Source organism: Xenorhabdus sp. PR6a (assembly GCF_028599065.1).
GTDB classification, from domain to species: Bacteria; Pseudomonadota; Gammaproteobacteria; order Enterobacterales; family Enterobacteriaceae; genus Xenorhabdus; species Xenorhabdus doucetiae.
The window spans coordinates 1-45,154 of the sequence record NZ_JAQRFJ010000028.1; the positions used below are offsets into that span (position 1 = coordinate 1).

Genomic DNA, 45,154 nt, shown 5'->3' on the forward strand with positions numbered 1-45,154 from the left:
TAGATGTTCTCAATTAATAAACTAAAGGTAAAGATACAGTTTTATTGTCTCTGGCAGCAAGATAAGCTGCGATTAGCAATTCGAGAGACTTTAAACCTTCTCTCCCATCGGTCATTGGCTCCGCTTCTCCTCTCATTACATCAATAACATTTTTATAATATAATGGATGTCCAAAACCGTATACTGAAGTTGTTTCGTAATTGGCGTCTTTTACTTGCTGGTCATAATCTTTTTCGTCAGCAAAATTCCACTCTTGAATCTCATTAACCGCTAAACCACCAACTTTAACACTTCCTTTTTCACCTAATATGGTGATAGAACCTTCTAGGTTTCTAGGATAAGTACACATAGTCACAGCCATTGAGCCTAGTGCACCGTTTCGCCATCTAATATTTAGTACACCTGTATCTTCAGCTTCAATGTCTAAATGTGTAGACATCATTGCTTGAATATCTTTGACTGGGCCAATAAGCCATTCTAATAAATCAACATAATGGCTTGCCTGATTCATAAATGCACCACCATCAAATTCCCATGTACCACGCCATGCAGCTTGATCGTAATAATCTTGAGGACGCGTCCAAAATACGTTTAGATGGACCATATTGATTTGACCAAAACGTTTTTCTTCTACTGCGCGTTTCAGTAATTGGAGAGTTGCATTTAAACGATTTTGTTTGACCACGAATAAGCGTTTGCCAGCTTTATCGGCAGCTTTAACCATTCTCTCTCCGTCAGAAAAACGAGTCGCCATGGGTTTTTCAGTAACCACATGGAAACCTTTTTCTAGGCAAGTAATAGCTTGCTCAGGATGGAGTCCTGAAGGTGTTGTTAGAATAATAATATCAGCTGAAATACTATTCAGCATATTATGTAGATCGTCAAATCCCTTAGCACCCGTTTTTTCTATAGCGTCATTAAGAGCTACAGGATCTGTGTCACAAACAGCAACTAACTCAGCATTGTTTTTGTGGGCATCTAAAGAATTAAAATGGTTTTTAGAAATTCTTCCACATCCAACTAACGCAAATTTTATTTTCCTATCTGTAATTGAATCAAACATATTTAATCCCAAATTAAGCTTTTATTACATTATTATGATTAGGAGAGTATTTTCCACGAGTATCAACAACTAATGCTGCATTGTTAATTATTAAGTCATAGTCAAATTTATCGTGGTCTGTTGCTAGAATAATACAGTCGAACTCTTTTAAATTACTTGCCGTTATAGATTGACTTGTTAAGTCGAAGTGATGCTCACGCATTATAGGGAAGACAGGAACATGTGGGTCTGAATATTCTACTAATGCCCCTAGGTCTCTTAATTTTTCCATTACATGGACTGATGGGCTTTCCCTCATGTCATCAACATTTTTCTTATATGCAATCCCTAATACAAGTACGCGACTTCCGTTAATGGATTTATTGGTTTTATTCAATGCTAAGACTGTCTTAGTAACAACATAATCTGGCATTGATGAATTAACTTCACCAGAAAGTTCAATAAAACGAGTATTGATACCATATTCTCTGGCTTTCCATGTTAAATAGAAAGGATCGATAGGTATACAATGGCCACCTAATCCTGGCCCTGGATAGTAAGGGACAAAGCCAAATGGTTTTGTTGCGGCAGCCCTGATGACTTCATGTATATCAATACCCATTTTGTCTGCAACGAGCTTCATTTCATTGACTAGACCTATGTTAACGGCCCTATGTATATTCTCAAGCAGCTTAGTCATTTCTGCTGCTTTTGTAGAGCTAACGGGAACAACTTGGTCAATAGCAGGTTGATAAACAGCAATACCCGCTTTTAGGCAGTTTTCTGTATGTCCACCAATGACTTTTGGGATTGTTCTAGTTTCGAAATCTGGATTGCCCGGATCTTCACGCTCCGGTGAATATACGAGGAATACATCTTCACCGACTTTTAAACCATTTTCTTCTACTCTTGGTAAGAGTTCTTCTTCAGTTGTACCCGGATAAGTTGTGCTTTCTAGAGAAAGTACCTGACCTTGTCTTAAGAATGGTTTCACCATATCAGTCGTATTGATGACGAAACTCATATCAGGTTCTCTGTATTTATTTAATGGAGTTGGAACACAGAGAATAATTGCATCGCATTCGGAAATTCTTGAAAAGTCTGTTGTTGCTTCGAAACCTGTTTCAATGGCCTTTTTAATTTTAGAGGAAGAAATATGTTCAATATAGCTTATCCCCTGATTTAATTTATCGGTTTTGCTTTCATCTATATCAAAACCGATAACTTTAAAACCAATATCGTTGTATCGTAGCATTAAAGGTAATCCGACATACCCTAACCCAACGATAGCTATATTTGCATTTTTATTATTAAACTTATTAATTAATTGATTCAGAAATGACATGTTATAGGCCTTTGATATACCATATAAAATTAAGCTAAAAAAATGTTCTTGGATTAAGAGCATTTTTTTAGTTCATATCAGTATGAATTGAGAAAGGTAACGAAGAAGGTGCAGTAAGATTATTTTCTTGGTTAATGTTAAAAAGGTATCAAAGCTACCGCACTAGGTTACGGCTCCCAGAGTGCCTGTTGTGTGTAACAATTTGACTTATCTGATTAATATCATTGGATTTTTCTGCTTAACAAAAATTATCATATCAATGAGTTATGTTAAGCAGCGACGAGATTAGTCCCTCGACGCCATGAGGTCAAGTATAATAGCTTTTTTTCTTTAATTGTTACGTTATGTAACTAGCTAAATACCCAAGCGAAAGCCATCTATCTTCCATGCAGCGGCAGCCAAATCACCAGCCTTAACCCGCCTAAAGGGCTATCTTCTGCTTTGACCCAGCCTCGGTGCTGACTCACGGCCGTTTCAACAATCGCCAGTCCCAGGCCGGTTCCGCCAGATTCTCTATCCCGTGCTTCGTCCGTGCGATAAAAAGGTCGGAAGATATGTTCACGGTCTTCGGGGTTGACTCCGGGGCCATCATCATCAACCGTGATCGTGACACCGTGATTGTCTGACTTAAATGCAACGGCGATATGGTTGCTGGAGTAGCGTAGTGCATTGCGGACAATGTTTTCCAGTGCGCTGCCGAGCGTTGCCGGATTGCAGTAAATTACCCAATTTCCGGGAGGTGAGACGATATCCAGCGTTTTGCTCATCTGCTCAGCTTCGAATTTTGCATTCTCCAGGATGTCATGCCAGATATCGTGGGCTTTGATATTTTCGCGGAGTAGCTCGTTTTTATGCTGATTGCGGGAAAGCACCAGCAGGTCGTTAATCATGCCATCTAAACGTTGAGTCTCTGTTTCGATACGTGCCAGTTCTTTGCTTTCACCGTGACGGCGGCGCAGCAAGGCAGTCGCTAATTGCAATCGGGTTAGTGGCGTGCGCAGTTCATGAGAGATATCGGAAATCAGCCGCTGCTGGGCGGTCACCATCCTTTCCAGCGCACTGATCATCTGGTTGAAACTACTGCCGGTCGCCAAAAACTCTTGCGGGCCAGATTCCAGTTCAGGATGTTGCCGTAAGTTGCCTCTTGCGACGTCATCGGCGGCATTTTTGAGTTTCCGCGCGGGCTTTGCCAGGCTCCATGCTAACCACAATAACAGTGGGGCACTGATTAACATGGTGGCAGCGGGCAGTAAAAAAGGTCGGTCAAACATCAAATTAATAAAATCGGACTGTGGACTACCCGCTGGCCTAATGATGTAGAGGTGATAATGATCCTCTCCATCGCGGACAGAAAAGGGGCCGAGTATTTCTGAACGGCCATATTTTTTCTTTTTAGGGTGATCGGAGTTATCGGATTGGCCGATAAAGTTGCGGATAACTTGTTGTTGATGGGGCGGGGTATTAATGTCACTGATCAGCCCTTCACTGGAGACGAGTATCAGACGTTGCCCCGATGGCGTCCACCGGGCAACAGCGCGATCCAGACGTAGCCACCAGAATAAGTCATTCCCAGAGTCGTTGATGAGTTCTTCTTCTATGAGTTTTGCCAGCTTTTCTCCCAACTGGTATTCACTGTCCAAAAGCGGCGTTAACTGCCGTGAGTCCAGTTTGGGCGCCATTAAGGCTATCATCAGGACAAGCGCAAGCGTGAACCAAAAGATGGCGAATATACGGGCTGTCAAGCTATTGATCATTTTGCGGAAACCATTAAGTACCCACGGCCGCGTAATGTCTTAAACCATGGAAGTTCATCAGTTCTGTTGGGTAATTTACGGCGTAGATTCGAAATATGCATATCAATAGCCCGATCAAAAGGCGTTAAGCGTTTTCCCAATACTTCTTGGCTTAAATGTTCACGGGAAACGACTTGCCCCAAATGTTGCGCCAATAAATACAGCAGGGTGAATTCTGTGCCGGTGAGATCCAAGATCATTCCATCAAAACTGGCTTCCTGACGCCCAGGGTTGAGTTGAAGTTTATCGATCTCCAGTATCGGTGTGCCAATATCGGCTTGTTGTTCACTCCAGTTGGAACGGCGCAAAATGGCCCGTATGCGGGCGACCAGTTCACGATCGTTAAACGGTTTGGGGAGGTAGTCATCCGCTCCCAGTTCCAACCCCAGAACACGGTCTAAATCGCTGCCACGCGCCGTTAACATGATAACCGGGGTCTGATGGTATTGCCGTAGCTCTTTCAGTGTCTCAATGCCATTTTTGCGCGGCATCATGATGTCCAGCAATAATAGGTCAATTGAAGAATCGATATATTGTAAAGCCTGTTCGCCATCGTGGGCGATGATCACATTGAATCCTTCCATCTCGAGCAGTTCTTTTAATAGCGATGTCAGTTCGCGGTCATCATCAACTAATAAGATTTTATGCATTAATTCTTCCTCCAAGAGCAAAATACGATAACAAACTTTTCTATTCCATGACTTTACGTTCTTTTACATGCTCTGACGCTAGTTTGCAGCCGTAAGGTTATAGTTATCCGCACTGAATCGAATGCTGCTGTTCGAGAAAGCGAGGAAATTTAATGCGTAACATAGCAATATTGGCTTTAGCGTCAATGGTTGTTCTGGGAACAACAGAAGCTTTAGCTAAAACTGCTGATACGGATCATATTCCTGAGGTGAGCGCCTCCTCCCCATATCCATATTGTATGCCATATGGCTCTAAGAGGAATGTTAATCATCACCGAAACAGTCAATATAACTATAGTTATCTCTTCGGTGGGATAGCGTTAACTGAACAGCAACGTGAGCAGATGTGGAAATTAGTCAAAGAGCAGCATCAATATCAGCAGCCGCTGATGGATATGCGAATTGAGCATCAAAAATTGAATGCCCTTTTAACTAATGAGGATTTTGATGAAGCTGAGATTCGTTCTCAGCTTGAAAAAATAGCCGAAAAGAATGTTGCTCTGGGTGTCGAAATTGCGCGCATTAATAATCAGATTTATCAGCTATTAACACCGGAACAGAAAGCGCTGTTAAAAAAATCGGTTGAAGTAAATGAATATGAAGCTCGAAAAGCGAACTGATTTTTTTGTTACCACTTTTGATGTTTAGTACTTTTGTTACACAGTAGCATCACCAACGATTTTCCTTGCCATAGACACCATCCCTGTCTTTCAGCCCCCTTGTGGGGCTTTTTTTTCAATAGCTTATAGCTGATATCCCTGAAAAAACAGCAACATAAAAAATACGAAAGAGTTAGGAAGTGTGTGAAAGTATGCGAACCGCCAGACCGAGCCAGCACTAAATAAAGCCGCGCTAACTTATGAAGTTGAGTCAGAGCGCGGCTTTGCAGGATATGCAGAACTGAAATTATTTTCTCTTTTGAATGATGATAAAAAAGAAAGAGAAAATGTTAAAGTGCGCTTAATTCATTAATTAGCGCAGGATTACGTTCAAGCATTTGAAGTAATTTAAGTGATGAGCCAGAAGGAATACGGCGGTGTTGCTCCCAGCTTTGAATGAGGGATGCAGAAACGCCAACAGCGTCGGCAAATTCACTTTGCTTTAACCCAAAGGTTTCGCGCAGGTTTTTTACATCAGGCAGACGATGGCGATGAATATTTTCAGCAGGAACAGAAAGTTCCCCTTTTTCAATCGCTACCATCTGATTCATGCTTTCAACAAGATCGTCAAAAAGTTTTTTGTCCATAATGTCTCCGTTGTATGAACAAGCCGCGTATCTACGCGGCGGTTGATTATTGCAATTTGTTACTGATGGCTTTAAGTACTTCTTTTTCTTTTGGGGTTAAGTCATCTTTTTTACTTTTAGGATAAATCAAAAGAAGATAGAGCCTCCCAGTTTTAGTGATGGTGTAGTAGATGATTCTGACACCGCCACGTTTCCCCATTCCTTCCCGCTGCCAGCGCATCTTTTTACATCCTCCGGTGGCGCTGATGGTACTGCCTTGTTCATGATTCTTTAGTAAGTGTTCCTGTAGTTGTCTAAATTCATCATCGGTTAACAGTTCTGCCCGTTCTCTACTTAATACGGGAGTTTCGATAAAAAGTAGGTATTCCATAAAACACATCCTTGCCCGTCTATGGAAAATATTATATTCGTACTATGTACGAGTGTCAAAGTGGGTTAGTACATGGTACGAAAGTTTAATGTGCAAAGAAAAAGTGACCCCAAAAATTTATAGATAATTTTTGTTTATGATTTTCTATTTCTTGGGTGATAGTATAAAGTTCCCGGTAAGGAGCTTTTATGTCAATGTGGACGGTGTTTAATGCAAAGCTTTTAATTTCAATTTATTACATGTTACGTTTCGACACCATTCCTGTCTTTCAGCCCCTCCATTGGAGCTTTTTTTTCGAGTTAATTTTTCTAATGTTCAAAGGCTATTTATTAATTAACACTCATATTTGCTAATCCATATTCCCAACCTGTTGTTATCTTAACCAATCTTGATTATCTTACCTCCCATTACTCCGTTATTAAAAAAATCTTATCATTGTCACCTCACATAAAAGGGATAGGAATACCCAACATGGTTCATTCTCATATCGATCATGATCTGATGCTGTTGCTGGGCGGGATATTTGGCATATTGGTGATTGCCAGTGTGATTGGCGGCATTTTGGCCTTGCGCTATTCAGGGGAAAGGCGCAAGGCCACTATCGATAACCTCAATGCCCGCATCCGTAGTTGGTGGATGATATGCATTATCTGTGTCTTGGCTATTGTGGTTGGGCCAGTGGGATCGGTGATTTTATTTGCGGTGATGTCATTTTTTGCCCTGCGTGAATTTATTACGCTAACCCCGATTCGGTGCAGTGATCATAAGGCACTGTTCTGGTGTTTTTTTGTTTTTATCCCTGCGCAGTATGTGTTGGTGGGAATGCAGTGGTATGAGCTATTCTCGGTTTTTATTCCCGTCTATGTCTTGCTATTTTTACCTGTCCGTACAGCCTTGCTTGGGGACACCATCCATTTTTTGGAACGCACCGCCAAAATCCAGTGGGGGATGTTAATCACAGTGTTTGCCATCAGCCATGCGCCCGCGTTGTTGATATTGGATATCCCAGAGTACAAAAACCAAAATATCAAGTTATTGCTGTTTCTGATGATTGTGGTGCAACTGTCTGATGTTTTGCAGTACGTATTTGGGAAGTTGTTTGGCAACCGCCCGATTGTGCCGAAACTGAGCCCCAATAAAACGGTTGAAGGATTTGTTGGCGGAATTTTCGTGTCTGCACTGTTGAGAATGTCGTTGTTCTGGGTCACACCTTTCTCTCCGTGGGAGGCGGGATTGATGTCGTTGGCAATTACCCTGATGGGGTTTATGGGCGGGTTATGTATGTCAGCGATTAAACGGGATAGCGGCGTGAAAGATTTTGGCGGGATTATTGCAGGTCACGGCGGAATGTTGGATAGAATTGACTCGCTTTGCTTCGCTGCCCCTATATTTTTTCATCTAACGCGCTATTTTTATCCCTGAGACGGAGTAACCAAAAGGCGGTAGTCAATGAATATCAATTATGGGCGATGGGTCAGTTCCGCTGCGTTGGCGGCAACGGTACTCGCCAGTGTGCTGTTGATAGTGAAAATTTTTGCTTGGTGGTTGACCGGTTCGGTGAGTTTATTGGCGGCGCTGGTGGATTCATTGGTCGATTTGGCCGCTTCCCTGACGAATTTTTTTATTGTGCGCTATTCACTCCAACCGGCGGATAAAGAGCACACTTTCGGGCATGGTAAGGCTGAATCACTGGCGGCGTTGGCGCAAAGTATGTTTATTTCCGGTTCGGCGATTTTCCTGTTTTTGACGGGCTTTCAGCACCTGTATTCCCCCAAGCCGCTGGAACATGCGGCAATAGGGATTGGGGTGATTGTTATTGCCCTGATTTCCACGATCTGTTTGGTGACCTTCCAAAAATGGGTGATCAGTAAAACGCAAAGTCAGGCGATCCGGGCGGATATGCTGCATTATAAGTCCGACCTCCTGATGAATGGGGCGATTTTGCTGGCGTTGCTGTTGAGTTGGTATGGCTTTAAACGTGCGGATGCACTCTTTGCCTTGGGAATTGGGGTTTATATCCTCTATAGTGCATTACGGATGGGTTATGATGCCGTACAATCTTTGCTTGATCGTGCCTTGCCGGATGAAGAGCGGCAGGAGATTATTGAGATGATCCGGAATTATCCCGGTGTGGCAGGTGGGCATGATTTGCGCACCCGTCAATCAGGCCCGATTCGTTTTATTCAGTTCCATCTGGAGATGGATGACAATTTGCCCTTGGTGCAGGCACATGCGTTGGCCGAAGAGATTGAAAATAAATTGCGCAATAGATTTCCAGATGCCGATATTATTATTCATCAAGATCCATGCTCCTCTGTCGCCGATGAGTATAAAAACCGTTGGGATTGACGGAGAATTTATTCATAATCAAAACAGCATCAAAAAATAGACATAATCTTAATGCAGAATAGCTGTTTTTCCGTATCATAGGCGGAGTTGAATCAATTCAGCTATGCAGTAACAATCAGGTTTCGCCAATATTATATCGACAAGTCAGAGGTCATCATGATCAACAAGATTAAAAGAATCGGAGTCTTAACGAGTGGCGGTGATGCGCCTGGCATGAACGCCGCTATTCGTGGTGTTGTTCGTGCCGCTTTAACCGAAGGGTTGGAAGTTTACGGCATTTATGATGGCTATCTGGGGTTGTATGAAAACCGCATGAAAAAGCTGGATCGCTTTAGTGTTTCCGACATGATTAACCGTGGTGGGACGTTTTTGGGATCAGCCCGCTTCCCGGAGTTCAGGGATGATAAGGTGCGGGAAATTGCCATTGAAAACATGCGCAAAAATGGGATCGATGCGTTAGTCGTGATTGGCGGTGACGGCTCTTATTTGGGCGCGAAAAAGCTGACTGAGGCGGGTTTCCCTTGTATTGGCTTGCCGGGAACGATTGACAACGACGTGGCGGGCACCGATTACACCATTGGTTATTTCACGGCGCTGGAAACGGTGGTTGAAGCGATTGACCGTTTGCGTGATACCTCAACGTCCCACAAACGCATTTCGATTGTTGAAGTGATGGGGCGTTATTGCGGTGATTTGACTTTATCCGCAGCCATCGCGGGGGGCTGTGAATTTATTGTCCTGCCTGAAAATGAAGATCCCTTCGATCGTGAAGAATTGCTGGCTGAGATTAAAGCCGGGATTGAAAAAGGTAAGCGTCACGCGATAGTTGCCATCACTGAACATGTCTGCGATGTGGCTGAACTGGCGAAATATATTGAAGCGGAAACCCGCCACGAAACCCGTGCAACGGTATTGGGGCATATCCAGCGTGGTGGTGCACCGGTCGCTTATGACCGCATCCTTGCTTCCCGCATGGGGGCATATTCGGTTCAACTCCTGCTGGAAGGGCATGGCGGTCGCTGTGTGGGTATCCAGAACGAGAAACTTGTTCATCACGATATTATTGATGCCGTGCAGAATATGCAGCGTGTCTTTAAGAAAGAGTGGCTGGAAACGGCGAAAAAACTCTACTAATCTGCTGTTACCTGCAAAATCCTATTTTGGAGACAGCCCGATCCTGTGGCTGTCTCATTCCTCATATTCTTCTTGTGCATAAGCAGAAAGTTAAAATTATTTCTGCGTCATCGCGCTTTCTGTCAGTTTTTATGGCGAAATCATAATAACTGAGGGGAAGGTGTGGCCGTGGCGATAATAAATGCAAGGGGTATAAATACGGGCTCAATATGGGCAATGACAAAAAAATATATTGTTTCAACGTTATCTTTGATGGTCTTGGCGATAACACCGCTGGCTAATCAGGTATGGGCAAAAGATCTGCAATTATTGAATGTCTCCTATGATCCGACCCGTGAACTGTACCAGCAATATGATAAGGCATTTAGCGAATACTGGCATAACAAAACAGGGGACAATGTGAAGATCCGCCAGTCACATGGTGGTTCAGGTAAGCAGGCTACTTCCGTTATCAATGGTCTTCAGGCAGATGTCGTTACGTTGGCACTGGCTTATGATGTGAATGCCATTGCTGAACGGGGAAGCATTGATAAGCATTGGATCCAGCGTCTGCCGGATAATTCAGCACCTTATACCTCCACCATTGTTTTTTTGGTGCGAAAAGGAAATCCTAAACAGATAAAAGATTGGCCGGATTTGATCCGTCCAGATGTTGCCGTAGTGACCCCGAACCCGAAAACTTCCGGCGGCGCACGGTGGAATTATCTGGCGGCCTGGGGATATGGATTAGCGCATAATAATCAGGATCAGGCCAAAGCCAAAGCGTTCGTGACGGCGCTCTATAAAAATGTGGAAGTGCTGGACTCCGGTGCACGCGGTGCAACGAATACCTTTGTGGAGCGCGGAATTGGCGATGTATTGATTGCCTGGGAAAACGAAGCATTATTGGCGATTAATGCGCTGGGTAAGGGGAAGTTTGACATTGTGACGCCGGGCATGTCTATTCTGGCGGAGCCGACAGTTTCTGTTGTCGATAAGGTGGTGGATAAACGAGGAACGCGGGAGCTGGCGACAGAATATCTGAAATACCTTTATTCTCCGGTTGGGCAGGAAATCGCTGCTAAAAATTATTATCGTCCGCGCGATAAAGCCATCGCAGAAAAATATCGCGCGGTTTTTCCTGATTTGAAGCTCTTTACGATTGATGAAGTCTTTGGCGGTTGGAATAAGGCGCAGAAAGAACATTTTGCCACAGGCGGAACGTTTGACGAGATTATCCGGCGTTAGCCATGAAGCTGATGACTGGGCAGATTGGCGCGTTTAGATTAAACAAAAAAACCGCCATGAATCAGGCTTCGTGGCGGTTGCGTCATTTTTCTGTTCTGTTAAAAAATTACGCTTTTTTGGCTTCTGCTGCGGCTTTGACGATAACAGCAAAAGCATCCGCTTTCAGTGATGCGCCACCAACCAGTGCACCGTCGATATCGGGTTGGGTGAACAGTTCGGCTGCATTGCCGGCGTTCACTGAACCGCCATATTGAATAATGACTTGTTCAGCAATCGCGGCATCTTGTTTTGCGATATGGTCACGGATAAATTTATGCACGGCTTGCGCTTGGGCTGGCGTTGCAGATTTGCCTGTACCAATGGCCCAAACAGGTTCATAGGCAATGACGGTATCTTTGAATGCTGCTACGCCCAGTGTGTTCAGGATCGCATCGATTTGGCGTGCACAGACGGCTTCAGTCTGGCCTGCTTCATTTTCTTGCTCGGTTTCACCAATGCACAGCACAGGGATCAGGCCTTGTTCTTTCAGGATAGCGAATTTCTTCGCGATGAATTCATCGCTCTCTTTGTGGTAAGTACGGCGTTCAGAGTGACCGATAATGATATATTTTGCCCCGACGTCTTTTAGCATTTCTGCGGACGTTTCGCCCGTGAAGGCACCAGAAAGATTGACGCCAATATCTTGTGCGCCCAAAGCAATACGGCTACCCGCCAGGGCATCTTTTGCCAGAGAAACATAAACTGTTGGTGGTGCGATAGCGACGCCACAGCCGTCAACATTGCTCAGTTCTTTACGCAGGCCTGCAATCAGGTCGTTAACCATATGGGTACGGCCATTTAATTTCCAGTTACCCATTACTAATGGATGTCGCATCTTTTTCCCTCCAACCCTAAAATAATCAAATTGCGAAATGAATGCACAGTATAAAGATCATCAACGCGAATAGCTCTGCGCTGCGTCACTAATTTTCATTTGCTGATGTGTCAGATAGCGATAGCTTAATCGGTTCAATTGCGAAGGTCATTATATTTTCGCTGCTGTTGACGATGATATAGCGTATTGCGCCCATTTTTTGACTGAAAGCGGGGCGGTTTTCTGCTGCCCGCAAGAGCCTTTCCCATTGAATTTCCGCTTGTCCAGGAGAAAGCGTGGGTTCAAATTGGTTGATCAGAGCAGTGATATATTTCTTTGCCAGTATACGGTTTTGTGCATTTTCTCGTTCATTTTGTGAGGGCAGCAGAGTAATTTGCAGGCTTTTAATCTTTTCACTGCCCCGTTCCAGTACGGCCGAAGAGTAAATGTTGTCATTGATTTTACTGGCGGCACGGAGAAAAGGCTGCGAAATATCTTTGCTGGCAATCACCCGATATTCGTATAACGGCGTGTCGGGATGTTTTTGGTTGTATTTTTCCCGAAAAGTGGGGATGGTTTCTTCGAAAGTCGGGGAATTCGGCAGTAGATACATTAACGGTGAGTTGATTTCTGGTGTGACAGAAGGTTCAGCGGCAGCGGCTGATAATGGTAAACCGATGGCAAAAGCGATTAATATTGTCACCAGAAGTTTATTTATGTCTGTTTTCATTTTGTTACTCACTGAGTTAAATCCTGGAAAAACAGCATCCACACAATTGGAAAATCATTGGAAAAGAGTACATGACATTACAACAATGGGGATTTTCATTCAAAGGCCGAATTGGACGACGAGAGTTTTGGATAGGCATAGGCATCTGTTTCGCCTTGATCTTTATGCTACTGACACTGCATGGAATGAATATCCTCCCCATAAATTATGCGGCGATTGGCATGACTTTGCTATTGTATCCAACGGCGGCGATTTTTTCGAAGCGTCTGCATGACCGGAATAAACGAGGGGGCTGGGGGTTACTCTTTGCGTTGGCTTGGATATTGCTGTCCCTTGACTGGAGCACCATGGCACCGATATGGCAATGGGGAATTGGTCGTTTTGTCCCAATACTGATTTTTGTCATGATGATACTGGATTGTGGGGTATTTCGCGGAACGGAAGGCGCCAATCGTTTTGGTGAGATGGCAGAAACGGTTGATTATATTTCTGCCAATAACCCTGCTCAAAAACGCTGATAAGTTTATTGCGGGCGCTGTGACCAGCCATCATGCGCTGATTACCAATATTGCTCGCTGGTGATATGGCCGGGTTTACGGCGCAGATGTTTTGCCATATTACGCTGCTCTTTTAACCGTTGCTGGGTATCCCTGACCATTTGGGGATTCCCGCACAGCATGACGTGGCTGTTTTCTGCCTGAATGGGTAAGCCGACTGCTGACTCCAGTTCGCCATTTTCAATCAATGCCGGAATTCTGCCCATCAGTGAATTTGGCCATTTTTCTCGGCTAACGATGGTCTGTATTCTTAGTTTACCCTGAAATTTTTTCTCTAATGCCTGCATCATGGGTAAATAACTCAAATCTTTTCCCCATCTGACTGCATGAACCAACACGATATTGTCGAATCGTTCCAGATCGATGCCTTGCTGGAGGATAGAAAGGTAAGGCCCAATAGCGGTGCCGGTGGACAGCATCCAGAGTGTCTGGCTGTCAGGGATCTCATCAAGAACGAAAAAACCCGCCGCTTGTTCTGTGACCAGCAGTTCATCCCCGATTTTTAGTGCCGCCAATCGGGGGCTGAGTTTTCCTTGCGGAACGGTCACCAGATAAAATTCCAGCTGATTGTCATCGGGAGAGTTGACATAAGAGTAAGCGCGTTGGATGCGCTCCCCTTCAATTTCCAATGCCAATTTTGCAAATTGCCCAGCCGTGAATTTCTCGACTGGTGCATGAATGTTGATGCTGAAAAGCGAGTCAGTCCAATGGGTGATGTCGGTAACTTTTCCTGTAACCCAATTTGCCATGACGATTAACCTCTCTACACAATTAGGGTATGAATTAACGATGTGAATGAATACAGCGTGAATTGATGATTTTTTGTGACGATTCTACGTGATTAGCGGCAATAGCATTATCGATTACGTGTTACGGTGTAATTGACTGGATTTTTGCCAATATTGTGGTTGAATATGTACACTTTTATTGACATGTGTGGAGAATATTTCTGTAATTTTTTCTTCATGTAAAATTGTATACTGAAAAGAAAAAATATAGATTTGCTTATTGAATCCTATCTCATTTAGTCAGTAAGTCGGGCGCTTTAATTAAGCGCTTGAGGGGCTTACTGTGGTTGATGATTGATTATTCGATTATTTTCAATGGGTTATTTTGTATAAATGCGATGAGAAAAATAGAACACTTTAATTTGTTGTTAATGTTAATTGCCCTGACCGCAGTTGGGCAGATGACGCAAACAATCTATGTGCCAGTGATTGCTGATATGGCAAGTGATCTTAAGCAGCCTGCGGGAGAAGTTCAGCGGGTAATGGCGGCCTATCTGTTTTCTTACGGGTTTTCGCAACTCTTTTATGGGCCGCTATCCGACAAAATAGGGCGCCGCCCTGTGATTTTAGTGGGGATGTCCATTTATCTGGTGGCGACGATATGTGCTCTGTTTGCCCCGAATTTATCGGTGCTGGTGATGGCGAGTGCATTACAGGGATTGGGCACAGGGGTTGCTGGGGTGATGGTGCGTACCATGCCGCGGGATTTATATACCGGCACGACATTGCGTTATGCCAATAGTCTGCTGAATATGGCGATATTGGTTAGTCCTCTGGCTGCCCCTATGATTGGTGGGATGGTTGCCCACTATTTTGGGTGGCGTTGCTGTTATTTGTTCCTATTGGTGTTGGGGATTGTTGTTGCTTCCTTTCTGGCTCGGCATTTACCGGAAACCCGCCCCGCCGGGACTAAACACAGTACGATGTTGGTTTCTTTCCATCAGTTACTCTCTCATGGCGTCTTTGTCTCGTACCTTATCATGCTGGTGGGTGGCTTGGCGGGGATTGCTGTTTTTGAGGCCAGCAGCGGCGTGTTGCTGGGGGCGGTGTTGGGGCTGGATAGCCTGACGGTCAGTATCTTGTTTATTCTGCCCATTCCTGCGGCGTTTTTTGGCGCGTGGCATGCGGGGCGTGAAAGTAAAACATCTTATCAGCTTATGTGGCAGTCTGTGATCTGTTGCTTGTTGGCGGGTATCCTGATGTGGTTGCCCGGCTGGTTTGGTTTTATGAATATCTGGACGCTACTGATACCGGCTGCGTTATTCTTTTTTGGCGCCGGTATGTTGTTCCCATTGGCAACGACTGGCGCGATGGAACCCTTCCCTTATCTGGCCGGCGCGGCAGGGGCTTTAGTGGGAGGATTACAGAATGTCGGTTCAGGGGTGGCAACGTGGCTGTCGGCGATGTTACCGCAAACTAGCCAATTTAGCGTTGGCATGCTGATGTTTTCTATGTCGCTTTTGATTCTGTTTTGCTGGCTGCCCATTTCCCAACGGCACCCGCGTCAGGAACATCCCGTTTCGTAAGTTCGGCTTAAGATACCTGCTCATCTCCCCGCGTCGCGGGGAGATGAGCATTTTGTCATTAAGCGCGATCTTCCCAATCCTGGGCACGGGCAACGGCTTTTTTCCAGCCATTATATTTATGGTTGCGTTCAGTCGTTTCGATGCCTGGGCGGAATTCTTTTTCAATTACCGCCTTACTTTTCACTTCATCCAGATCTTGCCAGAAGCCGACGGCCAAACCGGCAAGGAAGGCGGCACCTAACGCTGTGCTCTCACGCACTTCCGGGCGTTCTACACGGGTGCCGAGAATATCGGACTGGAACTGCATCAGGAAGTTGTTGGCGACAGCCCCGCCATCTACGCGCAGGGATTGCAGGCGCGTACCGGCATCAGCCTGCATCGCGTCCAGCACATCTCGGGTTTGGTAAGCGATGGATTCCAATGTGGCACGAATAATATGATTGCTATTGGCGCCACGAGTCAGACCGAAAATCGCCCCACGGGCGTAAGGATCCCAATATGGTGCGCCAAGGCCAGTAAATGCAGGAACAACATAAACGCCATTGCTGTCTTTGACTTTGGTCGCGAAGTATTCTGAATCTGCGGCATCGGCAATGAGTTTCAGCTCATCACGCAGCCATTGAATGGATGCGCCTCCGACAAATACCGCGCCTTCTAGTGCATAATTGACTTCACCGCGCGAGCCACAGGCAATCGTTGTCAACAGGCCATGATTGGAACGAACGGCGTCTTTGCCGGTGTTCATAAGCAGGAAACAGCCGGTGCCGTAAGTATTTTTTGCCATTCCGGGGTGCACGCACAGTTGCCCATATAATGCGGCCTGTTGGTCACCGGCGATACCCGCGATAGGAATGCGCGTGCCGCCTTTACCGCCGATATTGGTTTGGCCATAAACCTCGGAGGACGCAGCGACTTTTGGCAGCATAACGCGAGGTATTCCCAACTCATCAAGGATTTTCTGATCCCAGTCGAGATTATGGATATTGAACAACATGGTACGGGAGGCATTGGTGTAATCGGTCACGTGTACGCGCCCCTGAGTCATTTTCCAGACCAGCCAGGTATCGACTGTACCGAATAACAGTTCACCATTTTCAGCACGATGGCGGACACCTTCAACATTGTCCAAAATCCACTTTATTTTCGTCCCAGAGAAGTAAGGGTCAACCACCAAACCGGTATTGTGACGGATATATTCTTCCAGACCGTCTCTCTGTTTCAGTTTGGTGCAAATGTCTGCGGTCCGGCGGCATTGCCACACAATCGCGTTATAAACCGGTTTACCCGTTTCTCTTTCCCAAACAATGGTGGTTTCTCGTTGGTTTGTGATACCAATGCTGGCAATTTGGTCAGAACTGATATCCGCTTTTGCCAGCACTTCAACTAAAGTGGAGCTTTGGCTTGCCCAGATCTCCATCGGATCGTGTTCCACCCAGCCGGGTTTGGGATAGATTTGCGGGAATTCACGCTGTGAGATACAAACAATATTGGCATTGTGATCAAGTACAACGGCTCGTGAACTCGTCGTGCCCTGATCCAAAGCAACGATATATTTTTTTTCTGTCGTATTTTCTGTTGTCATAGCGATAACCTGGTTTTATTCAATCATGGCGCGGTAAATGGCGAGTAATCAGTTTGCGGTAGCCAAAAGCACCTAAAATCGCGCCAACAATAGGCGCTACCAATGGAACAAGGCAATAAGGAATATCCCGGCCTCCGGTTAGGGCAATCTCTCCCCAGCCAGCCAGATAAGCCACTAATTTGGGGCCGAAGTCACGCGCTGGGTTCAGGGCAAATCCAGTCAGTGGGCCAAATGAACCCCCGATAACCGCAATGAGAATACCGATTAACAGCGGCGCCAAAGGCCCCCGTGGCAGGCCATTACCGTCATCTGTCAGCGACAGGATCAGGCACAGTAAAACGGCCGCGATGATAACTTCAACGATAAACGCATGGAATACGGAGATCTGTGCGGCAGGGTAAGTGGAGAACACGCCTGCGGTGAAGAGACTTTCCTGCGAGCCGCGAACGATGTTGTGAACTTGCTCATAATCCAGGAAAAGGTTGTAATACATCATATAGATGATGAGTGCTGCGACAAAGCCGCCGAACATTTGGGCAACGATGTAAGGCAACACTTTTTTTCTGTCAAAGTTGGCAAACAGGCATAAAGCAAGGGTAACAGCAGGGTTAAGATGCGCGCCTGAAACGCCGGCAGTGAGATAAACTGCTAAGGCGACACCCAAGCCCCAAATAATGCTGATTTCCCATAAGCCCAGTTGTGCTCCTGCGATCCGGGCAGCAGCAACGCAGCCTAAGCCAAAAAAAACGAGCAATGCAGTTCCTAGAAATTCGGAAATGCATTGACCTGATAGTGTGGGAGTTGTGGTCTGGCTCATTTCTATATCCTATAAAAAAGTACAGGGGGGAGAGTAATTATTAGTCCCTTCTTATGTACTAAGAGAAAGGTGCCTGTGAATTTATCGTTAATGCGCGTAAACGAGAAATAGCGAAATTGAAATCTGCGTGTTGCGTCAACAAAATGAGCGAATTCGCATTTGTTTGGTGTTTTATTGAACTTGCCAAATGTGATCTTATAAACATTTGGGTTTGGTCACTATATTTCGCGTTATGCCGCACATTGAAAGGATGAAACTAGACAGACGTTAATAGGCTAAATACAATCAATACATTGCTTACAAGAGGGGCCCCAGAATGTCATTTGAAGTTTTTGAAAAACTAGAATCTAAAGTTCAGCAGGCGATTGATACCATCACTTTGCTGCAAATGGAAATTGAAGAATTAAAAGAAAAGAATGCAGTCTTATCTCAGGACGTCCAGAATATGACAGACAGCCGTGAATCTCTGGTACGTGAAAATGAGCAGCTCAAACAAGAACAATCAGCATGGCAAGAGCGCTTACGCACCTTGTTGGGTAAGATGGAAGATGTACAATAAGGTATCCAATGGCTTAGTTGAAAAAGGGCGATAATTGCGCCCTTTTTTTACATTTGATCATCGTCGCTGTCTACATCAGGCTCTTCGTCAATCTCCAGAGGGACATCGGATAACACGATGCCGGTATTGTCTGCGTAGAGATAGTCACCGGAGAAGAAGGTAACCCCACCGAAATTCACCCTAATATCGCTTTCTCCCGCCCCTTCACTATTGGAGCCAGCAGGAATGGCAGCCATCGCTTGAATACCAATATCAAGCTCTGCGAGATAATCAACCTGACGCACGGCACCATAGACGACAATGCCTTCCCACTCATTATTGGCAGCCAGTTGAGCCAGTTCTGCATCAACGAGTGCCTTGCGTACCGATCCACCACCATCGACGAGCAAAATGCGGCCATGACCGTTTTCTTCAAGTAAATCATAAAGCAGGCCATTGTCTTCAAAACATTTCACCGTGATGATCTGACCACCAAATGAAGTACGCCCACCAAAGTTGGAGAAGAGTGGCTCCACCACGTTTATATCATCTTGATATATATCACAAAGTTCGGAAGTATCATATTTCATGGGATTGACGTCTGGTTTATGCAAGGAACGGACAGTATATCCTTTTAAAGCGGGTGTTGGCAAAATCATCAATCTTAAAACTTATGTGTAAAATTGATGCCTACTCGCTTAATTAAATACCAATCCAATGGAAAACAGAATATTGGTCAATAAGGCCGCTTTGACCATTTGTGCCAACTTGGGACGCATCCCTTCCGGTGTGGGATCACGCAGTACTTGCGCCATATGTTTCAATAGCAGGGGAAAAGCGAGCAAGAATAACCAACTTATCCCAGCATTCAGGTACAGGAGCGTGAAGATCACCAGACAGAGCATGGCAGTGACCAGAAGGACAGCATGGTAATGGCGCGCCTTTTTTCCGCCCAACCGGACAGCCAGCGTATTTTTGCCATTTTGGCGGTCACTGTCGATATCGCGTAAGTTATTGATGTTCAAAACCGCCACGGAGAGTAAGCCACTGGCGGTTGCGGGCAAAAGCGTGTTGATGGAAAAATCACCGACTTGCAGATAGTAAGTCCCCAGTACACTTAAGTAGCCAAAGAAAATCAGCACGGAAATATCCCCCAATCCCAGATAGCCATAAGGACGGGTGCCCACCGTATAAGTGATCGCCGCGACAATCGCCAGCAGCCCCAAAGCCAGGAAACCCACTATGTCGCTTGGGCTATTGCAGGCGACAGCAATAAGGGAAATGCCGGATAAACAAGCGAGCAGCACGGTGATCTTCAAGGCATTTTTCATCTGTTTGGCGCTAATCAGACCTTTTTGCATGCCCCGCAGCGGGCCAAGGCGTTCTTCGGTATCACTGCCTTTGACCACATCACCGTAATCATTGGCAAGATTGGACAGAATTTGCAGTATGGCGGCGGTTAATAACGCCAGTAACGCGACAGGCCATTTGAAATGCCCTGCCCATGATGCAAGGGCCGAACCCGTTATGACGGCAGCAACAGCCAGTGGCAGCGTTTTGGGGCGTAAACTTTCCAGCCATGCCTGTATCTGGCTGATAGACGTTGTTGAGCTCATATTGTCACTGTTTGTCATTATGAATGGGGTAATAAAATGTTGGTGTAATCAATTTTATACCATCGAAGATAGCGAAAAGGGAGGCTAAAAGCCTCCCATTTTTGCGATTTCTTATGATGCCAAGATAACGGATTATAAAATAAACCGGCTCAAATCTTCATCGGCAACCAGTTCGTCCAAGTGCTCTTTGACGTAATCCGCATTGATTTCAACGAATTGACCTTGACGTTCACTGGCATCGAAAGAGATATCTTCCATCATGCGCTCAAGCACGGTGTGCAGACGACGGGCACCAATGTTCTCAGTGGTTTCATTCACTTGCCATGCAGCTTCGGCAATTTTACGGATACCGTCAGTCGTGAATTCGATATTCATGCCTTCCGTTGCCATCAGGGCTTTGTACTGTTCAGTCAGTGAAGCATTAGGCTCGGTCAGGATACGTTCAAAATCTTCCGTGGTCAGGGCCTGCAATTCAACGCGGATTGGCAAGCGGCCTTGAAGTTCTGGGATCAGATCGGAAGGGCTGGCAACCTGGAAGGCGCCGGAAGCGATAAATAGGATATGATCCGTTTTGACCATGCCGTGTTTGGTGGAAACGGTACAGCCTTCAACCAGCGGCAGCAGATCGCGCTGAACCCCTTCACGGGAAACATCCGGGCCAGAAGTTTGGCCGCGTTTACAAATTTTATCGATCTCATCAATGAAAACGATGCCATGTTGTTCAACGGCATCAATCGCCTGTTGTTTCAGTTCTTCAGGATTGACCAGTTTTGCGGCTTCTTCTTCGATCAGCAGCTTGAATGCGTCTTTGATTTTCATCTTGCGACTTTTTTGACGCTGGCCTGCCAGGTTTTGGAACATGGATTGCAACTGATTCGTCATATCTTCCATGCCCGGCGGTGCCATGATTTCAACACCAACCGGCGCGGCTGAAACTTCGATTTCAATTTCTTTATCGTCTAACTGGCCTTCACGTAATTTCTTGCGGAATGCCTGACGGGTTGAAGATGGCTCAGACTGGGATTCTGCCTGTCCCCAGTTATTTTTTGCCGGTGGCAGCAGGACATCCAGAATACGCTCTTCGGCCAATTCTTCTGCGCGATAACGATTTTTCTCAATGGATTGCAGACGCACCATTTTGACGGCGGCATCAGTGAGATCACGGATAATGGAATCGACTTCTTTACCGACATAGCCCACTTCGGTGAATTTCGTCGCTTCAACCTTGATAAAAGGCGCGTTGGCCAGTTTTGCCAGACGGCGGGCAATCTCGGTTTTACCGACACCGGTTGGACCGATCATCAGAATATTTTTAGGCGTGACTTCATGGCGCAGTGATTCATCTAACTGCATGCGACGCCAGCGGTTACGCAGGGCAATAGCAACCGCACGTTTTGCTTTGTCCTGACCAATAATGTGATTGTTGAGTTCGCTGACAATTTCGCGAGGAGTCATTTCAGACATACTATCTATCCTTACGCTTTCGAAGGCAGTTCTTCAAAGTTGTGATTATGGTTGGTGTAGATGCAGATATCGCCGGCGATAGTCAGAGCGCGCTCTGCGATTTCTCTGGCGCTGAGTTCGGTGGTTTCCAGCATGGCGCGGGCAGCCGCCTGTGCGTATGACCCGCCGGAACCAATGGCGATCAGGTCATTCTCTGGCTGAATCACATCACCGTTACCGGTAATGATCAGAGAAGCATTTTCATCGGCGACAGCAAGCAGGGCTTCCAGCTTGCGCAGCATGCGATCCGTTCGCCAGTCTTTGGCGAGTTCAACGGCAGCTTTGGTCAGGTGCCCTTGATGCATTTCGAGTTTTCGTTCAAATAGCTCGAACAGCGTGAACGCATCAGCAGTACCGCCGGCAAAACCCGCGATGACTTTGTCATTGTAAAGGCGACGGACTTTGCGGACATTGCCTTTCATAACGGTATGGCCCATTGTTGCTTGTCCATCACCACCGATGACGACTTTGCCATTACGGCGAACACTTACGATTGTAGTCACGAGTTAGCCCCTGGTTACAAAATAGAAGAGGGTACACACGGTGCATTCATTGTTATCCCACAATTGCCTGCGCACTGCTGATAAAAGCACCATGTGTCAGTTATTAGGAATTAAGATGGGGGAGCTTTCCGCTTTTTCAACCCCCGGCAGGGCGGAGAATACAACCGGGGACACCCGCGGTGGCAACGCGTTCGCGCATCTTTTCAGCACTGGCTTTGTTTTTATAAGGACCAAGCACAACACGGTTCCAACTGTCTTTCGTGGTAATCTGGCTCTCAATGCCGGCGAATGCAAGGCTGGCACGGACAGATTCTGCCTGTTCCATGGTTCGGAAAGAGCCGCATTGTAGTATCAATTTTGTCTCATTGGCTTCAGGTTTTGGCTTTTGTTCTGGCAAAGACGGTTCGGTTGGCCGTTGGGTATATTGTTGCTGTGCATAATCAGATTGATCTGGAGGATGGATCAATACCCGCGAACGTGGAACGGATTCACTGTTATAAGGCACCTCTTTCAATGAAATAGGCGGCTGGCGCATATCTGCCTGCATTTGTTCGAGTAGCTGTTTCTGTTCTGGCGTTAATTGGGGCGCTTGATTGAACGGTTTATTCAATGGTGCATCCGGTTCCTGTAGGGAAGATTGATTAACCGGGCGATTTTCCAATTCTTTGATGTAACTCCAACGCTCTTCTGGTTTTGGTGGCAGGCCATGCCCCTTGGTTTGATGGTGGGACTGTGGGGCATTTTGTACACGTTCTTCCTGCTTATTGTGCACGATGAAATAAAGCCCACCAATAAACGTGACCACCAAGGCCACGGCAACGGCTAATGTAGTTTTGGGTAATCCTTGAACCTGATTTTTTTTCTTACCCGTATTTTTCCGACGGGGATTGTTACGCCCGCGACTCACATAATCTCGTTGTGCCACTGTTTAATTCACTGAGTTATTAAAAGATGAAGGAATGAATAACTAATGTTACTTAACCTATTGTTATTTGCCTAGCTTTTAGGCGAACAAGTACTTGCACGAATGATCAATTCTGCCTCCAATAATCTTGAACCTTTAGAAACTGAGCGGCCTTGAAGCTGTTCCAGCAACAACAGAATGGAATGATGCCCAATTTCATAACGGGGCTGTTTCACTGTGGTTAGGGCTGGTTCGCAATATTGCGCGAGGTTTAAATTATCGAAACCGACAACAGAGAGATCTTCTGGTAATTTTAATCCCATTTTTTTAGCTTGCCACATTGCGCCCATCGCCATGACATCACTATGGCAGAAAATAGCGCTTGGCGGCTTTGGCAGAGTCAGCAGGTTTTCCGCCAATGTTGCTCCGCTTTCATGGGTGAAATCACCGCGGATAATATACTCTTCACGAATCTCTTCCCCTGTGCGCCGCAATGCCTGAATGTAACCTTGCAAGCGATAGTGGCACAGTGGCATGGTTTCCGGTCCGGTAATGCAGGCAATGCGTTTGTGTCCCAGCTTTTGCAAGTGATGGGTCGCATTGAAGGCGGCGGTCAGGTTGTCTATATGGACGGTAGGCAGTTCCAGTTCTGGTGCAAATTCATTCGCCATCACCATTGGCGGCAGGTTTTTTTGCTCTTCTTTGGAAACATTAAAAGGCATGTTGGAACCCAATAACACCATACCATCAATGCGTTTAGTGATCAGAAGATTGATAAAAGCGTGTTCTTGTTGCTGCTGATGTCGGCAATCCCCGATCAGAACTAAGTAACCGTGTTTAGCCGCGGTTTCTTCGATGCCGTGAATGACGTCAGCAAAGAAAGGGTCACTGATATTGGGGACGATAACTAAGATAGTTCTGGAATCATTGCGCCGTAAATTTTTGATCAGCTTGTGGGGATAGTAACCGACTTCCAATACCGCATTCTCAACCTTCTGGCGCGTGCGGGCAGAAACCTTATCAGGATTCATTAGGGTTCTTGATACCGTTGCAGTAGAAACGCCTGCCGCTTTGGCAACATCTTTCATGGTTGCCAATGCGCAATTCTTTTTTTCCATAGTTCACTCCTCGCTTTCTACAGGCAGCGAAACGATTGCTATCCGGATTGCTAAAAAAACGCCAGTCATTCCTGAGGAGTGCTGGCGGGTTGTTTTCTACAGCAATATTAATGAGTTCATTTTAAACTGATTAATCGATCAATCCGTTACTTTGTTTACATAAAAAGTGTGATATGAATCATTTCTTAGAGATGCTTCGCAAATTAAAGAAATAATGGTCTCTGTTTTGCTTACTCAACCTTCAGTCGGATCAACATCAATATTCCATTTCACTTTACGCGCCTGTGGCAGGGCCGTGATTTGGGGATAGATTCCCGCCATCATTTTCTGTAGGAAAATGCGCGAAGGGTGCTGAACCATCAATTGCCAACGATAACGGCCGCCCCGTTTGGCCTGTAATGCAGGGACTGGCCCCATGATCCATAGATGGTCATCATAATGTGGATGATGTTCAAACAGTTGGCGCATCTGTTGCAAAAATGCGGGAGCGTGCTGATTGTCATGATCTTCTGTGCGAAGCAGGATATGGCTCACAAAAGGGGGAAGGTGAACTTGTTGGCGCTCCTCCATCGCTTGTCGGGCAAAGGCATCGTAGCCTTTTTCCAATAATATTTGTAACAGAGGATGCTCAGGATGGTGGGTTTGGAGCACAACTTCCCCCCGCTTTCCCGCTCGTCCTGCCCGACCGGAGACCTGGGTATAGAGTTGGGCAAAGCGTTCGGCTGCCCGAAAATCCGCAGAAAACAGGGCACCATCGACATCCAGTAAAGCGACTAGCGTCACATCAGGGAAATGGTGGCCTTTCGCCAGCATTTGCGTGCCAATCAAAATGCGGGCACCGCCTTGATGCACTTCCGCCAGTTGCTGTTCCAGTGCTCCTTTGCGGCTGGTGGTATCACGGTCGATACGGGTGACCGGAATAGCAGGAAACAGCTTGGAAATTCCTTCTTCAAGCTGTTCAGTGCCCAAACCGACAGGCATTAAGTGAGTGGAACCGCATTGCGGGCATTGGCGCGGAATTGGGCGCTGGCTGTCACAGTGGTGGCAACGCAGGTGGCGATGATTCTGGTGCAGGGTGTAATAGTGATCACAGCGTTGGCACTCTGCGATCCAGCCGCATTCGTGGCAGAGCAGGGCGGGAGAATAACCACGCCGGTTTAGAAACAGGATGACCTGATTGTCAGCCTTGAGGTGTTCACTGATGCGATTGATGAGCGGTTGTGATAATCCCACCGTCAATGGCAAGCCTTTCAGATCCAGTAAATGCTGGGTTGCGGGTTGAGCGTGGCCGGCCCGTTGGGTTAAGGTGAGTTGGCGATATTTGCCTTGTTGCACATTATAGAGCGTTTCCAGGGCGGGGGTGGCGGAACCCATAATGATCGGGATGCCCTCTTTTTTCGCCCGAAACACCGCGAGATCACGGGCATGATAGCGCCAGCCTTCTTGCTGCTTGTAAGAGCTGTCATGCTCTTCATCGATAATGATGACGCCCAGATGAGCAAAGGGTGTAAACAGGGCGGATCGTGTCCCGATGACGATGGCATTTTCCCCTCTTTTCGCTTTCAGCCAAACGGCCAACCGTTCACTGTCATTCAGGGCTGAGTGCAGGACATCAACGGGCGCGTTGAAACGTTCCCGGAACCGCCGGATAGTCTGTGGAGTCAAGCCAATTTCAGGGACTAAAATCAGCGCCTGTTTACCTTGGGCCAGAATATTCTCCAGCACACTAAGGTACACCTCCGTTTTACCGGAGCCAGTGATACCTGCCAATAGCCACGGAGAAAAGGTCTGATCTTCTGCCCGGATAGCGCCTACCGCAGTCGCTTGCTCGGTATTGAGGGTTAACCGCTCGCCGAGGGTTGTAAAATGCGCATGCCAGTTTTCCGCTTCGGGTTGGATGGGATACAGGGCAATCAGTGATTTCTTTTTCAGCGCTTGCAGTGCGCTTTCACTTAAGCCTAATTCCGCGACTTGGTAACGATAAATAGGCTGTTGGTGCAAAGCGGCCAACGCTTTCTGCTGTTTGGCGGAACGCTTGAGTTGGGTCAGAGGGAATTCACGGCCTGCCTCAGTGACCTGCCATTGCCAGAGTGGAGAAAACTCTGCCGGTTTTCCCTGCCGTAACAAGATGGGCAGGGCATGGAACAGAACTTCCCCCAGTGGATAGTGATAATAGCTGACCGCCCACTGGAGCAATTGCCAGAGATCGTGGGGGAAAAGAGACTGAGCATCAAGAATGGCGGCAATAAACTTGAGTTGTTCAGGAGGAAGTTCGCTGTGGTCTGCGATCCCTGTGACGATACCAATCGCATTACGCTGGCCAAAAGGCACGCGCACGCGCACACCAATGGCGGGCAAAGGTAATCCTGTCGGCAATAGATAATCAAACGTGCGGGTGAGAGGGACAGGCAATGCCACCTGAACAACGGTCATAAGGCGATTTCCGGATAATTAATCAATAGATAATAAAGGCATCTTGAAGTATGACGAGTCTGTAAAAAAACATCTAGCGATAAGGATATCATAGCAAATCGGCAGATTTCATTGCGCAATAAACAGATATTCTGTATGATCCGCCGCCTTTGGTATAGAAATTACCGATACTTATTTTTATCAACACGACGTGTGGTGTCTGGCGGTAACAAGGCTGGATAGCGACACGGCCTGAACAGAGGTTTCCCATGAAAGAAGGTATCCATCCTAAGTACGAAGAAATTACTGCATCTTGCTCTTGCGGTAATGTTATCAAAATCAACTCCACTGCTGGCCACAACCTGAATCTGGACGTTTGTGGTGAATGCCACCCGTTCTACACTGGTAAGCAGCGTGATGTTGCGACCGGTGGTCGTGTTGATCGCTTTAACAAACGTTTCAGCGTTCCAGGCACTAAGAAGTAATGACTTTTTCCGGCCAGTAATCAATACAGGCCGGATAGTTAAGACAAAGATAGTTGAAACAAAAACGCCCGATGTTTTGCATCGGGCGTTTTTGTTATCAATCAATCAATATTCCCATGTATCAGGATCGATACCCAGCTCACGCATCATGATTTTCGCTGCCTCTGGGATTTCGTCATGGCGTTCTTTGCGTAAATCGTCATCATTAGGCAAAGGCTGTCCAGTGAACGCATGGAGAAAAGCCTCACACAACAATTCACTGTTTGTTGCATGACGCAGATTGTTCACCTGACGGCGGGTGCGTTCATCAGTCAGAATTTTCAATACCTTCAGCGGGATTGAAACTGTAATCTTTTTGACCTGTTCACTTTTTTTGCCATGTTCAGCATAAGGGCTGACATACTCACCATTCCACTCAGCCATGAGATACCTTAAGTAATTTTTGAATCAATTAATTGAGACCAGCATTGAGATCAGAAGTTGGCGGGAATTTCTGACCTATTTTCATGTCGATAATGCGCTAGTCTAGCATAATTCACCTATCGACTATATCGCCTCACCCGCACTAAATTATAAAATATAACCAGAAGACCTATACTCGTCATACTTCAAGCGGTATTTATTATCTCTCCACAGCGCGGGGGAATAATAAGCTACTTTCGTCTTATGAGCCGCAACTTGAAGTTCATAGGGTATATGAACTTCATAGGGTATATAAAGTGTAATGACGTTCATTGAATTGTGGTATTAAACCGCAAAACATTTTGGATGTCTAGATGTATTGACGTCTATCTCTCCAGTCGCTATTCTTGCGTGACGCCAATAATAACGATGACGGGGAAAGGCTATGGGATGTAAGCAAGCGACGATTGCGGTTCACAGTGGTTCAAATATTGACGAACAATATGGTTGTGTGGTTCCACCTATCTATCTTTCCAGTACCTATAACTTTACCGGTTTTAATGAACCGAGGGCGCATGATTACTCCCGCCGTGGCAACCCCAGCCGGGATATTGTCCAACAGGTTTTGGCCGAGCTGGAAGGCGGCGCGGGCGCTGTCATGACCAGTAGTGGTATGTCAGCGATTCACCTGCTCTGTACGGTCTTCCTGCAACCGGGGGATGTCTTGGTGGCACCTCATGATTGTTACGGTGGCAGTTACCGTCTTTTTGACAGCCTGAGCAAGCGAGGCGCATACAAGGTGATTTTTGTTGATCAGTCAGATGAACAGGCGTTGAAACAGGCATTAGCCCAAAAGCCCAAATTGGTGCTGATTGAAACACCGAGTAATCCTTTGTTGCGGATCGTGGATATTCAACACATTTGTGCATTGGCTCATGAAGCTGGGGCATTGGCCGTCGTCGATAACACCTTCTTAAGCCCGGTATTGCAAAAACCCTTGGCGTTGGGGGCGGATTTAGTGGTTCATTCGTGTACGAAATATTTGAATGGGCACTCTGATCTGATTGCCGGCGCTATTATCGCCAAAGAGTCGTCCATTGCGGAAGATTTGGCGTGGTGGGCGAATAATATTGGCGTCACGGCAGCGGCCTTTGACAGCTATTTGTTACTGCGTGGCATTCGGACATTATCGGCCCGCGTGCTGCTCCAACAAAATAATGCAATGGCCATTGCGGATTACCTGCAACAGCAGCCCCAAGTGAAAAAACTCTTCTACCCGGCGTTGAAGGATCATCCGGGGCATGACATTGCGGTTAAACAGCAGCAAGGTTTTGGGGCGATGCTCAGTTTCGAACTGGATGGCGATGAACAGACTCTGCGTCGTTTTTTATCTGCGTTAAAATTGTTTACTTTGGCTGAATCCCTGGGTGGTGTGGAGTCGTTGATTTCTCATACTGCAACCATGACACACGCGGGAATGTCAGCCGAAGCACGGGCTCAGGCAGGGATTACGGATTTACTTCTTCGTGTCTCTGTAGGAATTGAGGATAGTCAGGATTTAATTGCTGATCTGGAGCATGCGTTTCAGGCAGCGGCAACGAGGTAATCATGAGTACACTGGCAACAGCGGGGGCGGAATCTGGCCGCCAGTTACATAAATTTGGCGGCAGCAGCCTGGCGGATGTGAAGTGCTATCAGCGGGTGGCTGATATTATGGCGAACTACAGCCAGCCGGGTGATTTGATGGTGGTATCGGCAGCAGGGAGTACCACCAACCAGTTGATCGACTGGCTTAAATTGAGCCAGAGTGACCGGATCTCCGCCCATCAAATCCAGCAATCTTTGCGGCGTTACCAGCAAGAATTAATCCGTGGTTTGTTGCCCGAAGCCGTTGCAGAAGAGCTGAGTGCCATGTTTATCGCTGATCTGGAAAGATTGAGTGCCTTGTTGGATAAACCCGTCACCGATATCACCTATGCAGAAGTGGTCGGTCATGGGGAAATTTGGTCTGCGCGCTTAATGGCTGCGGTACTTGAAAATCAGGGGATACCCAGCGCATGGCTGGATGCGCGTCAATTCCTGCGGGCAGAGCGCGTTGCACAGCCGCAAGTTGATATCAGTTTATCCCAGCCGCTGTTTAGCCAATTATTGATCCAAAATCCCAATAAGCGTTTAGTGGTGACCGGTTTTATTTCCAGAAACCAGAAAGGTGAAACGGTATTGCTGGGGCGCAATGGCAGCGACTATTCTGCGACCCAAGTCGGGGCGTTGGCGGGTGCCAAAAAAGTCACGATTTGGAGTGATGTGGCGGGGGTTTACAGTGCCGATCCGCGTAAAGTCAAAGATGCCTGCCTGTTGCCGTTGTTGCGTTTGGATGAAGCCAGTGAATTGGCGCGTCTGGCGGCACCGGTGCTGCATACCCGGACATTGCAGCCGGTTTCCATCAGCGATATTGATCTGCAATTGCGTTGCAGTTATCAGCCTGAACAGGGTTCCACCCGGATTGAACGGGTGCTGGCCACAGGAACCGGTGCCAAAATCGTCACCAGCCATGATGATGTTTGCCTGATTGAACTGCATGTTTCTTCTGCCCACGATTTCAGGCAAATCTACAAAGACATTGACGCGTTGTTAAAGCGCGCTCAAGTCCGGCCACTGGCAACCGGATTACATGCAGACTGCAACCTGATCCAACTTTGTTACACCTCAGAGGTTGTCAATAGCGCCCTTGATGTTTTGCAGGATGCCGCCTTACCCGGCAAACTCTCTTTGCGTGAAGGCTTGGCGCTGGTGGCGTTGGTCGGGGCGGGGGTATGCAAAAATCCGCTGCACAGCCATCGTTTTTACCAACAATTAAAAGATCAGCCCGTTGAATTTATCTGGCATGCGGAAGATGGCATCAGCCTTGTGGCTGTACTGCGTTCCAATCAGACATCGCATTTGATTCAGGGGTTACACCAGAGTCTGTTCCGGGCAGAAAAACGCATCGGTTTGGTGCTGTTTGGCAAAGGCAATATCGGTTCTCGTTGGTTAGAACTGTTTGCTCGCGAACAGAAGAATATTTCTGCCCGCAGCGATTTTGAATTTATTCTGGCAGGTGTCGTCGATAGTCGTCGGAGTTTGCTGAATTATCAAGGCATTGATGCCAGTCGGGCACTGGCTTTCTTTGATGATGAAGCGATTGAACACGAAGAAGATGCCCTGTTTTTATGGATGCGGGCACATCCTTATGATGATTTAGTTGTACTGGATGTGACGGCAAGTAAAGAATTAGCCAAAGAGTATATCTATTTCGCCAGTTATGGATTCCACGTGATCAGTGCGAACAAAGTTGCCGGTTCTTCCGATAGCAACACATACCGTCTGATCCGTGATGCCTTTGCAAAAACGGGGCGTCATTGGTTATACAATGCCACGGTGGGGGCTGGGTTGCCGATTAACTACTCCGTCAGGGACCTGCGGGAAAGCGGTGATACGATTTTATCCATCAGCGGCGTTTTCTCCGGCACATTATCTTGGCTGTTCTTGCAATTTGATGGTTCGGTGCCTTTCAGTGAGTTAGTTGAACAGGCATGGCAACAGGGGTTGACGGAACCCGATCCACGTATCGATCTTTCTGGTCAGGATGTGATGCGTAAGCTGGTGATCCTGGCTCGCGAAGCCGGTTATGAGATAGAGCCTGATCACGTGCGGGTTGAGTCGCTGGTGCCGGAAGAAGCACGAGGCGGCTCTCTCGAAGAGTTCTTTGAAAACAGTGCCGCCATTAATGAGCAGATGCTGCAACGTCTGGAAGCGGCACGGGAAATGGGCATGGTACTCCGCTATGTCGCACGTTTTGATGCCAGTGGTAAGGCGAAAGTGGGCGTGGAAGCGGTGCGCAGTGATCATCCATTGGCCTCACTGCTGCCGGCCGATAATGTCTTTGCGATAGAAAGCCGCTGGTATCGCGATAATCCGCTGGTGATCCGCGGCCCCGGTGCGGGACGGGATGTCACGGCGGGCGCAATCCAATCCGATTTAAACCGCCTGTCGCAACTTTTGTAGTCTGCTGTTAGATTATCATCTGGACAAGATGCCCATTGCGCCAATCCGCTGGCGAAATGGGTGATATACAGTAACACAAGGCCAGGAACCCTATGAATCAACAATATTCCGCAATGCGAAGTAATGTCAGTATGCTCGGTAAGTTGCTGGGCGACACCATTAAGGAGGCTTCAGGAGAAGATATTCTTGATAAAGTTGAAACCATCAGGAAATTATCTAAATCATCCCGCGCGGGTAACGGAATCCATCGTCAGCAGCTTTTATCGACGCTGGAAAATTTATCCAATGATGAATTATTGCCGGTCGCGCGCGCGTTTAACCAGTTTTTGAATCTGACTAACGTTGCCGAACAGTACCACAGCATTTCACCACATGGTGAAGCAGCCAGTAATCCGGTGGCGTTGGCGGCATTATTCAAGCGACTTAAAGACAAACAATTCAGCAATGATGATTTGATCAACGCGGTCAATGCGCTGGCAATTGAACTGGTTCTGACCGCTCATCCGACAGAAATTGCCCGCCGCACGCTGATCCATAAATTGGTTGAAGTCAATGGCTGTCTGGCACAGCTTGATCATGATGATCTGGCGGATTATGAGCGCACTAACATCATACGCCGGTTACGTCAGTTGATTGCCCAATCATGGCATACCGATGAGATCCGCAAGATTCGCCCATCCCCCATTGATGAAGCAAAATGGGGTTTTGCCGTCGTCGAAAACAGTTTGTGGGAAGGTGTACCGGCATTCCTGCGTGAATTCAATGAACAACTGGAAGAATCTATTGGTTATAGTTTGCCAGTAGAATCGGTGCCAGTACGTTTCACTTCGTGGATGGGGGGAGATCGTGATGGCAATCCCAATGTGACCGCCGAAATTACCCGCCACGTCTTACTGTTGAGTCGTTGGAAAGCCGCCGATCTGTTCCTGAAAGATATCCAGGTTTTGGTTTCTGAACTCTCCATGTCGGAGTGTACGCCTGAGCTTCGCCAAATGGCGGGAGGGGAGCAAGTTCTGGAGCCTTACCGTGAAATAGCCAAACGACTGCGAACGCAGTTAGGTAACACGCTGGTTTATCTGGAAAAATGCCTTAAAGGTGAGCAAGCGCTGCCACCTGCGGATCTGCTCTTGTATAACGAACAGCTATGGCAACCGCTCTATGCCTGTTATCAATCCCTGAAAAATTGCGGTATGGAAATTATCGCAAACGGGCAATTGCTGGATACCTTGCGTCGCATCCGTTGTTTTGGTTTGTCTTTGGTGAGAATTGATATCCGGCAGGAAAGCACCCGCCATATCGATGCGATTGCCGAACTGACGCAATATCTGGCAATGGGGGATTATGCCAGTTGGTCGGAAACCGAAAAACAGACGTTCCTGTTGCGAGAATTACAGTCAAAACGCCCGCTGATCCCGCGTGACTGGCAGCCAAGTGCAGAGACTCAAGAGGTTTTCGATACCTGTAAAGTGATTGCGGAATCGCCACAAGATTCGATTGCCGCTTATGTGATTTCCATGGCGAAAGTGCCTTCTGATGTGCTGGCGGTGAAATTGTTGCTGAAAGAAGCGGGATGCCCATTGTCACTGCCTGTCGTACCACTGTTTGAAACCCTTGATGACCTGAACAATGCAGAAAGCGTGATCCGGCAACTATTGGGGATTGAGTGGTATCGCTATCTGATTAAGGACAAACAGATGGTGATGATTGGTTACTCTGATTCTGCCAAAGATGCTGGGGTGATGGCGGCATCGTGGGCACAATATCGGGCGCAGGATGCGTTAATCAAAGTGTGTGAAAAAGAGGGGGTAACACTGACGCTGTTCCACGGGCGCGGGGGGACAATTGGCCGTGGCGGTGCCCCTGCTCATGCGGCTTTGCTCTCCCAGCCGCCGGGCAGTCTGAAAGGCGGCTTGCGCGTAACGGAACAAGGGGAAATGATCCGCTTTAAGTTTGGTTTGCCACAGGTGACGATCAGCAGTTTAGCCTTGTATGCCAGTGCGATTCTGGAGACCAACTTATTGCCACCACCGGAGCCGAAACCAGAATGGCAGCAGATTATGGATACGCTCTCGGCGGTTTCCTGCGACATGTACCGTGATTATGTGCGTGAGCAACCGGAATTTGTGCCCTATTTTCGGGCAGCAACACCGGAACAAGAGTTAGCAAAATTGCCATTGGGTTCGCGGCCAGCGAAACGGCGCCCGACGGGCGCCGTTGAAAGTTTGCGCGCGATCCCGTGGATATTTGCCTGGACGCAAAACCGCCTGATGTTGCCGGCATGGCTGGGCGCTGGCGCGGCGCTGCAACAGGTGATTGACGCCGGTAAATTACCAGTATTAACCGATATGTGCCGCGACTGGCCATTCTTCAATACCCGTATTGCCATGCTGGAGATGGTGTTTGCCAAGGCCGATTTGTGGTTAGCTGAATATTATGACCAGCGTTTAGTGGAGCCGAAACTCTGGCCGTTGGGAATAAAATTGCGTGACCAACTGGCACAGGATATCAAAACCGTACTGACCATTGCGCAGGATGAGCAATTGATGGCAGATTTGCCGTGGATCGCCGAATCCATCGCCTTGCGTAACGTCTATACCGATCCGTTGAACGTACTCCAAGCCGAACTATTACAGCGTTCCCGTCAACAGGAAAACCCTGATCCCCATCTTGAGCAGGCGCTGATGGTAACGATTGCTGGTGTTGCGGCAGGGATGCGTAATACGGGGTAGTACGTTTTCTGAATCATAAAAGCTGAATGGGAAACCGTTCGGCTTTTTGCTTATCATGCTCCTGCATTACAGGGTTAAATTTTCCAGCAAATAATCAATAAACACACGGCTCTTACGTTGAAGCTGGGCGTTATTGGGAAATATCGCGGTGATATCCTGCTGCGGTAATTGGTATTCGGGAAATAATGGCACTAACTTGCCGGATTTTAGATCAGCATCGATTATCCAGTCTGGCAAAACCGCAACACCGAGACCGGATATGACCAAAGCGCGTATGGCAGAAGGCGAATTAGAGATATATTTGGCTTTGCCACGAATGCTTAGAGTGGGAGAGGTCGGGTGTTTGAGTTCCCACTGTGTTGGGTGTTGTAAATTGCTATTGGCAATCCAGTTAACTTTATTGAGATCGCTGGGTTTAGCAATGGGATTCTGTTTAAGCCAAACCGGAGCCGCGACGAGCTGAATACCATAGCTGCCTAAACGTCGGCTTCTCAGGGAAGAATCGTTTAGCGTACCCAGCCGAATTGCCAGATCAATCCGTTCGGTAATTAAATCATTCAACGCCGAGTCTGCAAAATAGCTTATCTCAAGCTGAGGATGAAGCGAGCAAAATTGGCTGATGAGAGGAAGCAGAAATTTTTCACCAAACTCGGCCGTGGAAGTAAGACGTAATTTGCCCGTTAATGAATGATGCCGTTCAGCCACATGATCAAAGGCATTCTGGATATTATCAAATATCGCCTTAAAGTCTTGATAAAATGCGTTCCCCGCTTCCGTCAGTGCAATTCCCCGCGTATTGCGTATCAATAATGGCACATTTAACGCCTCTTCAAGCGCTTTCACATGAATACTGGCTACGGCTTTGCTGATAAAGAGGCGTTCTGCGGCACGCGTAAAAGAGCCACACTCTACGACCGCGAGGAAAGTTTGTATTCGGTTAAGGTGAGGATGCATTTTGATTGTTAAATTAAATGAAATTCAGTGTTTAAAATAGATGAATAGACGCGGTGAGTCAACAGCACTTAAACTCCTGCAATGGAGGAAAAACAATGACTTATCGCTATCGTATAGCCTTGATATTTTTACTTGGTTTTTTTATAGACTGCGTCAATATTTTTATGTCGGCCATTGCGCTGCCGGATATTGCCAACCAAATGTCGGTGTCTGAATCCCACGTTGCTTGGGTTGCAAACAGTTATATTTTGGGCTTAACCCTGATTATACCTATCAGTAGTTGGTTGGCTGAACGCTTTGGTACACGGCAGATTATGTCAGTCTCCATGCTCCTTTTTTCTCTTGCAGCACTATTTTCTGGTCTGGCCGAAAATTTTTATAGCCTGATTGGGTGGCGTTTTGTTCAGGGATTGGGAGGCGGTTTAATCATCCCCGTGGGGCAAGCATTAACCTTTAGCTTGTTTAAGCAACATGAACGGGCAAAAATCTCGACCTTAGTGATGTCAGTTGCGCTGATTGCCCCCGCAATTTCTCCCAGTTTGGGGGGAGCAATTGTAGATCACTATAGTTGGCGCTGGGTATTTCTTAGCAATATCCCTTTCAGTTTACTCGCATCAATACTTTCGCTCATTTGGCTGGGCAATAATGAAAAAATCGTTGCCCGTAAACCGGATCTCAAGGGATTGTTATTGGTGAGTCTGGCTTTGGTCTGTCTCTTGGTTGGTTTGTCTACCTATGCTGATTCCACATCTCAGTGGCTGCCATTCATTGCATTATTCTGTGGCGGCTTATTCACGGTATTTTACATACGGCATTATCGCCATGTACAAGATGCGATTTTAGATTTGGCGATAATGAAAAATACACGTATGTGTTTTTCTGTGTGGATATATCACGCAATACCGGGTGTATTTACCGGCGTTAACCTGCTGAATATTTTTTATCTTCAACAGCAATTGGGATGGTCGGCGGAAAAAACCGGTTCTCTGATGATCTTATATGCGGTTGGTGCATTTGGCGCGATATTGGTTTGTGGGAGAGTGTATAACCGCTTGGGCGCTTATCGTTTATTTCTGTGTGGCTTGATACTTCATGCTGTTGGGATTGCGCTCTTGAGCACGATTAATCATACCCATGATCTATTGGGGCTGGTTGTCGCTTATTTACTGATGGGCATCGGTGGTGGTATTGGTGCTAATACCGCACAGACAACGGCGCTGATCGACTTTGCGGGCGAACAATTATCTCGTGCCAGCGTTATTTGGAACCTTAATCGTCAAATGTCATTCAGTATAGGCGCGGCACTGTTCACGATGATTTTTAATGTATTGCAGCAGAAATTTATTTCTACTCATGCGTATCACCTTACTTTTGTTCTTGCTGCGATATTGGGTCTATTGCCATTAATCGGATTAAATCAACTGAAAAAACGTGTGGAGAAGGTATGCAAACGGAACGAGAATTAGTCGCTCAACAAAGTGTTATTGAACTACATCAATGGATTGAAAATGTTTTTACCAATCACTTACAACAAGAGCTTGAAACACTGAATAAGTTGTTGAATAGCTTTGCTTCTGATTTCGCCATGATAACGACGTCAGGGCAATATATGACCTTAGACCAAGTAAAAACGATGTTTAGTCTTAACATTGGTTCCCGACCTGGACTAAAAATTGAGATTGATGAATGTGAAGTGATTACATCAAATGAACAGTGTGTTGTTTTACGCTATCGTGAAAAACATACCAGAGATGGAAGTACGCATAGTCGTTGGTCAGTTGTGAGCATTTCATATATTGATGGGCACCCTCGTTGGCGTTATTTGCATGAGACGGCTATTGCTGAATGAGGTTGCTGTGGAAATGTGCAAGATTGGCGATTTTTAGTTTTTTGAGTGCCAAAAGCCGAGTAGGAAATCATTCGGCTTTTGTTTAAGAGGTGTATTTTCAAACGTTCTGTCAAATTGGTCTTAATCAGTCAATTCTGATAGGTCAGTCAATTTATCTGCTCTGATAACCAAATATCGTTGAGGAGTTGAACTTGAATCAGCTTTAACAACCTTTAATTCGACAGGTTCGTCAAACCATTCATCCCAAGCCTCTACAATATCAGCCCAAACTGCTTTGGTAATGCGGTCTTTTTCAAACCAACATAACAGTTCCCAACGTTCGAATGTTACGAATCCATGATACCACAATTGATTAAGTTTATTTTCCAAATCAGAGTTAAATCTTTTTAATACAGCCACTTAATCCCTCTTATTCTTTCGTGATAGTGGAATTCATTATGACTATTAAAAAAATTAAATCAATATAATTTTTTTAAAAAATTTTTAATTCAAATTATATTGATAAAAATATTGTTTTGTTGACTACGCTATTGGCGTCTTGTTTTGCCATCATTTAGCCCGGCTTCTTGGTTTCAATGGCTAAATTATGCAGGACGAACCCCCAATGTATGGCAGATGGCATAACTCAATTCCGCTCGGTTCAGGGTATAAAAATGAAAATCTTTTACACCTTCACGACTGAGAATTTTTACCATGTCCATGGCAATTGAGGCGCCGACCAGGTTGCGGCTTTCCGGATCATCATCTAGCCCTTCAAACATTCTGGTCATCCAGCTTGGAATACGAACATTGGTCATGGTGGCAAATCGTTGTAACTGACGGAAGTTCGAGACTGGCAAAATGCCCGGCACAATTTCTACGTCAATCCCCGTTGCGACACAACGATCGCGAAAACGCAGATAACTCTCTACATCAAAAAAGAATTGGGTAATAGCGCGATTGGCACCGGCATCAATTTTACGCTTTAAATTAATCAGGTCTGCCTGTGCGCTTTTCGCTTCTGGGTGCACCTCTGGATAAGCGGCAACGGAGATATCAAAATCCGCTTCTTTTTTTAAAAGCCCAACCAAATCAGATCCATACATTTCTGGCTTACCTCCGTTAGTCGGTAAATCACCACGCAATGCCACGATATGACGAATGCCATTTTGCCAATAATCATGGGCAATGTTGCGCAGTTCTTCACGGCTGGCATCAATGCAAGTCAAGTGTGGAGCCGCATCAAGACCCGTTTTTTCTTTAATGCCTTTAATGATGCTATGAGTGCGATTGCGTTCGCCAGAGTTGGCACCATAGGTGACGGATACAAATTTAGGTTTCAGCTTGCTCAAGCGATCAATGGATTTCCACAGAGTTTGTTCCATCTCAGTCGTACTGGGTGGAAAGAATTCAAAGGAAACGCGAATTTGCCCTTCAAGTTCAGCTAGATTCTGATTCAGCGCTTCTCGCTGATTAGCGTGAAAAAAACTCATACCCTGTGCCCTCATGAACAAACGGAATTTTTTATCCGCTTACCTTTAGATGTTTAAATGCTTGAATGTCTATACGTTTAGATGTCCAAATAGAATGTGCGAAGCCGCGTTTTTAGTCAATCGAGAAATGGCTTATTCCCAATGAGGAATATTCAAAGTGATCAGGAAAGAAATTCATGTTGGGGGAGATAGGTAGCGAAAAACCCCAATGTCTCCATCGGGGTTATGTGTAGTGAAAATTAAGCTGCACTCAAACAAAAGTGCTGCACAAGCTGTGAAAGCAGTTTTCTTGTTGGTTCAATAAACGCCATATCCAAAAATTCATCGGGCTGATGCGCCTGTTCAATCGATCCCGGGCCTAAGACCAATGTAGGGCACAATTCCTGAATAAAAGGGGCTTCTGTACAGTAATTGACGGTATCGGCTTTTATTCCCAAAAGTTTTTCAATCACGCCGACCAGTTTGTGATCTGTCGGGCATTCATAGCCCGGAATGGGGGGATGAAGTTCTGTCACGCTCAGGCGACCCGGCCAGCGCTGTTTTACTGGCTCGAGTGCGTCATTTAGCAATTCATCCAAATCCTGCAAGGTCAATCCAGGCAGCGGGCGGATATCCATATGCAGTTCACAGCAGGCACAAATGCGATTTGCAGCATCACCACCGTGAATATGACCGAAATTCATGGTCGGATAAGGGATGACAAACGCGAGATTGTGGTAGCGTTCTTGTAAGGTGTGGCGTAGTGCTATCAGTTGGGTAATGGATTCGTGCATGAGATCAATGGCATTGACACCGCGAGCCGGATCGCTGGAATGCCCTGATTTTCCTTCAATGCGGATCGCATGGGCGATATGCCCTTTATGGGCGCGAATTGGCTGTAATGATGTGGGTTCGCCAATGATCGCAAAATCAGGCCGAATGTTGGTATTGGCAGCAAAGTAACGGGCGCCTGCCATTGAGGTCTCTTCGTCAGCGGTAGCCAGAATATAAAGGGGATGAGACAGCTTGCTGATATCAATATCCCGCAAAGCATCAATGATAAAAGCAAAGAAGCCTTTCATGTCAGCCGTGCCAAGCCCATATAACTTGCCATCGCGTTCGGTCAGGGTGAAGGGATCTTGGGTCCAGCGCCCTGCATCAAAAGGAACGGTATCGGTGTGGCCGCATAGCAGTAACCCCCCCGAACCACGGCCTAATGTTGCCAGCAGATTGAATTTACCTCGTGTTTCAGGGACGGGTTGAATTTCAATGGCGAATCCGATCTCTTTTAGCCATTCCGCCAGCAGATTGATAACAACTTCATTGCTTTGATCCAGTTCAGCATCGGTAGCGCTGATAGAAGGAGCTGCAATGAGCTGATGATATAATTTAATAAAAGACGGTAATTTCATATTCACTGTTGACAGCCCTTACTCATAATAGTATCAATATTCATGCAAATTAATTGCATACAAATGCAATTCAGTGGTGGAATTAATACGATTGGGTTAATACTATAAGGTGAATAAATCCCATGTTGAATACGCTGATAGTAGGTGCCAGTGGTTATACCGGAGCTGAGTTAGCAGCATATCTACAACGTCATCCCTATGTCCATCTTTCCGGCTTGTGGGTTTCTTCTCAAAGTTTAGATGCGGGGAAATGTTTTTCAGCACTTTATCCTCAATATAAGGGAATACTTGATTTGCCCTTACAGCCGTTGACCGATGTGATTGAGACGGCAAAGGGGATTGATGTGGTCTTCCTCGCGACTGCCCATGAAGTCAGCCATGATATTGCCCCGGAATTTCTGGCAGCAGGATGTATTGTGTTTGATTTATCCGGTGCCTATCGCGTACAAAATACACAGTTCTATAAAAAATACTACGGGTTCGAACATAAAAATGCTGCGTGGTTGGCGCAAGCAGTATATGGGTTGGCCGAGTGGCAAGCAGAGAAAATTAAGCAAGCACAATTGGTTGCCGTGCCCGGCTGTTACCCGACAGTTTCCCAACTCGCCTTGAAGCCGTTGCTTGAACAAAATTTATTAGATACAGAACAGTGGCCAGTTATCAATGCGGTGAGTGGTGTCAGTGGCGCGGGCCGGAAGGCCTCGATCACAAATAGCTTTTGTGAAGTGAGCCTGCAAGCATACGGGGTTTTTAACCATCGCCATCAACCTGAAATTGCCACCCATTTAGGGACAGAAGTGATTTTCACCCCGCATTTGGGCAATTTCTCCCACGGTATTCTTGCCACAATCACCTGTAAATTGAAATCGGGTGTGACAGAAGCACAAGTGAGAGAGGCTTATCAGCAGGCCTATCATGATAAGCCACTGGTGCGTTTATATGACAACGGGTTTCCCGCGTTGAAAGCGGTGGTGGGTTTGCCATTCTGCGATATTGGTTTTGCTGTTCAGGGGCAGCACCTGATTATCGTGGGGGCGGAGGATAATTTGTTGAAAGGTGCAGCGGCACAAGCAGTACAGTGTATGAACATTCGTTTGGGGTATGAGGAAACGCTGGCATTGCTTTAATTTCTAATGACTGAATGCCGAAAAATTAAGATTCCTACCGATATTAATACCGACAGAGGATAAATCCGATGGAGCCGTTAGTAATCAAGTTGGGTGGTGTGTTATTAGACAGTGAAGAAGCGCTGGAACGGTTATTTACCACACTACAGTTATACCGAAAAACCCATCGACGCCCGCTGGTGATTGTACATGGCGGTGGTTGTCTGGTTGATGAACTGATGCAGCAATTGCAGATGCCCATTTTGAAGAAACAAGGCCTGCGGATCACGCCAGAGGATCAAATCGACATTATTACAGGGACATTAGCCGGAACCGCCAACAAAAAATTGCTGGCATGGGCAACAAAGTCTCGTCTGCCTGCCATCGGGTTATGTCTGGGGGATGGTGGAACCGTGAAGGTTTCTCAACTTGATGCCGACTTCGGTCACACGGGAAAGGCGCAAGCGGGAAAACCTGATCTGCTGAAAATTTTGCTGGATTTGGGCTATATGCCGATTATCAGCTCCATTGGTATCACTGAACAGGGTGAACTGATGAATGTGAATGCGGATCAAGCGGCAACGGCCATTGCACAAGTGCTGAATGCGGATTTGATCTTGCTGTCCGATGTCAGCGGTATTTTGGATGGGAAAGGGCAAAAAATCCCGGAAGCTACGGCAGAGAAGATCGAGCAGCTTATCGACCAAGGCATTATCACTGACGGCATGATAGTGAAGGTGAATGCCGCGTTGGAGGCGGCAAAAATACTCGGACAACCCGTGGATATCGCGAGCTGGCGCCATGCAGATCAGTTGATTGCGTTATTTAATGGCATCCCTATTGGCACACGAATTTCAGCTTAATAAACAAAATTAAAAAGGTTATCCCTATGACTCAAAGCATTAAGAAAATTGTTCTGGCGTATTCCGGTGGTTTGGATACTTCCGCCATTATTCCGTGGTTGAAAGAGCATTATGGCAATTGCGAAGTGATTGCGTTTGTCGCGGATGTCGGCCAAAGCCGCGAAGATCTGGAGGGTGTGGAGCAGAAGGCATTACGTTCCGGTGCCTCTGAATGCCACGTCGTTGATTTGCGAGAAGCGTTTATCAAAGAATATGTTTATCCCGTGCTGAAAACCGGCGCTCTCTATGAGGGCAGTTATCTGCTCGGTACATCAATGGCTCGCCCAATTATTGCCAAGGCACAGGTTGAACTGGCACTGAAAGTCGGTGCGGATGCCGTCGCTCACGGCGCAACCGGCAAAGGTAATGATCAGGTTCGGTTTGAAAGCACTTATACCGCATTGGCACCGCATCTGAAAGTGGTTGCCCCGTGGCGGGAATGGGATCTGCGTTCCCGTGAAGCGTTGCTGGACTATTTGAAAGTGCGTGATATCCCGACAACCGCAACGCTGGAAAAAATCTATAGCCGTGACGAAAATGCGTGGCATATTTCAACCGAAGGTGGGGTTTTGGAAAGCACGTGGAATGAGGCCAATCCAGATTGTTGGGTGTGGACCGCAGAGCCAGAGGCAGCGCCCGATGAGCCAGAATATGTCACCGTGACCGTTGAAAGAGGTGAAGTGGTGGGCGTGAATGGTCAGGCGCTGTCACCGTATCAATGCCTTGACCAGTTAAATGGCTTGGGTGCCAAACATGGCATTGGCCGAATCGATATCGTGGAAAACCGTCTGGTCGGCATGAAATCCCGTGGTTGTTATGAAACGCCGGGGGGAACCATCATGATGGAAGCATTGCGTGGCATTGAACAACTGGTTTTGGATCGCGATAGCTTCAAATGGCGTCAACAATTGGGACTGGAAATGTCTTATGTTGTTTATGATGGCCGTTGGTTTACCCCCTTGCGGCAGTCAATTCAAGCGGCAGCAGAAGTGTTGGCCGCCAGTGTCAGCGGTGAAGTTGTCCTGAAACTGTATAAAGGGCAGGTCACGGCAGTGCAGAAAAAATCAGCCAATAGCCTCTATTCTGAAGAGTTCGCCACGTTTGGCGAAGATGAGGTTTACGATCATCGCCATGCCGAAGGGTTTATTCGCCTCTATTCGCTTTCTTCACGCATTCGTGCACTGAACGGCAAAAAGTCATTTTCGGGCAATTAACGCTTGGCAATCAATTAAACAAAGAACAGGAACGAGATTATGGCACTTTGGGGCGGGCGTTTCAGTCAGGAAGCCGATCAGCGGTTCAAGCAATTTAATGATTCACTGCATTTTGATTATCGTTTGGCACAACAGGATATTGTTGGTTCGGTTGCCTGGTCAAAGGCATTGGTGACAGTAGGAGTATTAACTTCCGAAGAGCAGCAAAAGCTGGAATCAGCGTTAAATGAGCTACTGGATGAAGTGCGAGCTAACCCCAAGGCCATTTTGCAAAGCGATGCGGAAGATATTCACAGTTGGGTAGAAGGGCAACTTATCACCAAAGTGGGCGATTTGGGTAAGAAACTCCATACGGGGCGCAGCCGTAATGATCAGGTTGCCACTGACCTGAAATTATGGTGCAAAGACCAGATCGTCCATATTCTGCAAGCCTTAGCTGAGTTGCAACAAGCATTGGTATTCACGGCTGAAAATAATCAGGATGCTGTTATGCCCGGTTATACCCATTTGCAGCGGGCGCAACCGGTCACGTTTGCCCATTGGTGTTTGGCGTATGTGGAAATGCTCAGTCGTGATGAAACCCGGTTGCAGGATGCCTTAAGGCGGCTGGATGTCAGCCCGTTGGGATGCGGGGCGCTGGCAGGAACGGCTTATGCTATTGATCGTGAGCAACTGGCTGGCTGGCTCGGTTTTGCCTCGGCGACAAGCAATAGTCTGGACAGTGTTTCTGATCGTGATCATGTCCTGGAACTGCTGTCCGATGCGAGCATTAGCATGATCCATCTTTCGCGTTTTGCTGAGGATCTGATTTTCTTTAATAGCGGAGAAGCCGGATTTGTTGAGTTGTCAGATCGGGTTACGTCCGGCTCTTCCCTGATGCCGCAGAAGAAAAACCCGGATGCGCTGGAACTTATCCGTGGCAAGTGTGGCCGGGTTCAGGGAGCATTAACGGGGATGATGATGACGCTGAAAGGGCTTCCTCTCGCCTACAATAAAGATATGCAGGAAGATAAGGAAGGTTTGTTTGATGCACTGGATACCTGGCTGGATTGTTTGCACATGGCGATATTGGTGCTGGATGGCATTCAAGTCAAACATGCCCGTTGTAAGGAGGCGGCAAAACAGGGCTATGCCAATGCAACCGAGTTGGCTGATTATCTGGTGGCAAAAGGCGTTCCATTCCGTGAGGCACATCACATTGTGGGGGAAGTTGTCGTTGCGGCGATTGGCAGGGGTAAGGCACTGGAAGAGCTTTCTCTGCTTGAATTGCAAAAATTTAGCCAGGTTATTTCGGTGGACGTCTATGACGTTTTATCTCTGCAATCTTGTTTGGACAAGCGTCTGGCAAAAGGGGGCGTAGCGCAACAACAGGTGAAGCAAGCGATTGCAGAAGCAAAGCAGTTAATGAGAAAAGATCGTTAATATAAAACTCTCCTGTATAAAAGGGAGAGTTGTATTTTATATTTGTTATCTTTCACTCCTCGCTGAGCGGGGAGTGAATGGCTTTTCTGCATAATGTAATATCCAGTCCGATGGGACATTTTTATTCATTGTCTAAATATTGTTTTTTTCCAAGCGGGATTCCAATTAGTGTTTGTACTACTAAGGCCACTAAAACCATCCACAGTACATAATCCCATTGAGCTGTTTTCTCGAAAATATAGGATGACAAAAGGGGAGATATAAATGCAATGAGGTAACCAATGGATTGCATCATTGCATTGGTTTTTGTCACATTAAATGGGTTCTTAAATCTTAATAGCGGGGTGATAAAAGCAACGCCTGTGCAAATTCCTGAGCCAATTCCCATGATAATTAAAAATAGTGGTAGATGATCTTTCCAGTAGATCATGTTAGCAACGCCAAATAAAACAATAAGGGGGCTAAAGAAAAAGTAGATCCATTGTTTCTTAGTTTTATAGATAATATAGGATGTCAGTATCGAGAACGGGATAGCAGAGTAA

Annotated in this window: 42 protein-coding genes; 18 read left to right on the forward strand and 24 right to left on the reverse strand. The window is 46.6% G+C overall.

Features of this window, described 5'->3' with window-relative positions; genetic code table 11:
* Positions 1–13 precede the first annotated feature (13 nt).
* The 4 genes from PSI15_RS09325 to cpxR form a co-directional block, all read right to left on the reverse strand.
* On the reverse strand, positions 14–1,063 hold the full coding sequence (locus PSI15_RS09325) for a Gfo/Idh/MocA family protein (RefSeq protein ID WP_273583299.1): 1,050 nt from the start codon (positions 1,061–1,063) through the stop codon (positions 14–16).
* A 13-nt stretch (positions 1,064–1,076) separates the two neighbouring features.
* The gene (locus tag PSI15_RS09330; RefSeq protein WP_273583300.1) at positions 1,077–2,387 is read right to left on the reverse strand and encodes a nucleotide sugar dehydrogenase; all 1,311 of its coding nucleotides are present in this window, start codon (positions 2,385–2,387) and stop codon (positions 1,077–1,079) included.
* 377 nt (positions 2,388–2,764) lie between these two features.
* The gene (cpxA, locus tag PSI15_RS09335; protein WP_273583301.1) at positions 2,765–4,141 is read right to left on the reverse strand and encodes an envelope stress sensor histidine kinase CpxA; all 1,377 of its coding nucleotides are present in this window, start codon (positions 4,139–4,141) and stop codon (positions 2,765–2,767) included.
* Positions 4,138–4,830 (reverse strand): envelope stress response regulator transcription factor CpxR, encoded by a 693-nt coding sequence (gene cpxR, locus PSI15_RS09340; RefSeq protein ID WP_045967932.1) that lies wholly within the window; start codon positions 4,828–4,830, stop codon positions 4,138–4,140. The genes cpxA and cpxR overlap by 4 nt, the downstream gene beginning before the upstream one ends.
* 152 nt (positions 4,831–4,982) lie before the next feature.
* Between cpxR and PSI15_RS09345 the strand changes: the two genes are divergently transcribed.
* A complete protein-coding gene (locus tag PSI15_RS09345) occupies positions 4,983–5,489 on the forward strand; it encodes a Spy/CpxP family protein refolding chaperone (protein WP_273583302.1) in 507 nt (168 codons plus the stop codon).
* Between the two features lie 329 nt (positions 5,490–5,818).
* On the opposite strand, the gene nadS is transcribed toward PSI15_RS09345, so the two are convergent.
* Positions 5,819–6,115, reverse strand: a complete 297-nt coding sequence (gene nadS, locus PSI15_RS09350; RefSeq protein ID WP_273583303.1) for a NadS family protein — start codon at positions 6,113–6,115, stop codon at positions 5,819–5,821.
* 46 nt (positions 6,116–6,161) lie between these two features.
* Complete coding sequence (locus PSI15_RS09355; RefSeq protein WP_273583304.1) at positions 6,162–6,485, reverse strand: type II toxin-antitoxin system RelE/ParE family toxin; 324 nt, start codon at positions 6,483–6,485, stop codon at positions 6,162–6,164.
* A gap of 471 nt (positions 6,486–6,956) precedes the next feature.
* Between PSI15_RS09355 and PSI15_RS09360 the strand changes: the two genes are divergently transcribed.
* From PSI15_RS09360 to PSI15_RS09375, 4 genes are all read left to right on the forward strand, one after another.
* Positions 6,957–7,907 (forward strand): phosphatidate cytidylyltransferase, encoded by a 951-nt coding sequence (locus PSI15_RS09360; RefSeq protein ID WP_273583305.1) that lies wholly within the window; start codon positions 6,957–6,959, stop codon positions 7,905–7,907.
* A 27-nt stretch (positions 7,908–7,934) separates the two neighbouring features.
* Positions 7,935–8,834: a CDF family cation-efflux transporter FieF gene (gene fieF, locus PSI15_RS09365; protein WP_273583306.1), complete on the forward strand. Its 900-nt coding sequence runs from the start codon at positions 7,935–7,937 to the stop codon at positions 8,832–8,834.
* A 156-nt stretch (positions 8,835–8,990) separates the two neighbouring features.
* A complete protein-coding gene (gene pfkA, locus PSI15_RS09370) occupies positions 8,991–9,968 on the forward strand; it encodes a 6-phosphofructokinase (protein WP_045967942.1) in 978 nt (325 codons plus the stop codon).
* Positions 9,969–10,220: 252 nt separating this feature from the next.
* Entirely contained in the window at positions 10,221–11,195 is a 975-nt protein-coding gene (locus PSI15_RS09375) for a sulfate ABC transporter substrate-binding protein (protein ID WP_273583333.1), read from the forward strand.
* Between the two features lie 106 nt (positions 11,196–11,301).
* Here PSI15_RS09375 and tpiA read toward each other — a convergent pair whose 3' ends face one another.
* Entirely contained in the window at positions 11,302–12,069 is a 768-nt protein-coding gene (gene tpiA / locus PSI15_RS09380; RefSeq protein ID WP_273583307.1) for a triose-phosphate isomerase, read from the reverse strand.
* An 88-nt stretch (positions 12,070–12,157) separates the two neighbouring features.
* Positions 12,158–12,778 (reverse strand): DUF1454 family protein, encoded by a 621-nt coding sequence (locus tag PSI15_RS09385; protein ID WP_273583308.1) that lies wholly within the window; start codon positions 12,776–12,778, stop codon positions 12,158–12,160.
* Positions 12,779–12,849: 71 nt separating this feature from the next.
* Between PSI15_RS09385 and PSI15_RS09390 the strand changes: the two genes are divergently transcribed.
* Positions 12,850–13,296, forward strand: a complete 447-nt coding sequence (locus PSI15_RS09390; protein ID WP_273583309.1) for a DUF805 domain-containing protein — start codon at positions 12,850–12,852, stop codon at positions 13,294–13,296.
* 41 nt (positions 13,297–13,337) lie between these two features.
* Here PSI15_RS09390 and fpr read toward each other — a convergent pair whose 3' ends face one another.
* Positions 13,338–14,084 (reverse strand): ferredoxin--NADP(+) reductase, encoded by a 747-nt coding sequence (gene fpr, locus PSI15_RS09395; RefSeq protein WP_273583310.1) that lies wholly within the window; start codon positions 14,082–14,084, stop codon positions 13,338–13,340.
* Between the two features lie 377 nt (positions 14,085–14,461).
* Here fpr and emrD point away from each other — a divergent pair, with 377 nt between their 5' ends.
* Positions 14,462–15,649: a multidrug efflux MFS transporter EmrD gene (emrD, locus tag PSI15_RS09400; RefSeq protein ID WP_273583311.1), complete on the forward strand. Its 1,188-nt coding sequence runs from the start codon at positions 14,462–14,464 to the stop codon at positions 15,647–15,649.
* Positions 15,650–15,707: 58 nt separating this feature from the next.
* Here the strand turns inward: emrD and glpK are convergent, their stop codons facing one another.
* Positions 15,708–17,231: a glycerol kinase GlpK gene (glpK, locus tag PSI15_RS09405; RefSeq protein WP_273583312.1), complete on the reverse strand. Its 1,524-nt coding sequence runs from the start codon at positions 17,229–17,231 to the stop codon at positions 15,708–15,710.
* A gap of 19 nt (positions 17,232–17,250) precedes the next feature.
* Complete coding sequence (locus tag PSI15_RS09410) at positions 17,251–18,048, reverse strand: MIP/aquaporin family protein (RefSeq protein ID WP_273583313.1); 798 nt, start codon at positions 18,046–18,048, stop codon at positions 17,251–17,253.
* A gap of 316 nt (positions 18,049–18,364) precedes the next feature.
* Between PSI15_RS09410 and zapB the strand changes: the two genes are divergently transcribed.
* Positions 18,365–18,607 (forward strand): cell division protein ZapB, encoded by a 243-nt coding sequence (gene zapB / locus PSI15_RS09415; RefSeq protein ID WP_045967958.1) that lies wholly within the window; start codon positions 18,365–18,367, stop codon positions 18,605–18,607.
* A 47-nt stretch (positions 18,608–18,654) separates the two neighbouring features.
* Here the strand turns inward: zapB and rraA are convergent, their stop codons facing one another.
* The 7 genes from rraA to priA all read right to left on the reverse strand — a co-directional run bounded on the left by rraA (position 18,655) and on the right by priA (position 26,663).
* Positions 18,655–19,176 (reverse strand): ribonuclease E activity regulator RraA, encoded by a 522-nt coding sequence (gene rraA / locus PSI15_RS09420; RefSeq protein WP_045973271.1) that lies wholly within the window; start codon positions 19,174–19,176, stop codon positions 18,655–18,657.
* 108 nt (positions 19,177–19,284) lie between these two features.
* The gene (locus PSI15_RS09425; RefSeq protein ID WP_273583314.1) at positions 19,285–20,202 is read right to left on the reverse strand and encodes a 1,4-dihydroxy-2-naphthoate polyprenyltransferase; all 918 of its coding nucleotides are present in this window, start codon (positions 20,200–20,202) and stop codon (positions 19,285–19,287) included.
* Positions 20,203–20,334: 132 nt separating this feature from the next.
* On the reverse strand, positions 20,335–21,666 hold the full coding sequence (gene hslU / locus PSI15_RS09430) for an HslU--HslV peptidase ATPase subunit (protein WP_273583315.1): 1,332 nt from the start codon (positions 21,664–21,666) through the stop codon (positions 20,335–20,337).
* 11 nt (positions 21,667–21,677) lie between these two features.
* A complete protein-coding gene (gene hslV, locus PSI15_RS09435; RefSeq protein WP_045967964.1) occupies positions 21,678–22,208 on the reverse strand; it encodes an ATP-dependent protease subunit HslV in 531 nt (176 codons plus the stop codon).
* A gap of 136 nt (positions 22,209–22,344) precedes the next feature.
* Positions 22,345–23,133 (reverse strand): cell division protein FtsN, encoded by a 789-nt coding sequence (gene ftsN / locus PSI15_RS09440; RefSeq protein ID WP_273583316.1) that lies wholly within the window; start codon positions 23,131–23,133, stop codon positions 22,345–22,347.
* 71 nt (positions 23,134–23,204) lie between these two features.
* Entirely contained in the window at positions 23,205–24,230 is a 1,026-nt protein-coding gene (cytR, locus tag PSI15_RS09445; RefSeq protein WP_273583317.1) for a DNA-binding transcriptional regulator CytR, read from the reverse strand.
* Positions 24,231–24,464: 234 nt separating this feature from the next.
* Entirely contained in the window at positions 24,465–26,663 is a 2,199-nt protein-coding gene (gene priA, locus PSI15_RS09450) for a primosomal protein N' (RefSeq protein WP_273583318.1), read from the reverse strand.
* A gap of 248 nt (positions 26,664–26,911) precedes the next feature.
* On the opposite strand from priA, the gene rpmE reads away from it, so the two are divergent.
* Entirely contained in the window at positions 26,912–27,127 is a 216-nt protein-coding gene (rpmE, locus tag PSI15_RS09455; protein ID WP_045967973.1) for a 50S ribosomal protein L31, read from the forward strand.
* Positions 27,128–27,232: 105 nt separating this feature from the next.
* Here rpmE and metJ read toward each other — a convergent pair whose 3' ends face one another.
* Complete coding sequence (metJ, locus tag PSI15_RS09460; protein ID WP_045967975.1) at positions 27,233–27,550, reverse strand: met regulon transcriptional regulator MetJ; 318 nt, start codon at positions 27,548–27,550, stop codon at positions 27,233–27,235.
* 424 nt (positions 27,551–27,974) lie between these two features.
* On the opposite strand from metJ, the gene metB reads away from it, so the two are divergent.
* The 3 genes from metB to ppc all read left to right on the forward strand — a co-directional run bounded on the left by metB (position 27,975) and on the right by ppc (position 34,302).
* Positions 27,975–29,135: a cystathionine gamma-synthase gene (metB, locus tag PSI15_RS09465; protein ID WP_273583319.1), complete on the forward strand. Its 1,161-nt coding sequence runs from the start codon at positions 27,975–27,977 to the stop codon at positions 29,133–29,135.
* Between the two features lie 2 nt (positions 29,136–29,137).
* Entirely contained in the window at positions 29,138–31,573 is a 2,436-nt protein-coding gene (locus tag PSI15_RS09470; protein WP_273583320.1) for a bifunctional aspartate kinase/homoserine dehydrogenase II, read from the forward strand.
* A gap of 92 nt (positions 31,574–31,665) precedes the next feature.
* Positions 31,666–34,302 carry a phosphoenolpyruvate carboxylase gene (ppc, locus tag PSI15_RS09475; protein WP_273583321.1) on the forward strand — a complete coding sequence of 879 codons (2,637 nt, stop codon included), beginning with the start codon at positions 31,666–31,668 and terminating at the stop codon, positions 34,300–34,302.
* Positions 34,303–34,368: 66 nt separating this feature from the next.
* On the opposite strand, the gene PSI15_RS09480 is transcribed toward ppc, so the two are convergent.
* Positions 34,369–35,256: a LysR family transcriptional regulator gene (locus PSI15_RS09480; RefSeq protein ID WP_273583322.1), complete on the reverse strand. Its 888-nt coding sequence runs from the start codon at positions 35,254–35,256 to the stop codon at positions 34,369–34,371.
* Between the two features lie 95 nt (positions 35,257–35,351).
* On the opposite strand from PSI15_RS09480, the gene PSI15_RS09485 reads away from it, so the two are divergent.
* Positions 35,352–36,722, forward strand: coding sequence for an MFS transporter (locus PSI15_RS09485; protein ID WP_273583323.1), 1,371 nt, complete (start codon positions 35,352–35,354; stop codon positions 36,720–36,722).
* Positions 36,701–37,105: a hypothetical protein gene (locus PSI15_RS09490; RefSeq protein ID WP_273583324.1), complete on the forward strand. Its 405-nt coding sequence runs from the start codon at positions 36,701–36,703 to the stop codon at positions 37,103–37,105. The genes PSI15_RS09485 and PSI15_RS09490 overlap by 22 nt, the downstream gene beginning before the upstream one ends.
* A 120-nt stretch (positions 37,106–37,225) precedes the next feature.
* Here PSI15_RS09490 and PSI15_RS09495 read toward each other — a convergent pair whose 3' ends face one another.
* The 3 genes from PSI15_RS09495 to argE form a co-directional block, all read right to left on the reverse strand.
* A complete protein-coding gene (locus tag PSI15_RS09495) occupies positions 37,226–37,504 on the reverse strand; it encodes a hypothetical protein (protein WP_273583325.1) in 279 nt (92 codons plus the stop codon).
* Positions 37,505–37,689: 185 nt separating this feature from the next.
* The gene (metF, locus tag PSI15_RS09500) at positions 37,690–38,577 is read right to left on the reverse strand and encodes a methylenetetrahydrofolate reductase (RefSeq protein WP_273583326.1); all 888 of its coding nucleotides are present in this window, start codon (positions 38,575–38,577) and stop codon (positions 37,690–37,692) included.
* A gap of 239 nt (positions 38,578–38,816) precedes the next feature.
* Positions 38,817–39,974, reverse strand: a complete 1,158-nt coding sequence (gene argE, locus PSI15_RS09505) for an acetylornithine deacetylase (RefSeq protein WP_273583327.1) — start codon at positions 39,972–39,974, stop codon at positions 38,817–38,819.
* 116 nt (positions 39,975–40,090) lie between these two features.
* Between argE and argC the strand changes: the two genes are divergently transcribed.
* The 4 genes from argC to argH all read left to right on the forward strand — a co-directional run bounded on the left by argC (position 40,091) and on the right by argH (position 44,612).
* Positions 40,091–41,095: an N-acetyl-gamma-glutamyl-phosphate reductase gene (gene argC, locus PSI15_RS09510; protein WP_273583328.1), complete on the forward strand. Its 1,005-nt coding sequence runs from the start codon at positions 40,091–40,093 to the stop codon at positions 41,093–41,095.
* Between the two features lie 68 nt (positions 41,096–41,163).
* Positions 41,164–41,937, forward strand: a complete 774-nt coding sequence (gene argB, locus PSI15_RS09515; protein ID WP_273583329.1) for an acetylglutamate kinase — start codon at positions 41,164–41,166, stop codon at positions 41,935–41,937.
* 26 nt (positions 41,938–41,963) lie between these two features.
* Complete coding sequence (locus tag PSI15_RS09520) at positions 41,964–43,190, forward strand: argininosuccinate synthase (RefSeq protein ID WP_273583330.1); 1,227 nt, start codon at positions 41,964–41,966, stop codon at positions 43,188–43,190.
* 39 nt (positions 43,191–43,229) lie between these two features.
* Positions 43,230–44,612 carry an argininosuccinate lyase gene (gene argH, locus PSI15_RS09525; RefSeq protein WP_273583331.1) on the forward strand — a complete coding sequence of 461 codons (1,383 nt, stop codon included), beginning with the start codon at positions 43,230–43,232 and terminating at the stop codon, positions 44,610–44,612.
* 121 nt (positions 44,613–44,733) lie between these two features.
* On the opposite strand, the gene PSI15_RS09530 is transcribed toward argH, so the two are convergent.
* Positions 44,734–45,154 (reverse strand): hypothetical protein (locus PSI15_RS09530; protein WP_273583332.1); only part of this gene is annotated, 421 nt, incomplete at its 5' end.

Coding starts and splice junctions, on each gene's coding strand:
- tpiA (WP_273583307.1), bottom strand. CDS start 12,069: ATGCGACATCCATTAGTAATGGGTAACTGGAAATTAAATGGCCGTACC.
- metB (WP_273583319.1), top strand. CDS start 27,975: ATGGGATGTAAGCAAGCGACGATTGCGGTTCACAGTGGTTCAAATATT.
- pfkA (WP_045967942.1), top strand. CDS start 8,991: ATGATCAACAAGATTAAAAGAATCGGAGTCTTAACGAGTGGCGGTGAT.
- rraA (WP_045973271.1), bottom strand. CDS start 19,176: ATGAAATATGATACTTCCGAACTTTGTGATATATATCAAGATGATATA.
- PSI15_RS09345 (WP_273583302.1), top strand. CDS start 4,983: ATGCGTAACATAGCAATATTGGCTTTAGCGTCAATGGTTGTTCTGGGA.
- PSI15_RS09490 (WP_273583324.1), top strand. CDS start 36,701: ATGCAAACGGAACGAGAATTAGTCGCTCAACAAAGTGTTATTGAACTA.
- PSI15_RS09410 (WP_273583313.1), bottom strand. CDS start 18,048: ATGAGCCAGACCACAACTCCCACACTATCAGGTCAATGCATTTCCGAA.
- ppc (WP_273583321.1), top strand. CDS start 31,666: ATGAATCAACAATATTCCGCAATGCGAAGTAATGTCAGTATGCTCGGT.
- PSI15_RS09355 (WP_273583304.1), bottom strand. CDS start 6,485: ATGGAATACCTACTTTTTATCGAAACTCCCGTATTAAGTAGAGAACGG.
- PSI15_RS09520 (WP_273583330.1), top strand. CDS start 41,964: ATGACTCAAAGCATTAAGAAAATTGTTCTGGCGTATTCCGGTGGTTTG.
- zapB (WP_045967958.1), top strand. CDS start 18,365: ATGTCATTTGAAGTTTTTGAAAAACTAGAATCTAAAGTTCAGCAGGCG.
- priA (WP_273583318.1), bottom strand. CDS start 26,663: ATGACCGTTGTTCAGGTGGCATTGCCTGTCCCTCTCACCCGCACGTTT.
- hslU (WP_273583315.1), bottom strand. CDS start 21,666: ATGTCTGAAATGACTCCTCGCGAAATTGTCAGCGAACTCAACAATCAC.
- PSI15_RS09360 (WP_273583305.1), top strand. CDS start 6,957: ATGGTTCATTCTCATATCGATCATGATCTGATGCTGTTGCTGGGCGGG.
- glpK (WP_273583312.1), bottom strand. CDS start 17,231: ATGACAACAGAAAATACGACAGAAAAAAAATATATCGTTGCTTTGGAT.
- PSI15_RS09390 (WP_273583309.1), top strand. CDS start 12,850: ATGACATTACAACAATGGGGATTTTCATTCAAAGGCCGAATTGGACGA.
- cpxA (WP_273583301.1), bottom strand. CDS start 4,141: ATGATCAATAGCTTGACAGCCCGTATATTCGCCATCTTTTGGTTCACG.
- cpxR (WP_045967932.1), bottom strand. CDS start 4,830: ATGCATAAAATCTTATTAGTTGATGATGACCGCGAACTGACATCGCTA.
- PSI15_RS09325 (WP_273583299.1), bottom strand. CDS start 1,063: ATGTTTGATTCAATTACAGATAGGAAAATAAAATTTGCGTTAGTTGGA.
- fieF (WP_273583306.1), top strand. CDS start 7,935: ATGAATATCAATTATGGGCGATGGGTCAGTTCCGCTGCGTTGGCGGCA.
- argC (WP_273583328.1), top strand. CDS start 40,091: ATGTTGAATACGCTGATAGTAGGTGCCAGTGGTTATACCGGAGCTGAG.
- PSI15_RS09485 (WP_273583323.1), top strand. CDS start 35,352: ATGACTTATCGCTATCGTATAGCCTTGATATTTTTACTTGGTTTTTTT.
- cytR (WP_273583317.1), bottom strand. CDS start 24,230: ATGGAAAAAAAGAATTGCGCATTGGCAACCATGAAAGATGTTGCCAAA.
- nadS (WP_273583303.1), bottom strand. CDS start 6,115: ATGGACAAAAAACTTTTTGACGATCTTGTTGAAAGCATGAATCAGATG.
- PSI15_RS09480 (WP_273583322.1), bottom strand. CDS start 35,256: ATGCATCCTCACCTTAACCGAATACAAACTTTCCTCGCGGTCGTAGAG.
- metF (WP_273583326.1), bottom strand. CDS start 38,577: ATGAGTTTTTTTCACGCTAATCAGCGAGAAGCGCTGAATCAGAATCTA.
- fpr (WP_273583310.1), bottom strand. CDS start 14,084: ATGGCAAATTGGGTTACAGGAAAAGTTACCGACATCACCCATTGGACT.
- argH (WP_273583331.1), top strand. CDS start 43,230: ATGGCACTTTGGGGCGGGCGTTTCAGTCAGGAAGCCGATCAGCGGTTC.
- PSI15_RS09470 (WP_273583320.1), top strand. CDS start 29,138: ATGAGTACACTGGCAACAGCGGGGGCGGAATCTGGCCGCCAGTTACAT.
- metJ (WP_045967975.1), bottom strand. CDS start 27,550: ATGGCTGAGTGGAATGGTGAGTATGTCAGCCCTTATGCTGAACATGGC.
- PSI15_RS09425 (WP_273583314.1), bottom strand. CDS start 20,202: ATGAGCTCAACAACGTCTATCAGCCAGATACAGGCATGGCTGGAAAGT.
- emrD (WP_273583311.1), top strand. CDS start 14,462: ATGAGAAAAATAGAACACTTTAATTTGTTGTTAATGTTAATTGCCCTG.
- argB (WP_273583329.1), top strand. CDS start 41,164: ATGGAGCCGTTAGTAATCAAGTTGGGTGGTGTGTTATTAGACAGTGAA.
- PSI15_RS09375 (WP_273583333.1), top strand. CDS start 10,221: ATGGTCTTGGCGATAACACCGCTGGCTAATCAGGTATGGGCAAAAGAT.
- PSI15_RS09385 (WP_273583308.1), bottom strand. CDS start 12,778: ATGAAAACAGACATAAATAAACTTCTGGTGACAATATTAATCGCTTTT.
- PSI15_RS09330 (WP_273583300.1), bottom strand. CDS start 2,387: ATGTCATTTCTGAATCAATTAATTAATAAGTTTAATAATAAAAATGCA.
- rpmE (WP_045967973.1), top strand. CDS start 26,912: ATGAAAGAAGGTATCCATCCTAAGTACGAAGAAATTACTGCATCTTGC.